This is a genomic window from Vreelandella zhuhanensis (assembly GCF_009793355.1).
In the GTDB taxonomy this organism is placed as follows: Bacteria; Pseudomonadota; Gammaproteobacteria; order Pseudomonadales; family Halomonadaceae; genus Vreelandella; species Vreelandella zhuhanensis.
The window spans coordinates 57,672-115,342 of sequence record NZ_WTKP01000009.1; the positions used below are offsets into that span (position 1 = coordinate 57,672).

Here is a 57,671-nt window from a genome sequence, read left to right on the forward strand (position 1 = left end):
CTTCAAGGACCGGCTCCTGGAAACGCGCCGTGATGTCCGACTCACCACCCGGGTTAAATGGGATCACGTAGGAAATCGGCTCTTCCGGGTAGTCTGCCTGGACTTGACCGGCGATGCCCGCGAGGGCGATGGCCGACACGGCACTGACGAGGATGGACTTGGAGAATTTCATGGCATGCTCCGACGTAGTTGTATTGTTTTGTGTAGTATTGTATTCGTCGTTGGTGGTAGCTGGGCCAGTGTATGGTCTCGCTGTAGTCTGCCTGTGGGCTACCAGGGCGCTCCACCTTCGACCAGCGTGGATAGCCTCATTACTCAAGCTAGCAAAGTTGTAAAAGTTGTCAATTTTTATCCCTCGAAGACGCGCCGACGTGAATTGCTCAAGTGGCACTGCATACAGTGCGAGGCGCGTTCGGCATCGCCGGTCAGGATACTGTCGTGGATGCGCCGATGCTCCTGCTGGACCTCGGGGAGGTGGAAGCCGGGGCGACGCTGGCCCAACCCTCGTGCCAGGCGCTGCCCGTAGATGATGGGAGCCTCGAGGGAGACCAGGGTATCGGCGAAGAAGCGGTTGTGGGTGGCGTGGGCAATGGCCAGGTGGAACCCATAGTCGGCATCAACCCCCAGCGCATTCTCGCGGATCCGCTGCTCGAGCAGGGCGAAGGCCGTCGAGATGGCTGCCCGGTCCTCAGCCGTGGCGTTGAGTGCTGCCAGTCGTGCCGCCTTGGTCTCCACGGCGATGCGGAATTCCAAACAGCGCTGGATGTCGGCCAGGCTCTCCAGCGGCGCGAAGTCGAGCATCGCCCGATCGGGACGCAGGCTCACGAAGCTGCCGGCACCACGATGCGAGCGGATCAGGCCATCCTCACGCAACCTGGCCAGGGCCTCGCGCACGATGGGACGCGAGACCCCGTGCATCTGTGCAAGCTTCTCCTCCGAAGGCAAGCGTTGTCCCTCACGGTACTCACCCTTGATGATGTGGTCGATAATGTCGCCGTAGACCCGGTCACCCAATTTCTGCCCTTGACGCCCCTGCTGATCGGGGAAGGTACCCGGGATGACGCCTGTGTCGCTGCGAGAACTCATGCCGTACTCCCTTGGCCGCTGTTCCCTTCATGATACGCGAACTTGTCCAAGGGCTCGCCACCCGACCTGCTCCACGCTGTCCCAACCCGTGGCGGCTGCCATGGCTAGCTCCTGGATCACTCGTTAAGCTGACAGAGGATGCTCCCTCCTAATATTATAATAAGAAACTTAGCTTCCTTATTCAGGGCTTGATTAATTATCTGCCCAACTCCATAAGTAGTACTTTTATAAATGGAGTTTTTTCAACATCAAAATAACACCTCTGATGTTCAAAGCCGCTTCAAGAACACGTTTCTTGAAGCCACGACAATGCCCTTACTGTTGCTCGATGTCAGAACAAATAGACTGAGTCACATCGCGAGTAGTCGCAGTACCACCGAGATCCTTTGTTTGTAGGCCAGAGGCAGTCAATCGCTCAATTGCCGCCATAAGTCTTTCAGCCGCAGTAGCTTCCCCTAAGTGTTCCAGCATCATGGCAGCTGTCCAGAATGAACCCACTGGGTTGGCAATGCCTTGCCCGGCGATATCAAATGCTGAACCATGGATTGGCTCAAACATGGAAGGGAAAACCCTTTCTGGATTCAAGTTTGCGGTGGGTGCAATACCTAGACTGCCTGAAAGAGCAGCCGCCAAGTCAGACAAGATGTCTGCGTGGAGGTTGGTTGCTACAATGACATCCATCGTTTCCGGCTTAAGAACCATACGAGTAGTCGCGGCATCCACAAGCTCTCGATCAATATTCACATCTGGGAAGTCTTTTGCGACCTCGAAGAACACCTCATCCCACAGCACCATGCCGTGTCGCTGCGCGTTGGACTTGGTTACCAGTGTCAGCTTTTTGCGAGGGCGACTTTGGGCGAGATTGAATGCAAAGCGATGAATACGCTCAATCCCCTTTCGAGTGAATACAGACACCTCAGTACCGACTTCCTCAGGATGTCCTTGATGAACTCGGCCACCGTTGCCTGAATATTCGCCTTCACTATTTTCTCTAACGATGATCCAATCGATCTCATCGGCACCTTTTAGGCGGCTTTTAACACCCGGTAGCACCCGAGCTGGACGTACATTCGCATATTGATCAAAACCTTGGCAGATGGCAAGCCTAAGCTCCCAGAGAGAAACGTGATCTGGCACATCTTGACTACCCACGGCACCAAAGTAGATAGCATCAAATTTTGACAACTTTTCCAGCCCACCTTTGGGAATGTACTCACCCTTACTAAGGTAACGCTGAGAACTCCAGTCAAAATCCTCGAATTCAAACTGAAAATCTCCACTCTTTTTTGCCAAAGTTTCTAGCACCTGCTTGCCAACCTCAATCACTTCAAGGCCGATCCCATCTCCTGGAATAACTGCAACACGATGACTTCGCATATTTAATGTTCCTGATTATCTAAATTTTATATGTAAAATACTTTTTTCTTGGCGCTACAGATGTTAGATGATAAGGTGAAATGGATTCAATATACTTTCAGTTAATACTGAATTAACTATGAGTTTAAGGTTATGTCTAGCAATGATTTCAAGTTTTTTATTTTCATTTGCCAATCTGGAAGTATTTCTAAAGCGGCTAAAGACTCTGACATTACTCCCGCAGCTGCAAGTAAGCGTCTTTCCAAAATTGAAAAAAGTGCTGGGTGTCAACTTTTATCAAGATCTACCCGTTCTTTGAGCTTAACACCTAATGGAAAAATTTACTTAGAGTACGCCCGCAAGGTTACATCAACAATAGAAGAGATGAGTGCCGCATTACGTCAAACAACTAACGAAGCAGAAGGGCCTATTAGGATTAATGCACCTTTCGGTTTTGGAAGAAAATATGTCTCAAGATTTGTTTCAGACTTTATAGAGGAAAATCCTAAAATTGAATGCCATCTGCACCTCTCTGATCATCCTTTAAATCTAATCAACAACTCCTTTGATATCGGCATTCGATTCGGATCACTTCCCGACTCTGGTTTACACGCTAGAAAAATTGCCTCACATAGACGATTTTTATGTGCTTCACCAGACTATTTAGAAAACAAAAATGAGCCTAAAAGCCCTCAAGAACTTACTCACCACAATTGTATAGTACTCAGACAAAACGAAGAAACTTACGGAAACTGGCATTTCACCAAAGAAGACCAAATTTATCATGTCCGTGTCGGAGGAAATTTAAGCTCAAACGATGGAGAAAGCGTTTTAAGCTGGACTTTAAAAGGTCACGGTATCGCTATACGAGCGGAATGGGACGTTTATAACCATATAAAAAAAGGGACTTTGAAAAAAGTTCTAAGCGACTATCATCTTCCTAATGCAGATATATATGCTGTTTATCCTTATAAGCAAAGCATTCCTAATCGCCTAAGAATTTTCATCGATTACTTAGCAGAAAAAATGAAAATAGTCCCGTTTTAACAACAAAGGTCTAAAATCATGGATTACGGATCGCTGAACAATTCGTCACCGGGCAACTGATCAGCGATTTCTTAATACTTTGAGACCAATCACTCAACACTCTATGGCATTAACTGCCAATCCACCTCGTGATGTTTCCTTGTATTTATCGAGCATGTCCTTTCCTGTATCACGCATCGTGCGGATGACTTTATCCAAAGAGATAAAATGAGTCCCATCACCTCTCAAAGCCATTTGAGCCGCATTGATCGCTTTTACAGTGGCGATAGCATTGCGTTCAATGCAGGGAACCTGGACTAAGCCGCCGACGGGATCACATGTCAGGCCCAAGTTGTGTTCAAGCCCAATTTCCGCAGCATGCTCTATTTGCTCAGGAGTTCCTCCCATTACTTCTGCCAAGCCGGCCGCTGCCATGGCGCAAGCAGAACCCACTTCCCCTTGGCAACCGACTTCTGCCCCCGAGATAGACGCATTCTTTTTACAGAGAATGCCAATGGCGCCAGCAGCCAAGAGAAACTTCACTATGTCCTTCTCGCTAGAACCCACTTGAAATTTCATATAGTAATGTAAAACAGCGGGGATGATACCTGCCGCACCATTGGTGGGGGCCGTCACCATACGCCCTCCCGCCGCATTTTCCTCATTAACGGCCAAAGCAAAAATATTGACCCACTCCATAGCGGAGAACGTCGAAGCAATCAGGCAGGTGTTCTGCTCAGCAGATTGAAGTCGCTGATGGAGTAGCCTTGCTCGTCGCTTAACGTTTAGGCCGCCAGGCAGTATTCCTTCATTGCTTAATCCATTATCAATACACTCACACATGACTTGCCATATTTTCCAAAGTCCGCTTCTTATCTCCTCCTCGCTCCGCCAGACCTTTTCATTCTCCAGCATTATATCGCTAATACTCATGCTCTCTTTTTGACAATAAGAGAGCAGCTCCGCAGCATTGTTGAAATTAAAAGGTATCTCTGCAATGTCTGAATCCACCTGCCCAGTATCTACTTGGGCTTGATCGATAACAAACCCACCTCCTACCGAATAGAAGGTATTCTCGTAAAGTATTTCCCCCACGTTCGTGTAAGTGATAATACTCATTGCATTGGGGTGGTAGGGCAAACATTTTTCATGAAAATACAGATCCTGCTGCCAGCGGAAAGGAACGTCAGCTTGCTGGCCTAACTGCAATGTATTTTCTTCTTTTAACTTCTCGATACGGGGCGTAATAACACATGGATCAATGGTATCGGGGCGCTCCCCCATCAACCCCATAATAATCGCCTGGTCGGTTCCATGCCCAATTCCTGTCGCCGATAGCGATCCATAAAGGTGAATTTCCAGGCAAGAAACTTTATCAATAAATCCCCTTTCACGTAACGAGGTTACATAGTTAAAAGCAGCTAGCATGGGGCCGACGGTGTGTGAGCTGGAAGGCCCCACACCCACTTTAAAAAGTTCAAAAACGCTAATTGGCATTGTAGACCCCTAATTATTATCGCTAAATATATCGTTTTTATAACTGATAGCGGTAACATCTTAACCAGAAATTAAAGTTATTTAATATAAACCAATATCCTAAATTCTCAGGATCGAAGATTTATAAATAATTAAAAAAAAACATTATACCAAATAACTACTAAAGCTATCGCACTTGTCAATTTCCAAGTACTACCGTTCGCCCCCCATGAAGAAAAACACGCCGTTCAAGGTGGTAGCTAACTCCTCGAGCCAAGGTTAGGCATTCGATATCCCGCCCTTTCGCGACTAAATCCTCTGGATAATGCGCATGATCAACCGACTCGACGCCCTGAGCAATAATGGGCCCTTCGTCAAGGTCATTATTAATATAATGGGCTGACGCTCCCACTAGCTTAACGCCTTTCTCATATGCTTGATGATAGGGTTTGGCACCCTTGAACCCCGGCAATAGTGAGTGGTGGATATTGATGGCACGTCCTGCCAACCGCTCACACATGGCCGGAGACAGCACCTGCATGTAGCGCGCCAAAATCACAAGCTCTGCCCCGGTGCTCTCGATGACCTTTTGTATTTGTGCCTCTTGTTGCGCCTTAGTTTCAGGTGTGACCGGTAAGTAATGAAAGGGAAGCCCATGCCAGGCGGCAAGTGGCTCAAGATCCGGATGGTTGGAAACGACGGCACGAATGTCGAGAGGCAACTGGCCAATACGATAGCGATACAGCAGATCATTCAAACAATGATCCGCTTTAGAAACAAGTATGACGGTCCCGGTGCGTTTTCCGGGTGGCGTCAGTTCAAATTTCATGGCGAACTCAGCCGCGCGTGAGGCAAAGGCATCATGGAAAGTCTCGCCACAAAAGTCGTCTAACTCGGGTCGAAACTCGGCACGAATAAAAAAACGCTCGCTCAGCCGATCATCGAAAGAGTTGAGTTCGGTAATGTAGCATTGCTGCTCTTTCAAAAAGCGCGTCACAACGTCGACCGTTCCAAGGCGGCTAGAGCATTGCGCGGCAAGAATCCAAGTATCGGCCATTCGGCTCATAACACCCCCCACTTGTTATCGGTTTGCTAGAGAAAAGGCCGGCACTCGACCGGCCTGTCGACTTAACGCTCTACGATGGCGCCATACTCAGCCGCAGCATCCAATAGCCAGCGATAGCAGTAATCGGCAAAACTTCTGCGCACCACCAGCTCCCAGCTGTCTTCGTTGGGCCGGCGCAACACAACAGTGCTCTTGGCAAAGACCGTCGATACACCCTTGCCCACCGGGAACGCTTGCGTGTGCACATCGTAGAGTGTTGACTTCATGAGTACTTCTCGCGCTTTCTCACCCTGTAGCGTGAATACGGTTTGCCCACCGCTCACGTTGATGATGCTGTAATGCGCCTGCCCCATGGCCTTGCGCAACCGGCTTTCTAGCGCAAACTCTTCGCCACCCGGGACAATGACGAGCCATTCATCGGGAGACAGCCACTGGATCGAACGCTCACCGCTCTCATCCAGCGTTAACGTGTTGGGCCGGGCAGGCAATGCCATGCCCAGCACCTCGCGCACGGCCTCATCCAGAATGATGGCACCACCGCGTAGGATTAGATGCCCCAGAAAGGACTTCTCACGAAGCCTCACTCCCGCATTGGCGTCGCGTGGCAGCACTCCTTGGCGATGAAAAGTCCACGCTAGCGGCGATTCAGCACTCGGGTTTCCGGCAGGCCGGGTATCAAACTCTTTCACGTCAGACATGCTGGCGCTCTCCTTTGGGATCGACGAATACAGGGCTGACAATCTCGGCTTCGTAAACTGTTCCATCCACCATGGGCAAATAAACAGTCTCGCCCATTCGCTGATGCCCACCCTTGACTACCGCCAAGGCAAAGCCATGCCCCAGCGTGGGACTGTAATAGCTGGATGTCACATGCCCTACCATGGCCATAGGAATACTTTGATTGGGATCGAGCACGATCTGGGCCCCTTCCTCGAGTACTACCTTGGCGTCCTTGGGTTTCAGGCCGACAAATTGCTTGCGATCGGCGCGCCGGGTATCAGGACGGGACAGCGCTCGCTTACCGATCCAGGTAAATGGCTTGTCATAGCCGATTGCCCACTGCATTCCCAGGTCTTCTGGAGTGACCGATCCGTCAGTGTCCTGACCGACAATGATCAACCCTTTTTCTGCGCGCAGGACGTGCATCGTCTCGGTGCCATAAGGGGTCAGCTCATACTTTTCCCCATGCTCGAAGAGTGTCTTCCAGACATGCATGGCGTAATTGGCTTGAACGTTGATCTCGTAGGACAGCTCACCCGTGAACGAAATCCGAAAGACACGCGCAGGCACCCCCGCGACCGTTCCTTCACGCCAGTCCATGAACTTGAACTGATCCTTGTCTAGATCAATATCGGTGATTTCTGCCAGCAGCTTGCGAGCATCCGGCCCGGTCACGGTCATGGTTGCCCAGTGATCGGTGACCGAAGTGAAGTAGACATCCAGTTCGGGCCATTCGGTCTGATGCCAGAGCTCCATCCACTCCATCACCCCGGCAGCCCCGCCCGTGGTGGTGGTCATCAGAAAGTGATTTTCACCCAGGCAGCTGGTTGTCCCGTCATCCATGAGCATGCCGTCGTCCTTGCACATCAACCCATAACGGACCCGGCCAACGTCCAGCTTGGCCCACTTGTTGGTGTAGACACGGCCCAGGAACTCACGGGCGTCGGGGCCCTGGATATCGATCTTGCCCAGGGTCGAGGCGTCGAGAATGCCGATATGCTCGCGGACTGCAAGACACTCGCGGGACACGGCCTCATGCATGGTTTCTTTCTTGCCATTGACGGTGCGCGGAAAGTACCAGGGGCGTTTCCACTGCCCCACGTCTTCGAATTCGGCGCCCTGCTCGACATGCCATTGATGCAATGCGGTGTAACGCTCAGGATCAAACAAGTCACGGCAGTGGCGACCAGCGATGGCGCCAAAGGTGACCGGGGTGTAATTGGGTCGGAAGACGGTAGTACCGACCTCGGGAATGGTGCGCTTCAGGCAGCGGGCAGCAATGGCCATACCATTGATATTGCCGAGCTTACCCTGATCGGTCCCGAACCCCATCGCCGTGTAGCGTTTGATGTGTTCGATGGACTCGAAGCCTTCGCGGGTGGCCAACTCAATGCCAGCTGCGGTGACATCATTTTGAAGATCGACGAACTGCTTGGGCGCGCGCATGGATGGCTTGCGGTGCGGTACCTGATAAAGGGCACAGGCCTCGCCATCCTGGCGAGCAGCGACCTGGGGAAGCGTAGTGGCTTCAGCGTGGGTCTTAACACCTGCGGCCAGCGTCGCGCGGACCCCGGCATCCGCAGCGTCTCGGATGACCTCATGCAGCGGATAAACACCGCGCACACCGCCGGTGGCGGTAAGGCCTTTCACTTCGCCTGGCACGAAGCCCAGAATGTCATCACGCCAGAGAGGACGCGTGCCGGTATGCGAGGACAAATGAATGACCGGACTGTAACCACCAGAGCTGGCGATAGTATCGCAAGCTAGTTCCTCGACACGGCCTACCACCGAAAACGAATCGGCGTCAATCTTGGCGACGCAAGCGGCGCTGACACGGTTAGACCCTTTGGCTTCGATCACGGCACTCTGGGCAATGATACGGATACCCAGCGACTGGGCCTTCTCGACCAGCTCGCCCTTGGGGTTGGCCCGCGCATCGGCAATCGCTACTACCTCGCAGCCCGCCTCTTGCCAGTCCAGTGCAGTACGATAGGCGTGATCATTGGTCACGGACAACACCAATTTTTGTCCGGGCATCACGCCATAGCGACGAATATAGGTGGAGACCGCACCGGCGAGCAGGTTGCCGGGAACATCGTTATTGGCATAGACCAATGGGCGCTCATGGGCTCCTGCCGCTAACACCACCTGGCTGGCACGAACCCGATGCAGTCGGGCTCGCGCCTGCCGACGACCACCGGTGGGTGCACTATCGCCCAGATGCTCGGTGCGACGTTCGTGCAGAGTCACGAAGTTGTGGTCATGGTAGCCATTGGCGGTAGTGCGTGGCAGTAGGGTCACGTTGCTCAAGCTGCTGAGTTCGTCGAGAATTCGATCGACCCATTGCGCCGCAGGCATATCATCAATCAACTCGCGACTGTCCAACAGCGAACCGCCCATTTCTTCCTGCTCGTCGCAGAAAATGACCCGCGCCCCATTACGTGCCGCCGTGACAGCGGCGGTCAACCCCGCCGGGCCAGCACCGATAATCAGTACATCGCAATGCTGATTAATATGCTCGTAGCTGTCCGGATCGGGCTCGGCCGGGCTGCGTCCCAACCCTGCACTCTTGCGGATATATTTTTCGTAGGTCATCCATAGCGACGCCGGCGCCATGAAAGTCTTGTAATAAAAGCCGGGCGGCATGAAGGTTCCACTCAGCTTACCGACCATGCCCATCAGGTCACGCTGGACATTGGGCCAGCCATTGGTGCTGCGTGCGGTCAACCCTTGATAGAGCGCCTGCTGCGTGGCGCGTACATTGGGCACTTGAGCCGCTTCCGTGGCACCCAGCTGTACCACCGCATTGGGTTCCTCGGCGCCGGCGGCAACAATCCCGCGCGGACGCGAATACTTGAAACTGCGATTGACGATATCGACGCCATTGGCCAACAGCGCCGATGCCAGCGTATCACCCCCATACCCCGCATATTGCTGACCATTGAAGACGAATTTCAAGGGACGGGACCGATCGATACGTCCGCCCTGCTTTAGTCGATTGACCTGAGTCATGCCCGCGCCTCCTTGTTCAATGCTTCGCTTTCAGGCCGGGCCCCTACGGTTTGCCAGCCGCCCGAGGCCGCCTGAACACCTGCCTGCTTGTCTTTTTCAGAAAGGTCCGCCGCCGTTATTGAAGGCTTTTCCCCCATCTTGTAAGTCTCGAGGATCTCGTAGCTCACGGTATGACGGGTTATGTTGAAGAATTTACGGCAGCCTACCGCGTGCACCCATAATTCATGATGAATGCCTCGAGGGTTATCGCGGAAGAACAGGTAATCTCCCCAGGCTTCGTCGGAGCACGCCTCAGGGTCAACCGGACGCTGAATATGCGCCTGTCCCTTGGGGTGAAACTCTTCCTCTTCGCGATGCTCTTCACAGTACGGACAATAGATATGGAACATGACAGTGCCTCCTTAGTGCGCGACACCCGCAGCGCCATGTTCATCGACAAGCGCACCGGTATGAAAACGGTCGATAGAGAACGGAGCGGCCAAGGGATGAGCTTTGCCCTTTGCCAATGTCGCTGCAAAGATGTGCCCCGAGCCCGGCGTAGCCTTGAAGCCCCCGGTGCCCCAACCGCAATTGAAAAATAGCCCTTTGACCGGCGTGGCCGAGAGAATCGGGCAGGCGTCGGGGCAGGTATCGACGATGCCGCCCCACTGACGGTTCATGCGCACGCGCGAGAAGATAGGGAACATTTCTACAATCGCCTGCAAGGTGTGTTCCACAGTGGCGTAGCTGCCACGCTGGCCATAGCCCACATAACCGTCGATACCGGCGCCGATGACCAGATCGCCCTTGTCCGACTGGCTGATATAGCCATGCACATGGTTGGACATCACCACGGTATCGAGAACTGGTTTGAGTGGTTCTGAAACCAGTGCCTGTAATGGATGGGACTCGATCGGCAACTTGAAGCCAGCCATCTTGGCCAATACACCGGAATTACCCGACGCAACACAACCGACCGTCTTGGCCCCGATGTCGCCCCGGTTGGTATGCACTCCCACGACACGCCCGTCGTGGATCTTGAAGCCAGTGACTTCAGTCTGCTGGAGGATATCGACGCCACGCGCGTCCGCACCCCGCGCATACCCCCAGGCCACGGCATCATGCCGGGCCACACCAGCACGTGGCTGCCACGAAGCACCCATGACCGGATAACGAGCGTTTTTAGAGCAGTCCATGATGGGCACTATGTCTTGAACACCCTTGGTGTCCAGTACCTCACCGTCAATACCATTCAAGCGGTTGGCATTGACACGCCGCTGGATATCGCGCATGTCCTGAAGGGTATGGCCGAGATTCAATACACCGCGTTGCGAGAACATCACGTTGTAATTGAGATCCTGCGACAACCCCTCCCAGAGTTTCATGGAGTGCTCATAAAGGGCCGCCGACTCGTCCCACAGGTAGTTGGAACGCACAATCGTGGTATTTCGCGCGGTGTTGCCACCGCCTAACCAGCCCTTCTCGATCACCGCCACGTTGGTGATCCCATGTACTTTAGCCAGATAGTAAGCGGTGGCCAGGCCATGACCGCCACCGCCGACGATAATGACATCGTACTCTTTCTTCGGCGTGGGGTTGCGCCACTGGCGTTGCCAGTTCTCATGATGGCTGAGCGCATGCTTGACCAATCCAAAGCCGGAATAATGTTGCATGGACTTTCTCCTCGATCGGCTCCGTCAGAGCCCGTTGACATTCAGGCTCAAGCTACCGGTGTCTCACTGACTGCCGTCTCGTCGGCCCTGGCTTCGCCATAAACCGGATAGCGAGCACAGAGCGCGGCTACTTTATGGAGAACGTCGGCTTCCACCTCGTCGGTGTTGCTCTGGTTGGCGAGCACATCAAGAATGTCGCAGATCCAAGTCGACAATTGTTCGCAATCGTTCTCGTCAAACCCGCGGGAAGTGACGGCCGGCGTACCGATGCGCAAGCCAGACGTCACGAAGGGGCTTTGCGGATCGTTGGGTACGGCATTCTTGTTAACAGTGATGTGCGCCCGGCCCAAGGCCGCATCTGCGTCCTTGCCGGTCACCCCTTGTTTGATCAGCGAGACGAGGAATAGGTGATCGTCGGTGCCGCCGGAAACAACATCGTAGCCACGATCAATGAAGACTTTCGCCATTGCGCGAGCGTTGGCGATGACCTGGCGCTGGTAGCTGACGAACTCTTGGCTCATTGCCTCCTTGAAGGCCACGGCCTTGGCCGCGATCACATGCATGAGCGGACCGCCCTGCTGCCCCGGGAACACTGCACCATTAAGCTTCTTGTACATCGCTTCATCGCCGTGCGCGGACAGGATCAGTCCTCCACGGGGGCCACGCAATGTCTTGTGGGTCGTGGTCGTGACCACATGGGCATGCGGCAGCGGGCTAGGATAGAGCCCTGCAGCGACCAAACCGGCAACATGTGCCATATCCACCATCAGATAGGCACCCACTTCGTCGGCAATGGTGCGGAAACGGCGCCAGTCGACCACGCGCGAGTAGGCGGAAAAACCCGCAATGATCATCTTTGGCTGATGCTCACGTGCAAGACGTTCGACTTCGGCGTAGTCGATTTCACCCGTCTCGATATTCAGGCCATACTGCACGGCATGATAATGCTTACCGGAAAAGTTCGGTGCAGCGCCGTGGGTTAGGTGACCACCATGCGCCAGGCTCATACCCAGTACGGTGTCGCCCGGCTTAATCAGCGCCATGAAGACGGCTGCGTTGGCCTGAGCGCCAGAATGCGGCTGAACATTGGCATAGTCAGCGCTGAATAAGTCACACGCCCTTGCGATAGCTAACGTCTCGACCTTGTCGACAAACTCGCAGCCGCCGTAATAACGCCGACCGGGATAACCTTCAGCATACTTGTTGGTCAACTGGCTGCCCTGAGCCTCCATGACGGCCCGGCTGGTGTAATTCTCGGAAGCGATTAATTCGATATGCGCTTCCTGGCGTGACACTTCTTCTGCGATGGCTTGCGCAATCCGCGTATCGAAAACATTAAGGCTAGATTGGTTCATGTTATTCTCCTGAGGTTATTCTTATGTTCGGATCAATAGATGCGCGAAGCGGCAGCGCTTAGCTCAATTTAACGCCAAGGCAGTGGTGCAGGAATTGAACAGATGCGACAAGTTTTATGAACGGAGTCGGAAAACGCAGGATGTGGAGGCGCTGAATACAGAGATGGGTGCCTAAAAAATAAGCGGGGTGTCACTCAGCGGTGTGGCAGAGATCCTTCAGCGCATGGCTTCATCATGAACATGCAAGAAGTGAGGATCGACAGGCATGCTATCCGGGAGCCCGGCATGTTTGCGTATGTCAGAGGGCGACAGCCCAAAAGCAGTGCGGAAATTGCGTGAGAAATGAGCAGTGTCGGCAAAACCACAGCGTCCGCCGATCTCGGTGACGCTTTTTTCGGTGTAGTGCAGTAGCCATAGGCCATAACGCAAACGTAATTCCCGCGAAAACTTTTGAGGGCTTACCCCCAATGTATCGCGAAAGCGCCGCTCCAGATGGCGCCTGGACGTTCCTACTCGCTCAGAGAGAACGTCTACCGACATGGATTCACCTAAATGCTGCTCAAGCAGGGCAATGGCACGTCTGACCAAACGATCTTCCACCTTGACGAAAACTACTGGCTGCGGCTGAGCATAGCTACCTGAGCGGGCCTCATCAATCAACATGATATGCAGGCTCTTCATGGCCCAGGCCTTACCCATGTGACGCTCTATGAGATAGGCAGCCAGGTCCGCCGTGGATGCACCGCCCGCACAGGTGAGGAGATCACCATCATCGATAAAGAGACGATCGGCCACGGGTGTGATGGCGGGGAAGCGTCGGGTGAGATCGCGGTGATGGTACCAGCTGACGCAACAACGGCGTCCCTCCATCAGCCCTGCTTGGATCAGGGCGAAAACCCCGGTACATACCCCTACCAATGAGACTTTTTCTGCCGCCGCCCGTCGCAAGTAAGCCAATGCCTGGGAATCGACCCGGTTATGCTCGTCCTGAATCCCCCCAATCACAACGATATAATCAAACTCCTGGGGATCCTGCAGGGGAACACAAGGCGTGATGGCTGCGCCGCAACTAGACGTTGCATGCTCTCCGGTACTGGTCATGAACGTCCAATGACAGCGAAGCTGGCGACTGCGGTCACCCTCGTCGGCAGCCAGACGCAAACAATCAACAAACGCTGCGAAAGGCAAAAGTGTAAAACGATGCAGCAAGACGAATCCCACCGACAGGGGTTTATCAAGGGCAGCGTCAGACCGGGATACTATCAAATTGGGTAGACCTTCATTGTATAGCCATTGGCATTAAGGCTACCCATATTACCACGCGGGTGATCATCGATGTCTACGATCGAGGCAGGAGGTGCCACCGCCAGGCTATATACCCGGATGGCACGCTCAGCCAAGACGTATAGATCAAACAGTGGCTGCTCGGGAAAGTCCATGCCGAACACCATGTAAGGCCCTTGGTCACGCCTCCCCATTCTAAAAACGTCGCTTATTGCACTCCCAGTGTCGCCTTACATCAACAAAGCACATGACAATGCAGCCACACTGCATGACGTTAAATCATGAACCGATAAAAGGAGCGGAGCATGAACCGCAACGTCATCCTGACCTGCGCCGTTACCGGCGCTGGCGATACCGCTGGCAAGAACCCCAATGTGCCGGTGACTCCCAAGCAGATCGCCGACAACTGCCTCGCGGCCGCCAAGGCTGGCGCCAGTGTGGCGCATATTCATGTACGTGACCCCGGCCCAGCGCCACGCGCCGGTGGGCGAACTCCTGCCGGAACGGTGCACCCATCGCAGGAGGTAATGCATGAGCCATCAACTTTCTGTCATCGGTACCGGCGGGGTGATCGGCAACGGCTGGCCATTGCTTGAGCGCCAGGGCCTGGCCGAGGACGGCGTGGCCACCATCGATGAACTGATCGACCGGGTAGTGGAAGGCTGCGAATATCAGGCCGCTGGCCGCCTGGTGTTTGAGCTTGACCGACGCCGGGATAACTTTCTGGTGGAGCTGCTCGCATTGACACAGAAATACTGGCCCGAAGCCGAGGGCCTGGAGGGACGCATCTGATGATGATTTTGGAAAGCCACGTCGCCCCCGAGTGGGTCGACTATAACGGCCATATGAACGACGCCGAATACGCCAGGGTGTTCTCCTTGGCAGTGGAGGCGCTGATGGATCATATTGGCCTGGATGAAGAAGGCCGCAAGCGGCACGGCTACACCCTCTACACCCTGGAAACCCACCTCTGCTACCGCCGCGAGGCCCATGAGGGTCAGCCTTTACAGGTCGGCGTGACGCTGCTCGACCACGACGCCAAGCGACTGCATATCTTCTTTGAACTTTGTGACGTTGAAGGGAACCTGCTGGCCACCAGCGAGCAGATGCTAATGGGCATCGACAGCGAGGCCGGGCGTCCGGCGCCCTTCCCTGCACCCGTCGAGGCAGCCATCACTACGTTGCCCCAGGCCAATGCCGATGCCTGGCCGGAATTGGCCAGACGCACCATCGGTATTCAACGCTGAGGAAGAACCCGCTGACTCGTCTGACCAAGAAAATTAACCGCTCGGTGCGTTGAGTGGCCAAGCGGGATCGCCGAGCCGACCTTCTACCTCGACGACACCGGCGCCTTCGACTACCCCAACAACCCCCACGCCGACGACTCCGGAGTGCCGATGGGCATGCCGGCATGCCCAATGCCGTCGGTGTCAGTGTCGAGGAATTCTTCGAAAAGCTTATCTACTCTGCTTCAAAGGGCATGTCGCCCTCAATGGCGTAGTCGTCTATCTCGATGGAGAGCGGTGCCCGCCGAGCGACAAGCACCGAGTATATGCCCGACACATTACTGCGCGGCGTTGCCCCGCTGTATCTGCTCGCGCTGCTCGTCAGTCTTCGGCTTATCTTACTGATGGCAAAAACGTCTCGAGTTAGGAAAGACGCTGGGAGCACTCAACTTATGAGCTTACAGCCAAGGCGTAGCCCAAGGTCAAGGTAGTAGGCTCAAGAACCAATCACAATGCTATTGTAGGCTCGAGGCCTCAGGCCACAGATACCTGGTGATCGCCTACCCATTGGCCGGCTGGCAAAGACAATCTCGATACCCACCTAAGCAGGCCGCCACACACTGGAGAGAAAGCAGATGACAACCAAGGCCTACTGGGAAGCAGTGTACCGAGACAAGGCGCAGGAAGTGGTTAGCTGGTATCGTCCGCACCTGGAGAAGTCGGTACAGCTCATCGAAGTCGCAGCACCAGATCATGGGGCAGCCATCATTGATGTGGGTGGCGGCGAGTCAACGCTGGTCGATGATCTATTGCTGCGCGGCTATCGGGATATCAGCGTTCTGGATATCTCCCCCTTGGCACTCCAGGTGGCGCGGCAACGCCTGGGGAACGCTGCCAACACCGTAAAGTGGCTTGTCGGTGACATCACCCAGGCGAACCTTCCCAGGCAGCGTTATGACGTCTGGCATGACCGTGCGGTATTTCACTTTCTCGTCGATCGGCAACAGCGCGCGGCTTATGTCCAGCAAGTGCTGCACAGCCTGGCTCCCAACGGCCACCTGGTGATGGCTACCTTCGGGCCTGAGGGCCCTCAGCAGTGCAGTGGGCTTGAAACCGTCCGCTACGATACCAAGCGGTTGAGTGAACAGCTTGGGCCTCGCTTCGAGCTGGTCGACCATAGCCTTGAATACCACCGGACACCAGGAGGCAGCATCCAACAGTTCCTGTACGCCTGCTTCAGAAAGACAGGATAAGACCCACGGTCTCGGTGCAAAGACTCCGTGGATAAAACAGTTCCTGAGTATTGACGCACTTGCTCGCCCTGAAAGGACTCAAACTAATCATTATTGTCTATATTGCGGGGTAGTCGTTATCGTGTTGGTAATTTCATCTGTTCTCGGTCTTCGTTGAGCCTCACCTCAGAGGCTGAAGGTCGAAGATGCCACCCAATTCACTGGAGACGCTCCATGAGTATCATCAAAAAATTTGCATTTCTGCTCCTTCTGTCCGGTCACGTCGCGCTGGCCAGCGCCGATTACGCCGACGGCATGCGCTATTACGAGCAACAGGAGTACCGCCAGGCACTGCAGGAATTTGGCGACGCGGCCCGTAACGGCGATGCCGATGCTCAGTACATGCTGGGCCGCCTGAATGAGGCCGGCAACGGAACCACCCAGAATTTTGTACAGGCCCACAAGTGGTACAACCTGGCCGCGGCCCGCGGTCACCGCCATGCCGCCGAGGCACGCGATGCGCTGGCCGAACGCATGACATCCGAACAGATCGCTAGGGCGCAGCAGGCGGCACGTGGCTGGCAGCCGGAAGAGGCACCTTCTTCACAGGCGACACCGCAATCGCGGCCCGACATCGAGACCCTGACGGATCGGCAAGGCGTGGCCGAGATACAGCGCGAGCTCAATCGCCTCGGCTATGACGCCGGCCCGGTGGATGGCGCCATGGGAAGCCGCACCCGCAACGCGATACGCCAGTATCAGGCCGATATGGACATTGACCGGAACGGCCGCGCATCATCTGACCTCCTGAAACGCTTGCGCCAGACAGAGAAGGAAGAGGTGGCCGCGCCCTCTGAGCCGCAACCCGACGCCTCGCCTCGGGTCGCCCTGCAGGAGAACTTCAGCGACGGTGATTACCGTCGCAATCCCTCCTGGACGGTACTCAGCGGCGACTTTGAGGTCGATGAGAATGGGTTGCGCAGCATCGTGGAGACTCAACGGGCGACCAGTCGCAACTCGCGCGGTCTCAGCTCCGATCGTCCGGAGGAGATCGGCCTGGCCATGCTGGAACTGATCCTCGATCAGACGGGCAATGCCAGGCAGGACGAAGTACCCACCCCCGTGGAGCCAGCAAAGATCTTCGTCAATGCGCCCGTCGACAACGCTTTCAGGATGGAGCTGGAACTCGCCTCCCGCCAGCAGCCGGGCAGCCTGGAACTGGGACTCTTCCAGGATAACCGGCCCGATGGAACCGGCTACCGCCTGGTTTACTCTGCCGGCTCGCGCCCGGGACTCAGCCTGGTCAGGCTGATTTCCGGAAGCCCCGAGATCGTGGCACGCCACGACGGCAGGCTCGACCTCGAGGATGGCCGGTTCCACAGCATCGTCTGGACTCGTGACGAGAACGGGCAGATGGAGGTTCAGGTGGACGGCCGGCGCCTGCTGCGCGTGCAGGACAACAGCCTGCGCGACCCCTTCGAGGGCTTCGTGCTGGCAAACCAGGGAGGCGATTACACCCTACGCCAGGTGCAGCTCCAGGATCACTGAGCCGGGCAGCCGCATCTTTTCATAGGTGCCGAGTTCCGGATAATCAATCGTCTGGAACTCGGCAAGGGCGGTCTCAAACTCAAAATACAAGCACAAGCACCCAGACAAAACGCAGGGCGCGCGTATCAGCATCCAGAGTTGTAACATTTCTGATGCTGATACACGCGCCCATAGATAAACGTATTGCTTTGCTGGATCTTTAGACGTAGAAGTCCAGCTCTTCTTGAGCTTTCAGCAGATCCCGCACTTTGATGGGATCGTCGCCAAAGAAGAATATCAGGCCCCAATGAGTACCGAACGCCGACCTGTCAGGAACAGTCTCCTCTGTTGGCGCAACCAATTCATGTGACACGAAATAGGGATGCTCAATCGTTTCTTTGGGCATTTCCAGCGTGCTGACCACACGACGGCGTGGATACACGCCAAAGCAACCTGCATAACCCTTCGCGTCGACCACTTCGCGGGGGAAGAAGGCATCGACTTCCTCTTTGGTGCTTTTAGGATCAAACACCAGCATCGACGCCTGGTAGGCATTGAAGCCGTAGGCCATCTCGATAAGCTCGAACGCCTTGAACCCGGGCGGACGGTAAGCGACTTCACCAAAGTACATCTCACCGTCCGCAGTGACGAAGTACTCGGGGTGAATCAAGCCAAACTTGATATCGAACGTCTTGATCAGCAACTCGATCTGCTTGGTGATTGCGTTACGCCAACTCTCGAGTTGCTCGGTAGCGGGCACGAACACCGAATAGCCCAGCGTTACATATTCAGAAATGTTGAGGAACTTGATTTTGCCATCGTGGATCCAGGCCTCAACGGCAAACTCCCAGCCATCCAGATGACTTTCCATCAGCAAGGGATATTCTTCCGCCGGAATGGCATCAATTTCTTCTATCTTGCGGATCATTCGGTGACCCAGGCAGCCGGCCTTGTCGAATGCCTTGACGTGAATCGGGTCGTCCGGGTCACCATCAAGCTTGAGCAGCGTCTGGTTGACGCGCTTCATGAAGCGAATGATATCTTCTTTCTCGTGCGCCTCCTCGAAGATCCCGACGCGAATACCGCCAAGCTGAGCACGGCGCTTCATCAGGGCCTTGTCACGGAACAGAATGGACTGTCCGAACATACGCGGGCTGTCGAGGAGGACAGAGTTAATGGCACCGGACCACTCAACGGTTTCCTCGAATAGCGGTATGGCGACATCGACGCCTTCTTCCTTAAGCCTTTTAGCAATCTCCAGGGAGCGATCATTCAGGCGAATAAAATCCCATGGGATGAAAGGGATATTGTTTGCGGCACAAAAATCCGCAGCCCAGTCCGGAGCAACGACGACATAGCGGCGGTCGAATTTTTGCGCAGCCTTGATCGCATTGACACTCCAGCCAAGCAGGGCGATATAACCCTTGTTGGGATCCTTAGGGGTCTCGGTTCCTTTAACTGAATCCATCTCCGGATCACGCCAAGCTGCTACGGCTTCGGGTAATTGCTTTTCTGATGTTATCGACATTCGATGTCTCCTTGCTGGTTAACCCAGACTGACTGCGCCGATATTGGAGCGCAACAGGTGAACTGAGCCGCATACAATATTTCTCAGAGGCGATTGAGCAAGCCAGCACTAGCGAAGTATTAAGCGCACCCCATCCTATGACCAAGCTAGTCGACTCCATTACAAATAGCAATTAAGTTGTAGGATTGCTGATGAATGGCTGTAGAGGTTTTCTCGCTGCCAAGAGGTTAGAATTTCTATAACTAATTTGATCATCAGGAACCCTACATATATCTGCTATATGAAAAATTATGAGCTACCTTATTGATCAGCATAGCGTTGTATAAACGTCTAGACTTTTGAGGATTGTCGCCCCCACACTAAGTTTTCCTCTCTGATGAGATACCTGACTTATGCGAGTTTTTTCAAACCCGGTCGGATCCGGTTCACTCTGGTTTGACAACCTGGTTACTGCCGATGGTTTCCCGGTTGCTTACGACCCGCAGGCGCGGGCTTTCCTTCCCGTGCCGCCTTTCTGCGCCAACCGTGAGGTCATCGGTTGCAACTGGATTGCTCCCCAACAGGGTGCTTTCTGTCGATCGTGCGCCATGACGGCGTTGGCCCCCGACCCCTCGATCCCCAACGCAATCCCCAACTGGACACAGACCGAGGCTGCCAAGCGCTGGGTGATCGATAATCTTGGGCGCTGGCATTGGTTCCGGCCAGAGGATCCTGGCGCGCCGCCGGTATTTCACATGCTTGCCGAAGGTGCAACCCCGGTACCCATGGGGCATGTGGGAGGTGTGGTGACAATCAGCGTGGCTGAGGCAGACCCGGTTCTAAGCACTACTCGGCGCGAGGCGCTGGAAGAGCCCTATCGCACCATGATCGGTCATATGCGCCACGAGATTGCGCATATGTTGTGGTGGCGTTTGAGCCTGCGTGATGACTTTCTGGATGCTTTCAGAGAGATGTTCGGTGACGAGCGCACGGACTACCCTGCCGCCCTGCAGCGTCACTACCATGACGGCCCGCCACCTGACTGGAGGCAAAGGTTCTTGACGACCTACGCCTCCGCACACCCCCACGAGGACTGGGCAGAAACCGCCGCACACCTGCTGCACCTGACCGACATTACCGATAGCTTTGTCGCGGCAGGTTTATCCTCGCCGGAGTTGCCGCATCCGGGCTGGGATGCCTATGCTGAGCCAGATGCCGAGCGCCTGATTCATATCGCAGCGTCACTGGTTGCCGGAGTCAATCATGTCAATCGCTCCATGGGATTGTCGGACCTCTATCCTTTTGTGCTGTCCGATGTGGCACTGCGCAAGCTTGCTTTCGTGCATGACTGGTTGCGCCGAGGTGCACAGGGCCGTTGATGTTTTCATTGCTACCGCGTTGCCATGGGTAATGTTGAAGCAAAGCAATCCAGTAGTAAAAATCAGATATCACGTAAAACGCCAATTCCATACCGGGGTGTCCGTCGACAAGAACCTGGGATTCAGTGAGCTGTTACAGGAGGAAGTTATCTATGACGTCATCGGCAACCATTCAATTGAAGGTCAGCAATGCGATTCCGCCGGGTAACGAACAGGAGACCCGTGAGATTATCGAGTTCTGGCACCAGGCCAATGCCTTCTTCACAAATCTGCGTTTTACGGCCCAGGGGCAGCTCAACGGCTTGGCGGATTCCTACCGCGTCGGCCTGGACGCCGGAGAGCTGATTGCCGCAATGGAAAACGCCAGTGACCAGTCCGGCTCGTTCTCCAGGCACCAATTGGCCCATGTGGATGACCCTGCCAAAGTCATCGCGGCCGGACTAGCCGTTACCGTCTCTGCGCAGGATCACGCCACGACAGAGGAAGAGAGTTACCAGGTGGCCACCGTTTTTATCCAGCAGCTGGTGATAGCGGTCAATCTGCTCAGGCCCGGCGCCATCCAGCTTCTCGATACCCGATTTGCCGGCGAAGGTGCCCACAAGTACGAGGCGCAGAATTACGATTCCAGAATTTATTACGGTGCCTTGAAAGCTTCGCAGGAAAACCAGTGGCCCTCATTAAAAAAGCTGTCCCTTGAAGAGGTATGGGCCTGGCTGGAAGATACTGAAAGCAGCCGGACCGATACCGCCATAAAAAGCATCAACAAGGTGCTATTCACCCTGCTGAAAGTGGCCGAGCAGCGCCACGAATACAGCGCCAGAACGGCGCTGCTGGTGATGTATCAACTGGAAATACTGCTTGAGTGCCGGCAGGTCGACTCTCTATCCGACCTTCGTCACCGTATCCCTATGATTTTGGGCGACTTTCCCGAATCTGCCAACCACCTTTCGGAGTTGCACGAGGCCCGCAACGGTCTGGTCATGGCCAGTGTACCGGTGCACCGCCCGCCCTTGATCTGCCACACTACAGAGCATGCCCTTTGGCAACAGTCCGGGCAGTATCATTCCGCTGTAGAATCGGGCACGGCCCTTGTCCTGGCCCTGCTCCATGATCTTATTGCCCATAGAGCACAGCGCTACAAATTCTCAGAAACCATGGCCCGGGACTAAAGCGAACTGAAAAGCCCCGTTGGAGAATTAGAGAATTGAAGAATGGAAGCTGTCTTATTTCGAGCAACTGGAGGAATGAGCTATGAGTAACGTAGCGACAGTGACGATGAATCCAACCGTCGACCTCTTCGCAGAAACCGGGGAATTGGTGGAGAACGGCAAGACCCGCTGCCGCAACACCACCTATGAACCCGGAGGAGGCGGCATCAATGTGGCCCGTAACCTGCACCGCTTCGGCATAGATGTGGTGGCGATTCTCACCACAGGCGGCCTGCAGGGTGAATTGCTGAAACGACTCCTGGCCCGCGAGATGTTTTCCGTGAATTGCGTCGACATCGAAGAAGAGACCCGGCAAAGCCTGGCGGTCACGGAGAAAGCCAGCGGCAAGCTCTTTCATCTGGTTTTCCCCGGCCCCGAACTGCAGGAATCCGAGTGGCAGCGGTGTCTCGATACGTTCAAAGCACTGGAACCGACGCCTGATTACCTGGTGCTCAGCGGCAGCTTGCCGGGTGGCGTGCCGGATGATTTTTACGGCAACCTGGCGCGCTCGGCCGCCGATGGGGGAACCAGGGTAATACTGGATACGTCCGGCAAGGCTCTTCCCTCTTCCAAGGGAAAGGGCATTTATCTCACCAAACTCAACTTCAGAGAATTCGTCGACCTGGGATATTCCGGTTCCGAGGACTACTCCAGCATACTGGAGGCAATGGGACAAATGGCGGACCAGGGTTTTGCCGACAACCTGATTGTCACTCTGGATGCTGACGGTGCCCTCCTCGCCTCCAGTGCCGGTGAGAAGCTTCACGCCCGCCCTCCCGAGACCCGAGTGATCAGTCACGTCGGCGCCGGAGACAGCTTCGTTTCCGCTCTGGTCCACCAGCTTGACTGTGGCAAAACGGTGGCCGAGGCATTTCCCTATGGCGTGGCCGCCGCCGCCGCCAAGGTCGGCACGCCGGGTAATCAGCTCATGGATCTCGAAAAGGTTGAATCCATCGCCGAAAAGGTGACGATTCGCGTCAAATAAACACTATTGTGTCTTCTATACTTCTGTCTTCTATAATCCGGTAAGGATGTATTTCAAGTGAAAGACTTGGTTGGCATCAAAAGGTGCGGAAAACATGGATCAACATCGAAAAAACATATTCGTTCTTGGATACGATGAACGCCATGCCCAAGATCTCCTGAAGATACCCGATGCCGATGCCTTCTGCTTCCACCCGCTTTTGCGCACGGACGAGGTGGTACATCAGAAAAACTTCTATATTGATGACAAACTTGAAAAAGCGCGCAACATCTTGCGCAAGTTCGACGGGACAGTGGACGCCATTATCTGCCACTGGGATTTTCCGGCCATGCCCATGGCGGCCATTTTATGCGCTGAGTTCGGCTTGCCGTCACCCTCCCTGGAGGCCGTGCTCAAGTGTTCTCACAAGTATTGGAGCCGTCTCGAACAACAAGAAGTAGTGCCCCAAGCTACGCCGGAATTTTGCGTCATCGACCCCTTCGATGAAAATGCGGTTGACAAAATCACGCTGAATCACCCTTTCTGGATAAAACCGATCAAGGGATATGGCTCTACTCTCGGGTTTCGCATCAACAATACACGGGAGCTTCACCACGCTCTGGGAGTAATAAAACAGAGGATCAGACGCATCGGCGATGCCTTCAACAGTATTCTGGCAAAAGCGGATTTGCCGCCTGAACTGAACAAGGTTGATGGTAATTGCCTCATTGCCGAAAACCTCATCCATGGCTGGGAGTTTGCCCCCGAGGGCTATGTGCAGCATGGAGAATTTCACGTACATGGCGTGGTGGATATGATTCGGGGCAAAAACCACAAGAGCTTCCTGCGCTATGAATATCCCTCTCAAGCGCCCCGCCGGATCCAGAATCGCGCTATTGAGATAGCCGAAAAAGTGCTTCGCCAGATCGGTTTCGACAACGGCTGTTTCAACATGGAATTTTTCTGGGACGAAGTTAGCGACGACTTATGGATTATCGAGATTAACCCTCGAATCTCCCAGTCTCATTCCTACCAGTTCGAGATGGTAGATGGCATGTCCAATCACGAGGTAGTAGTGCACGTAGCCTTGGGAGACATCCCCCAATTTCAGCATCATGGCGGATTCTACAAGCATGCCGCAAAATTTCTGCTACGGCATTACACACAGCAGGATGCAGTCGTTGTCCAAGCACCTAATGCCGAACAGATCTCGCGTCTCGCTGAGTCGCAGCCCGACACGGAGATAGTGATCAAAGCACAGGAAGGAATGCGACTGTCACAAATGCCAGACCAGGATTCATACAGCTATATCCTCGCAGAGGTGAATGTTGCAGGCAAAACTCAGCATGAAATGCTGCAGCGTTACCAGCAGGCAATCAAGAAGCTGCCCTTTGAATTCTCGCCACTACCGGCTGGCGAGAAAAATTAAAATCTCATGAGGGCTTCACCTCATTGAGGCTGAAACGTTTCTGCTCTCCCGCACACATTTCGTATACCTGACCGCCGAAGCCAACCCGAGCAGCGCAAGACCAGCCTTTCTCAAAACTGACGGTCATCGTTTCGTGATCCAAGTGGATGTGCAACCAATGCCACCGGTAGTGGACACAGAAGCTCAGTTCCTTGAGCTCCTTCGGCAAACGAGGATTGAGCCAGAGTATCCCGTCACGCATTTCGATACCGGTATAGCACCGCTGCATCAGATCCACCGTGCCACCCATCGCTCCCAGGTGAATACCTTCCTGAGTGGTACCTCCCTGAACGTCGTCGAGGTCACTGGCAAGCGCTTCCTGGAACAGGTTCCAGGAGCGGTCGCGGTTCGTTCTCGCCAGAACCCAGGCGTGCACAACCCGGCTAAGACTGGAGCCATGTGACGTTCGGTCGAGATAATACCCGACGTTTTCAGGAATACTGGCGGGATCGAAGTCATAGCCGAGACGGGAAAATATTTCGCTGAGTTCCTCGGCGGAAAAAAGAAAAAACAGCATCAATACATCGGCCTGCTTGGTGGCCTTGTAGCGGTTCAAATCTCGATCTTCCGCTTCCAGGATACGATCAAGGCGCTGGATATCACCGTGCTGCTCACGCAGTCTTTCCCAGTCCAGTTCCTCCAGGTTGTCCCAGCCCTCGAATTGGCTGATAAGCCCCGACGACTGGAAGGGGACGAACATCCGTTTGCTTACATCCTGCCAGCGAAGCAGGTCCTCGGAGGAAACCCCCAGAAGCTGAAGGAGTTCGGTCTGCCGGTCCTCCCCCAGCATATCCAGCATGGCGCAAGCTGTCTTCAGGACCCATGCAGCCATGACGTTGGTATAGGCGTTATTGTCCAGGCCCAGCTCTTTCCGGTCGGGATAGTGGGTATGAAACTCGTCCGGGCCCATGACGCCGCGTATTTCATAGCGCTCGCGGTCAGGATTATAGGTAGCGATGCTTGCCCAGAACTGGGCAATCTCGATCAGTATCTCCGCACCGTACAGCGAGAGAAACTCCATATCGCCGGTGGCCTGAAAATACTGCCACACATTGTAGGCAATGGCGGCATTCACGTGACGTTGTGTATGGGAGTTGTCGGGAATCCAGCGCCCCGATTTCGGGTTCAGGTGCAGAACCTGGCTCTCCTCCCGGCCATCACTGCCGCTCTGCCAGGGAAACATGGCGCCCTTGTAGCCGGCCTCCTTCGCCGCCCGGCGCGCCCAGTGCAAGCGTTCATAGCGATAGAGCAACAGGGCACGGGTGAGAGCGGGAAGTCGTAAATTGAAATAGGGGAAGGTGAACAGCTCGTCCCAGAAGATGTGTCCGCGATAACCCTCTCCGTGCAGCCCCCGGGCGGGAATGCTCACGTCCCGCCTCGTCGTATGCATGGAGGCGGTCTGCAGCAGGTGGAAAAGGTGCAGGCGAAGGACGGGTTGAGCATGGGTACAGGCTTCGCCCGCCAGCGTCAGATCAGCCCGGCGCCACAGCCTTAGCCATGCCCGTTGGTGCTGTTCGAACAGAACATCGAAATCCGCTGCATGGCGGATATCCTCACAGGCTTCAAAAACGGGTTCGCTGATAGCGAGGTCTCGGGAACTGTACAGGGACAGCACCTTCTCCACCCTGATCGGCCTGTTTTTTTCCGCCATAAGCGACAGAGATTGACCGATCCAGTTCTGCTCCAACTGGGTACGCCGCTCGACAGCGGCGGGTTCGTCATCTACCCAGGCCCGGGTACGCACCGCCAAGGCCATTCGGATTCGGGACTGCAGGGTTTTGGCAGTGAGAAAAATCGCCTCCTCCCCCACATGGCCGGTCTCTTCCACCTCCAGATGCCTGCCATTGAGATCCCGGTAACGGGCCACGCCGCTATTGGTAACACGGCCGTCGATGGCCGACCTCACCTCCACCGCTCCCGACCAGTCAAGGGGGGTAAGCACCCAGCTGATGGCGGCGATATGAGGATCGTCCATGTGAACGATACGCCGGGTTTCCAGTTTAAATTCACGGTCGGACCGATCCCTGAACCGAATATGCCGATGCACGATCCCCCGGTAAAGGTCCAGCCAATGGGTGTAGTCGAGAAGCGTCACACTGGCCAGATCGAACCATTCCCCATCCTCGCAGCGAAACGTAAGCGGCAACCAATTGGGCCAGTTAACCAGATCCTCGTTTTCTATGATCTTTCCGCCGATTTCGCTTTCCGCGCGATCAAAGCCCCCCGCAAGATAGGTGCCCGGATAGTGGGGACCTCCAGCCTGGGATTCTTCCACGGCTCCTCGCGTTGCAAAATGGCCATTGCCGAGGGTCAACAGAGCTTCACGGGTGGGCTGTTCCGCCGGGTTCCACTCATGGTAGACCAGTTCCCAATCGCTGAGTGACCTATCTTTCATGAGCTTTTCTCCTCTAACAATCAGTGCCTGAAACGGAAGGGATTACGCGCCCCAGAGTCCCGAAGCGGCTTCCCAAGGCTACTACTGCGTATCTGTGACCACATTCACCGGCTTGCCCTCCACGAACCGGCGAACATTTTCCACCGTGGTATCGAGAATACGCTGTACGGCTTCCCTCGTATTGAACGCACTGTGGGGGGTCACCACCACATTTTTCATTCGGACCAGCACCTCGTTCGCCAGCAGGGAAGAAAGATCCTGGTTCTCTTCGTAGACGGAACGGAGCAGCTCCGCCTCTTCCCGTATAACCGGTTCATAAGGCAGGACATCCAGACCGGCAGCCGCGACTTTCTGCTCCGCCAGTGCTCTCGCCAGAGCCCGGATGTCGACCACGTCGCCCCGGGCAGTATTGATCAGGACAACTCCGTCTTTCATTTTCTCGAACGCCTCCGCGCCAATAAGATGGCGGGTCCGGGAACTGGCGGGCACATGCAGGGTGATGATATCGGCATCCCGCAGCAGGTGGTCCATATCCACATAGTCAAATTCAAGCTCGTGGGCAGCGCCCTCATCCGGCTTAATGTCAAACGCCAGCACATCCATGCCAAATCCCCGGGCAATACGGATGACGGCCATACCGATATCGCCGGCACCCACAACCCCCAGCGTCTTTCCTCTCAAATCGAAACCCTGCAGGCCACGCGGCGAGAAGCCACCCTTGCGGGTCCGCTCCACTGCTTCCTCCAGTCGGTGGCTGATCATGAGCAGAAGGCCAAAAACGTGCTCGGCAACTGTGTTCCCGCCATAGTCGGGGCAATTGCATACCGTGATTCCACGCCGTTCACATTCCTTGATATCAATGTGGTCGAAGCCTGTAGACCTGGAGGTGATCAATTTGAGGTCTGGCATGGCGTCCAGCGCCTCTCGATCCACTTTGGAATAGATGAAGATGGAAATGGCTTCCGCTGCCGCGTGCTCCTCGGCGTTGCCGGCCCGTAGTGGCTCTTCAATGCAGCTCACAGAGTGTTCTTCCTGCAACACCTCGAAGGAATCCCGTTCCCACTTTTCCACATCAAAAAAAACAATGTTCACTGGGATTTATCCTCTCGCCAGATTTCCAGTATGTCCAGCACACTGTCGGGGTTGAGCGAGATGGAATCGATACCGCTATCCACCAGGAACTGCGCAAAATCCGGGTAGTCGCTGGGCGCCTGACCGCAGATGCCCACCTTGCAGCCGCTCTGGTGAGCCTTTTCGATCACTTGCACGATTGCAGTCTTGACCGCCTCGTCCCGTTCATCGAACAGTTCGCTGAGTTGCTCGGAATCCCGGTCCACCCCCAGCACCAGCTGGGTCAGGTCATTGCTGCCGATGGAGAAACCGTCAAACCGCTCGGCAAACTGCTCTGCGAGAAACACATTGGAGGGTATCTCGCACATCATGTACAACTGCAGGCCGTTTTCGCCGCGCCGCAGCCCGTGGTCGGCCATCACTTCGATGACCCGGTCCGCCTCCCGGGGATTGCGAACGAAGGGAAGCATCACCACGATATTGTCCAGGCCGATTTCCTCCCGGGCCTTCTTGACTGCCTGGCATTCCAGAGCAAAACCGTCCCTGTAGCGATCGCTGTAATACCTGGAAGCGCCGCGGAATCCCAGCATGGGATTTTCCTCACGCGGCTCGAACTGATCGCCGCCGATGAGCTTGGCATATTCGTTGGTCTTGAAGTCGCTCATGCGAACGATCACTGGATCCGGATACTGGGAGGCGGCGATCATGGCGATACCCCGGCTGAGGTGCTCGATAAAGTACGCCGTTTTATCCTCGTAACCGGCAGTGAGCTCCTCGATGCGCTTTTTCGCCTTCTTGTCTTCCACCTGATCGAATCGGGCCAGGGCCAGGGGATGAATCTTGATCACGTTATTGATGATGAATTCCATGCGGGCCAGACCGACACCGTGAACCGGCAATTGCCACCAGCGGAAAGCGGCGTCCGGCGCGGCCAGGTTGATCATCAACTCCACTGGCGGTTCGGGCAGATCCTCGATATCGATCTCCCGCTCCTCGTACTCCAGGATTCCCTTGTAAATCCGCCCTTCGCTGCCTTCCGCGCACGACACCGTGACGTCCTGGCCGTCCTTGAGATCCTGAGTCCCGGAGCCCGTACCCACGACCGCGGGAACGCCCAGTTCCCGGCTGACGATCGCGGCATGGCTGGTCCTGCCACCATGATCGGTGACAATGGCCGTGGCCCGTTTCATGATGGGGCCCCAGTCCGGGTCTGTCCGCTCGGTGACCAGTACGTCGCCATCCTCGAAGCGGTCCATCTCTTTGGGACTATCGAGAACCCTCACCCGGCCGGTCGCTATGGATTCGCCAATGGCCACGCCCCTGGCCAGTACCTCGCCCGTTTCCTTCAGCCGATAGCTTTTGAACGCGCCGGATTGCTTTTGCGAGTGAACGGTTTCGGGGCGGGCCTGGACACAATAGAGCTTGCCGGACTCACTGTCCTTGGCCCACTCCATATCCATGGGCTTGCCGTAATGCTTTTCGATGGACACGGCCCAGCGGGCAAGGGTGAGGATGTCGTCGTCGCCGAGCACCAAGGCTTCCTGCTCGGCCTTTTTGGTGTTCACTGTTCTGGTGGGCCCCGATCCCCCAGACGCGTAGATCATTTTTTCCTTCTTGCTGCCGCATTTCTTGGCCAGGATTGGCACTAGGTTCTTGTTCGCAAGCCCCGGCTTGAAGACCCGGTACTCATCAGGGTCCACAGTGCCCTGCACCACCGTTTCGCCGAGCCCCCAAGTGGCGTTAATGACCACGACGTCGGGGAATCCGCTATCCGTGTCGAGGGAAAACATCACCCCGGCGCTGGCTTTGTCCGAGCCCACCATCTTCTGTACACCCACAGAGAGCGCGAGCTCCAGGTGATCGAAACCGCGATGCTCCCGGTAGTTGAGGGCACGATCGGTGAATAACGAGGCATAGCACTTCCGGCAGGCGTCGATGAGGTCGTCGCCGCCGCGGATATTGAGAAAGGTTTCCTGTTGTCCGGCGAAGCTCGCCTCGGGTAGATCCTCCGCCGTGGCACTGCTGCGCACCGCCACGGGGAGGTTCTTCTTCTCATTGCGGGCAGCAAGCTCCTCATAGGCATCCCGGATGGCCTCTTCAATGTCGTCCGGAAACTCACCTTTGCGAAAGGCCTCGCGGATGTCCTTACCCACCTGCTTGAGCGATTTTTCCTCGCGGGCAAGCGTTTCGGTCAGTTCCCGGATCGTGTCTCCCAGCTCATTGTGCTCGACATAAGCACGGTAGGCATCCGCCGTGGTGGCGAATCCTCCCGGCACCCGCACCCCCTCTTCTCGCAAATTACCGATCATCTCCCCCAGAGAGGCGTTTTTCCCTCCAACACTTGAGACATCGTTGTTGCCCAGATCCTCGAACCAGCGAACGTAGATTTGTTCCGTCATGGTCAGCCCATCCGTTGCATCATATCCACACAGCGTTGGGAAAACGCCCACTCGTTGTCGTACCAGGCCAGCACCTTGACGAAGCGGTCGCCGATTAACTGGGTGTCCTGGCTGGTTACGATGGCGCTCTCTTCTCTGCCGATGATGTCACTGGAAACAAGGGGCGAATCGTCGACGGCGAGAATGCCGTTCATGGCACCATTCGCCTGTTCGCGAAATGCATCGTTGATCCGCTCATCACTGGCCTCTGCCGCCAGTATGCAGGTCAGATCGAGTAGCGAGCCGGCTTTGACCGGTGCCCGTACCGCGATGCCATCGAGCTTTCCGTCCAGATCCGGAATGATCTGACCGATCATCTTTGCCGCGCCCGTGGAAGTAGGTACGAGATTTTCCGCCGCCGCGCGACCCCGCCGGGGCTTCTTGTGCGGACCGTCCAACAGATTCTGGGACGAGGTATAGGCATGCACCGTATTGATGAACCCTTGCTCGATTCCGAACACGTCATGCAGCACCTTCACCACCGGCGCCAGACAATTGGTCGTGCAGCTTCCGATGGAAATAATGTGGTGTCGGTCCGGATCGAACTGGTCCCCATTGACACCCAGGATGAAGTTACCGTCGAGCTCGCTTTTGCCCGGCGCCGAAATGAGCACCTTCCGGGCGCCCGCTTCGATGTGTTTGTGCGCGTCTTCCTTTTTGCGGAAAAGTCCGGTGGCCTCGAGAACCACTTCCGCGCCCTTTTCCCGCCAGGGCAATTGCGCCGGGTCTTTCTCCGTGCTTACCGAAACGGTCATACTGTCATCGATAACCAGCGCATCCCCCTCGGCCCGTACTCGGTGAGTCCAGCGGCCGTAGGTGGTGTCGCACTGCAGAAGGTAGGCCAGCGTTTCCGCGTCGGCCATATCATTGATATGAACCACTTCCAGGCCTTCTTGTTCATAGGCGATGCGAAATACTTGACGGCCTATGCGACCGAACCCGTTTATGCCAATCTTCATGGCCAAGCTCTCCATTGCTTTTCAGGGAAGGTTGTCTGACGTGTCTATCAGACTAGTCAAGAATTAACGGACTTAAAGATCATCGATCACTTTTAATCAAATCTTCGCCCGGCGCAGAAGCTGCGCATTAATAGCCACGATGACTGTGCTTGCGGACATCAAAATCGCGCCGACCGCCGGCGAGAGAAGGATACCCATCCAGAAGAGAACCCCGGCCGCAAGCGGAATGGCAACAATGTTGTAACCAGCCGCCCACCACAGGTTCTGCACCATTTTTCTGTGGTTGGCGCGGCTCAGGCCAACGATCCTTGCAACGTCTCTCGGGTCGGACCGCACAAGAACCACATCGCCGGCCTCCACCGCCACATCCGTGCCGGCACCTATGGCAATGCCTACATCCGCAGTAGCCAGTGCCGGCGCGTCATTGACACCGTCACCGACCATGGCAACGCTTTTGCCCTCTTTCTGAAGCTGTCGGATCTTGTCTGCTTTCTGATCCGGCAGGACTTCGGCAAATACCGTGTCGATACCCAGCTCACGCGCGACTGAGTTGGCAACGTCTGTCGAGTCTCCGGTAAGCATGGCGACCTCGATGCCCTGATCGTGCAACTCGCGTATCGCATCGTAGGATTCTTCTCTAATCGCATCAGCAATGGCAAAGACGGCGAGCACCTTCTCTTCCTCGATCAGATAAATTGCAGCCTGCCCTTTCTTGCCAAAGTCCTTGGCTGCCTTCTGGAGCGACTCAGCAACATCAACACCGAGTTTCTCCAGTAAGGCGGGGCCTCCTACCTGAAGCTTGCGGGAATCCACTTCAGCCTGAACTCCCTCTCCCGCCTTGGCCTTGAAATTTCGGGCCTCGGGTATCTCCAGCTCTCGTTCTTCGGCACTTATTCGCAGCGCCTTGCCAATAGGATGTTCTGAATCCTGCTCCACTGCAGCGGCCAATTTCAGGACTTCATCAATGTCCTCTCCTTCCGCCGGAACCGTGTCGAGAACCCGGTGCTCGCCCAATGTCAATGTGCCGGTCTTGTCGAATACAACGGTATTGAGGTTGCGCGCCTGTTCGAGACCGCGGCGGTCCCGAACCAGCAAGCCATTGCGGGCGCCCAATGTGGTCGAGATAGCGGTGACCAGTGGCACTGCCAGGCCAAGTGCATGGGGGCAGGCAATGACCAGAACGGTCACTACCCGGCTGATGGTGAAATCCCAGGTAGCGCCGGCAAGCATCCAGGCCGCAAAGGTCAGTATGCCAGCGCTTACCGCAGCTACCGTCAACCAGAAAGCGGCACGATCGGCCAGCGCCTGTGAGCGTGAGCTGGAACTCTGGGCTTCTTCCACCATTCGCATGATGCCTGCCAGCGCCATTTCGTCGCCGGCTTTGGTTACCTCGACTCGCAGTGAGCCCTCGCCATTTACCGTACCCCCGACTACCTCATCGCCTTCCTTCTTTTCAATCGGCTTGGATTCGCCCGTGATCATGGACTCATCCATGGAACTCTGGCCTTCTTTTACCACGCCATCCACAGGGGCACTCGCGCCGGGCTTCACCAGGATGAGATCCCCTTCCTTGAGCTGGTCCGCAGGGACTTCCTCGGTATCACCATCCACCAGCCGCAAAGCAGTGTCCGGCAGTAGCTTGGCCAACTCTTTCAGGGCGCCCTGTGCCTGACTGACAGAACGCATCTCGATCCAGTGGCCAAGCAGCATGATGGTTACAAGCGTGGCCAGCTCCCACCAGAGATCATTGCCGGGAAATCCCAGGGTCACGGCCAGGCTGAACACAAAGGCGACAGTAATCGCCAGCGAGATTAGCGTCATCATGCCCGGCTCGCGGCTTTGGAGTTCATGCCATGCGCTTTTAAGGAAAACCATCCCGCCGTAAAAAAACACGACGGCGCCGAGAACCGGAGCGATCAACCATGCGCCGGTAAATTCAGGCGCTGAATAGCCAAACCAGCTTTGGATTCTCTCGCTGAAGAAAAGGATGGGGAGAGTGAGAACCAGACAAACCCAGAATTTGCTTCGAAACATCGCCACACTATGGCCAGCGTGTTTATCGTGGTCTCCATGGTCATGCCCGCCACCTTGCTCATGATCATGCTCGTGTTTCTGGCCTTTTGTGGCGCGCCCTGCTTCCTCTTGCTTGCCAGCGCTGTTATTGCCGTTCTCGGAAGGACTCATTCAAATCTCCCTTTCCCCATTGTGATCCCCATTGACACCTGCCCATCTTCATGGCTAAGGCCTTCTGCCTTTCAGGGGAAGTTGTCTGACGTGTCTATAAGCCTAGTCAAGATATTATGTGTTGGGTCCCGAAGAATCCGCTCAGGCCACAGTCACGGCCTCGGAGAGATAGACGTCCTGAATCGCGTGCAATAGCTGCACACCTTCGGTCATGGGTTTCTGGAAGGCCTTACGCCCGGAGATCAGTCCCATGCCACCGGCACGCTTGTTGATCACGGCTGTGCGCACGGCCTGATGCAGATCGTCACTGCCGGATGAGCCACCCGAATTGATCAGCCCGATGCGGCCCATGTAGCAGTTCGCCACCTGATAGCGGGCAAGCTCAATCGGGTGATCGGGGGCCAGCTCCGAGTACACGCGCTCGTGGGTCTTTCCGAAATCGAGCGCTTTAAAGCCTCCGTTCACCGTCGCCTGCTTTTGCTTGACGATATCGGCGCCGATGGTCACCGCCAGATGATTGGCCTGTCCGGTCAGGTCGGCTGCCGTATGGTAATCGGCATCATCTTGCTTGAATGCCGGGTTGCGGAGATACGCCCATAGCACGGTGACCATGCCCAGCTCGTGGGCGCGCTCAAACGCTTGCGACACCTCTTCGATCTGCCGACGAGACTCAGGCGAGCCGAAATAGATCGTTGCGCCAACGGCAACGGCGCCGAGCTCGAACGCCTGATCGACATTGGCGAACAGGGTCTGATCGTACTCATTCGGATAGGTCAGGAGTTCGTTATGATTGAGTTTTACCAAGAATGGAATCTTGTGGGCATAGCGGCGACTGACCGACGCCAGTACGCCGTACGTCGATGCAATGGCGTTGCAGCCACCCTCAATCGCCAATTCCACGAGATTCGCGGGATCAAAGTACAGCGGGTTGGGTGCAAACGATGCGCCAGCAGAATGTTCCACGCCCTGATCGACCGGCAGAATCGACACATAGCCCGTCCCCCCCAGCCGGCCGTGCCCCAGGATCGTCTGCAGATTGCGCAGCACGACATTGGAACGATTACTGTCAGCAAGCACTTGGGACACGTAATCGGGTCCCGGTAAATGCAGATGATTGCGACTGATACCGCGGCACTCATAACCCAGCAGTGATTCGGCTTCACCACCGAGAATACGTTCGATTTCGTCCATTCAATTCACCTCGATTAGGGCTCGTGTACGCTGCTTTCGGAAAGTATCGGAAATCTAAGAAATAATAGACCCTGATAGGGGTCCCTTCCAGCGGGGGTCTTTTCAGGTTTTTTGCAGACCTATCCATACAGATCGTCATCTTCTCCACAGCAAGCCCGGTTGTGCTCGGCTAAAGATTGACTAGTTTTAAATAAGCATGGATCGAACATCATGAATTCAAGGGGCACTTCTGCAGCCCTCCGATTCATTTATCAGAAGGCAGGAGGCCGTAAAGCATGAACACATTGAGTGACCTGAATTTAACCAATTCGCGCGCCCTCGTTCGCGTGGACTTTAACGTCCCCCGGGATGACGAAGGCACGGTTCTGGACGATAGCCGGATCCGCGCCGCCCTGCCGACGCTACGTTACCTTCTGGAGAAAAACGTCGCCTGCGTATTGATGAGCCACCTCGGCCGGCCGGGCGGTGAGCCGGTGGCAAGCCTGAGCCTGGCTTCGGTTGCCGAAAAGCTCTCTGAACTGCTGCCCGGCAAGCGGATACGCCACTGTGAGGAGGTCGTGGGGTCGCAGGCTGAGGAGATGGCTCGATCTCTGGGCGGTGGCGAGATCCTTTTGCTGGAAAACTTGCGATTTCATCCCGGCGAAAAGGATAACGACGACCAGTTCGCAAAGGCGCTGGCCGGGCTCGGTGATATTTACGTTAACGACGCCTTCTCAGCCTGCCATCGAAAGCACGCTTCCGTACACGCGATAGCAACGCACTTCCCGGCAGACAAGCGAGCGGTAGGTTGCCTGGTGGAGCAGGAAATCGAAGCCTTGGACAAAGTTGTGGATAACCCACAGCGCCCGCTGGTGGCAGTTTTCGGCGGCGCCAAAGTCGCGGACAAGCTCGAAGCCATCCACGCCCTCATCGGCCGCGCCGAGCAGATACTGATCGGCGGTGCCATGGCCTATACGTTCCTGCGGGCCCAGGGTGTTTCCACGGGCTCCTCCAAGGTGGAGGAAGATCGCCTGGACGACGCCCGTGAGATTCTCGAGAAGGCTGGTGACAAGCTCCTCCTGCCCACAGACCATGTCATGGGCATGGGAGAAGAGACCCGTACAGGCAGAGAAATCACCGGCGACTGGATGGGAATGGACATCGGCCCGGAGACCGCCTCCCGCTATGCAAAAGCCATCGGGAACGCCGCTACAGTGGTATGGAACGGACCCATGGGCAAGATCGAGGAGGAAAGATATTTCAGCGGTACACGGCATATAGCGGAAGCCATGGCTGCGTCCCGCGCGGTCACCGTTGTCGGTGGCGGAGAAACCGGACAGGCGGTTCACAGGGTCGGGATAGAGAATAAGCTGACGCACCTTTCCACCGGTGGCGGCGCCTTTCTCGACTATCTCGCCCATGGCTCACTGCCGGCGCTGAATGTTCTGAAGGAGGATTAACCAATGGATCTCAGACCCCTCCTCACCGAGAGCGAGGCAAAAATTCTGTTTGTCGTGGCGGACGGCCTCGGTGGAATTGACAGTGAAGGTCGGGGCACGGAACTGGAAGCAGCCCGGACACCCAATCTGGACCGGTTGGCGAGTCAGGGCGCCACAGGCTTGACCTACCCTGTGGCGCCAGGCATCACACCCGGCAGCGGACCCGGTCATATGGCTCTTTTTGGCTACGATCCGGTGGAGCACAACATCGGACGCGGGGTTCTTACCGCGCTCGGCATCGACTTCGACCTGAAGCCTGGTGACGTTGCGGCCCGCGGTAATTTCTGCACCCTGGACAGCGACGGCGAGGTGAGCGACCGGCGGGCCGGCCGCATCGATTCCCGGGAAGGTACCCGGCTGGTGCAGATGCTCAAGGAGATTCGTCTCGACGACGTGGAAGTTTACGTCGAACCGGTCAAGGAACACCGTTTTCTGCTGGTTTTACGAAGTCAAAAAGAGGTATTGGGCGCCCAGGTAAACGACACGGACCCCCACCGAACTGGGGTGCCGCCATGTGAACCCAATGCCCAGGAAGAAAAGTCACAGGAAACCGCTCGCCTAGTGAGCGCGTTCTTAGAACAGGTCCGGGAAATTCTCGCCGAGGAAGTGCCGGCCAACATGGTGCTGTTGCGGGGTTTCGCGCAGTTGCCCCGGCTAGCGTCGTTGAGGGAAAGCTATGGGCTGAATGGCTGTGCCCTGGCGGGATATCCCATGTACCGGGGCATCGCCCGGCTGCTGGGTATGAAAGTCGTGGACTGCGGTCCCGACCTGGACAGCGAAATCGATGCGTTGAAGGCTGCCTGGTCGCACCACGATTTTCTGTTCTTGCACTTCAAGGATACGGACAGCCGCGGCGAGGATGGCGACTTCGACGGCAAGGTGGCCGCCATCGAGGAGCTGGACCGGGCAATTCCCCGACTGATCGAACTGCAACCGGATGTCATTGTGGTGACGGGAGATCACAGCACTCCCAGTGCACTGGCCAGTCATAGCTGGCATCCGGTGCCGGTTCTGATCAGCGCGAACACCTGCCGAGTGGACAGCGTCGAGGTCTTCGGTGAAACCGCCTGTGCCGGCGGAGGGCTCGGCCACCTGCCGGCAAAACATCTCATGACCCTGGCACTGGCCCACGCCGGCCGTCTGCGAAAATTCGGAGCCTGAGCGATGAGTTTGTGCCGGACATTACCCGCGAACCTCAGACAGTCTCTTTGGTGGACCCTCCCAATCACATGGTTGACGAAAAGTTGAGATTAACTCCATGACAAAGCGCAGAAAAACCATCGGCGGCAACTGGAAGATGAACCTTAACCGCAAGGATTCCATCGCATTGGCTGAAAAGTTGGTGGGCGAGACGGACATGCAATCCCTGGATCTGTGTATTTACCCCGCGCTGCCTTATCTGGATACGGTTGCCGGTGTGCTTGCCGAAGCCGGAAGTTCCATCAAGCTCGGCGCCCAGAACTTCCATGGGAAATCGAATGGCTCGTTTACCGGGGAGATCTCACTGGAGATGCTCAGGGATATCGACTGCCAGACGGTGCTGGTGGGTCACTCGGAGCGACGGCACAAGCTGGGAGAATCGGATGTTCTGGTCAACCAAAAGCTCCGGGCAGCCCTGGACACCGGCTTTGATACCACTCTGTGCATCGGTGAAACGCTGAAGCAGCGGGAAGCGGATCAGACGAATGCTGTCAACACAGCGCAGCTGTGCTACGGCCTGGCCGGTGTCACTTCCGATCAGCTACGACAGGTGACCCTAGCCTATGAGCCGGTATGGGCCATCGGTACCGGCGAGAGCGCCACGCCGGAAGATGCGGCATCCGCTCATGCCGCCATTCGTCGATACATGGAATTCGCCTACGGCAAGGCGGCGGCCGCGGCTATCCGGATCCAGTACGGCGGCTCGGTGAAGCCGGACAACGCCGCAGAATTTTTCGCCCAGACCGATATTGATGGCGCACTGGTGGGGGGTGCTTCTCTCGAGGCGGAAGACTTTCTTCGGATTATCCAACTGGCCAAGTCCGCGGAAGAGCACTGATCAAGGATCGATCCAATGGATTCGAAAAGCGAAAGCAGAAGGAACGCCCCCCACAAACACAATTGGCATGCTGCCGACATTGAGGACACCCTCGCGGAATTGGATGTCCGGAAGGAAAATGGATTGACGGATGACGAGGCCCGGGAGCGGTTGAAGCGCTACGGACCGAACCAGCTGCGGGTGACGCAGAGCCGACCCTGGTGGCGGATCCTTCTAGGACAGTTTCGCAGTATCGTCATTTACCTGCTGGGCGGCGCCGCCGTTCTGGCGTTTGCCACCGGCCGCCTGCCGGAAGGTTTCGCGGTTCTGGCGGTACTGCTGGTCAATACCGCCATCGGCTTTGTCAGCGAATGGAAGGCCGTACGATCCATGGCCGCCCTGCGCCGGTTGGGAGAACACATGACCCGGGTCCGGCGGGAAGGCCGTGAGCGGGAGATTGCTGCATCGGAAATCGTGCCTGGCGATATCGTACTGCTGGAAGCCGGCGACCTCGTCCCCGCCGATGTGCGCTTGCTAGAGGCGCAACACCTGAGGGTCAACGAAGCGCCCCTTACCGGTGAGTCCGTTCCGGTGAGTAAATTAACCGATGCTCTGCCAGCGGATACCGACCTCGCCGACCGCACTAACATGCTCTACAAGGGCACCAGCATCGCCGATGGCACTGCGGTGGGCGCTGCGGCGGCCACTGGTTCAAAGACGGAACTGGGCCGGGTATCGGCGCTTGCGGAATCGGCCGAAGGAACCGTCACACCCTTGCAGCAGCGGCTGGATCAACTGGGGCGCCGCCTCGCCGTATTGACCATTTTTATTGCCATCGTGGTTGCCGCGGTGGGTTTTCTGGTGCGGGAGCAAGAGGCCGCGCTGGTGATCGAGACGGCACTAGCCCTGGGTGTGGCCGCCATTCCTGAAGGTCTTCCTATCGTCGCCACCATTGCCCTCGCCCGTGGCATGTACCTGATGGCCGCCCGTAACGCCCTGGTAAACCAGCTCACCGCGGTGGAAACCCTGGGAGCCACCCGGGTGATCTTTTCGGACAAGACCGGCACCCTGACTGAAAACCGGATGCGGTTGCAAAAAATCATCACCCCGACTGGCGAGCTCGTGCTTGGGGAAAACGGGACTGGCGAGGCGCTGGCGGACAAGGAAGGGGTTCGCCGCGCTCTGGAGGTGGGGGTGCTCTGTAATGGCGCATCCCTCGATCAGCAACAGGGAGAAGACAACCCCCGCGGCGACCCCACTGAAGTCGCGCTTCTGAAAGGAGGAAAAGACCTCGGACTTGAACGGGAGTCGTTATTGGACGAGCGCCCTGAGGCCCGGGTAGAACAATTCGAACCCCGGCTCAAGAAGATGGCCACCTTTCACCGGGATGATGGCCAATTTTACGTGGCGGTAAAGGGCGCTCCCGAGGCGGTGCTGGATGTCTGCAGCGAAATCGTCACCGAGGACACCACCGAGGCGCTGGATGACGAGACACGCCGGCAATGGATCGAACGCGCCAACCAGTTGGCAGGCGAGGGTTTGCGCCTTCTGGCAATGGCCGAGAAACGCACCGACACCGAGGATGCCGATCCGTACAAAGAGCTGTGCTTCCTTGGGCTTGTGGGCCTGCTCGATCCGCCCCGCGAAAACGTCAAAGAGGCGATAGACATCTGCCAGGCGGCGGGTATCCGGGTGGAGATGGTCACCGGCGATCAGGTAGAGACCGCCACGGCGATCGCCCAGGCCGTGGGGATCGTCGGGGGCAAGGATGACCCGGAGACAGTCAGCATGCTGGGACGTGATATCGGTTCTCCCGACGATATCGACGAGGACCAGCAGGAGAAGATCTACCGTGCCAACATCTTTGCCAGGGTGAGTCCTGAGCAGAAACTCGACCTGGTGAGCATTTATCAGAATCGGGGAGAGATCGTGGCCATGACCGGTGACGGCGTCAACGACGCACCCGCTCTGAAAAAGGCAGACATCGGCATTGCCATGGGCAAAAGGGGCACGGAGGCGGCCAAGCAGGTTGCCGACATGGTGCTGAAGGATGACGCCTTTGAAACTATCGTGGCGGCGGTGCGGCAAGGAAGGGTCATTTTCGGCAACATCCGCAAGGCCGTCATGTTCATGCTCACCACGAATGTCGCCGAGGTGCTGGCGGTGGCAGTAGCCATCGCCGTGGGGTGGCCTCTGCCGCTGCTTCCTCTGCAGATTCTCTATCTCAATGTGCTCACCGATGTCTTTCCCGCTCTCGCTCTGGGGGTAGGCCCGTCCAGCGGAAGTGAGATGGAAGAGCCACCCCGTAGCCCTCGGGAATCGGTGCTGACCCGAGCCCACTGGATGGAGATCTCGGGATTTGCTGCCATTCTGGCAGTCTGTGTGCTGACAGCCCTACTGCTGGGAGAACATTGGCTGGGATTGACCCAGCTGGAAGCGGTAACGGTTTCTTTTCTCACTCTGGCTTTCGGCAAGCTCTGGTTTACCTTCGTTTTACGGGATCCGAAATCTCCCATTCTGCGTAACGAGATAACCCGCAACCCCTGGGTATGGGGAGCGCTGGCACTTTGCATCGCGCTGTTGGCGGCCGCGGTATATCTGCCGGTGCTCTCTGACCTACTGCAAACCCGACCCCTGGGCTGGCAACCCTGGCTTCTGATTCTGGCAATGAGTGTCATTCCCTTGCTGGCGGGACAAATAGTGAGGGAGATACAGAAGCGTCGGATGCCTGAATAAAACCGAGCGACTCCAGGGAAGCCTCATGTATATTCTTTTTGATATTGGTGGAAGCAAGACGCGGGTTGCGGCAAGCAATGACTGCCATGAGCTACAGGGCGACCCCATCGTGTTCGATAGCACTAGCAACTCGGAAGCGGATACGAAACGCATCGCCGATGCCGCCAGGATGCTTGTCGGGGGCCACGGCATCACTGCCGCTGCCGGCGGCGTTGCCGGTGTTCTCGACAGTGAACGCCGAAGGCTCCTTCGCTCGCCGAATAAGACCACATGGGTCGGCGAGCCACTGGCAAAGCAACTCGAAAAAGGACTGGGCGTTCCCGTTTTCCTTGAAAACGATACCGACCTGGCCGGCCTGGGTGAGGCGCATGTCGGTGCGGGAAAGGGCTATGAGATCGTCGCTTACCTGTCGGTTTCTACCGGTATTGGTGGCGGGCGGATTGTCGGCGGCATGATTGACGCAGCACGCTTGGGGTTTGAGCCCGGCCATCAGATCATCAACCCGCATTGCCGTATCTGTCCCGACTGTGTTGTGCGCCCTATCGAAAGTGACGCATGTGTCGACCTGGAAGGCCTGGCGTCAGGTACGGCGCTCGAAAAGCGGACAGGCAAAAAACCCTACGAGGTAACTGACAAAGAAGAGTGGCACCGGATTGCCTGCTGGCTTGCGATGGGGCTTAACAATACCCTCGTTCACTGGTCGCCTGATGCCATTGTATTGGGTGGCTCGATGATATGCGGTATGAAGGGAACTGTTGTCAGCCTTGATGAGATCAACAGACATCTGCGCGAATTGCTTACAATTTTTCCCGAGCCCCCCGACATGCGCCTGGCGCAACTAGGAGATTTTGGCGGCTTGTATGGTGCCATGGCACGCCTGCGGCAGGACATGAAGCACAGACCGGCACAAACCTAAGAAAAAGCGGGAGATTTTATATTTCAAACAACGGAAATGGAGGTGGCCCCAAAAGCCACATCCCGGCACACGCGACCACCACTACCGTTGCTCCCTTCCGGGCCTGGCGGGGTTCGTGGTTTAGCATTGCGGGAGGACCTAAGGGGCCACCATAATGCGGTATCTCACCGATACCTAGCGGATGTTGGTGGCTACGCCCTGATTTGAACAGGGGACCCCATCATTATGAGTGATGTGCTCTAACCAGCTGAGCTACGTAGCCTTTCCGACATCAGCGGGGGCTTATTATGCATTTCTCAGCCCCCAAAGGCAAGTCCAATTTCAACTTGCCTTTGGGATTATTTAGCAGACTTCAGTTGCTCAGCGCTTCGCGCACGGCAACAGCGGCATCATCCCCTTCGCGTGTGCTGACGCCTTCCAACCAAACGTCCAACACTTCATCGTGAGCCAGGAGATAGTCACGCGCAGCATCGCGCGGCGCTTTGCCGTCATCCATGATCGCGCTCATGATCTGGTTTTCCATTTCCAGCGTGAAGGACAGATTCTCCAGGAAGGTCGCCACATTGGGGCATTCCTCGGCATAACCGCCACGGGTATTGGTGTAGACCGTGGCGCCGCCTAGTTCCGGGCCGAAGTAATCATCGATGCCTTCCAGGTAGGCAATATCGAAGTTGGTGTTCATGGGATGCGGCTCCCATCCCAGAAACACCATCCATTTCTCATTGGGAACGCGTGCGCGTAGCTCCGCCAACATCCCGGCTTCACTGGAGTTGACCACTTCCCAGCCACCCAGGCCGTAGGCATCGTCTTCGATCATCTTTTCGATCAATTCGTTACCGTCGTTACCGGCTTCAATACCATGGATATTCTGCTCGAATTTCTCGGCATGTTCCGCCAGGTCGGTCACCGAGGTTACCCCGGCGTCATGCACATACTGAGGTACCGCCAAGGTGTATTTGGCCCCTTCCAGGTTGGCTCCCAGACGATCCACCTCACCTTTTTCAATATAAGGGTCGCTGATCGAAGCCATGGACGGCATCCAGTTGCCCAGAAACACATCGAAATCGTTATTGCGCATACCGGCATAAGCGATCGGCACCGACACCGTGTCGATACTTGCGGTATAGCCCAATCCTTCCAGTACTTCGCTGGCAAGTGCTGTGGTGGCCGTGATATCGGTCCAGCCGACTTCCGCAAAGCGAACCGTTTCACACTGCTCCGCCATCGCAGGCAAACTGGCTGCGGTTCCTACAACAGCCACGCTAGCGGCCAGCATTTTTCGAGTGAAAGGCAATTTTTTCATGAAGCTCTCCTGAGATTGACGAACCAGCAATGGCATTTGCCCGAAGTGATTTGCTTATCGCATTTGAGTATCTAACCGGGCTTCTTTTATTGATTGAACGTTCAATAAAAAAATGCCATGCTAAAATAGGTAACCATGACTACCGCCTGGTTTCAAGTGCAGGTGACAACGCAAGGAGATAGACGTGCCCAAGGTCGGAATGGAACCCATTCGCCGTCAGCAGTTGATCGCGGCCACCATGGCAGCGATTGATGAAGTCGGGCTCGCGGAAGCGACGGTGATGCGCATTGCGCGTCATGCGGGTGTATCCGCGGGGATTATCAGCCATTATTTCGGGGGCAAGGATGGGCTGCTCGAAGCCACCATGCGCCAGATCCTCACCGACCTGGGCAATGCCGTCGCCGCGCGACGCCACGCTCTAGGCGACCACTCTGCAAGAGCCCATATAGGGGCGATCATCGAAGGCAATTTCGACCGCACGCAGGTGACCGGCCCTGCCGCCAAGACCTGGCTGGCTTTCTGGGCCAGCAGCATGCACAAGCCCATGCTGCAGCGTTTGCAATATGTCAACGACCGACGCCTCTACGCCAATCTCTGTCACCAGTTCCGCCGTCTCATGCCGCGCGATGAAGCGCGCAATGCCGCCCGCGGCCTGGCGGCGATGATCGATGGTCTGTGGCTACGCGGTGCGCTCACGCCAGAAGGCCTGGATGCCGACCAGGCACGACGCCTGGCATACCAATATCTCGACCAGTTGCTGGCTCATCACAGCCAGCGCCTCCAAGCCCCACAGACACCCATTCAACCGACTGACACCCTATCCACCTGAAGGAGTCCGACATGTCAATTCTCGACACCCTTTCCGAGACGCAGCCACTCTATATCGACGGTCGCCGGGTGGAGGCTACCTCCGGCGAGACGTTTACCGTTACCAACCCTTTTGACGGCAGCCTGCTGGCCAATGTCCAGCAAGCCAGCCAGGCGGATGTCGACAGCGCCGTTGAAGCAGCGCAGCGCGGCCAACGCGAATGGGCCGCCATGACCGGCATGCAGCGCGGCCGCATCATGCAACGCGCAGTGGCGCTATTGAGAGAACGCAACGACGAAATCGCCGAACTGGAAACGCTCAACACCGGCAAACCCATCAGTGAAACAGCCAGCGTGGATATCGTCACCGGTGCCGACGCGCTGGAATACTACGCGGGGCTGGCGCCGGCCATTGAAGGCAGCCAGATTCCGCTGCGTGACAGCTCCTTCGTTTATACCCGCAGGGAACCGTTGGGTGTCATCGGCGCTATCGGCGCCTGGAACTACCCGATCCAGATTGCCTGCTGGAAGGCCGCACCGGCGCTGGCCGCCGGAAACGCCATGGTGTTCAAGCCCAGCGAAGTCACTCCCCTGACCGCCCTGGCGCTTGCCGACATCTTCACCGAAGCCGGTCTGCCCAATGGGGTATTCAACGTAGTGCAGGGCGATGGCCGCGTGGGACAGATGCTTACCGAGCATTCCGGCATCGCCAAGGTGACGTTCACTGGCGAAGTCGGCACCGGCAAGAAAGTCATGGCTGCCGCCGGGGGCTCTACTCTCAAAGGCGTCACCATGGAGCTCGGCGGTAAATCGCCGCTGATCGTGTTCGCCGATGCCGACCTGGACCGCGCCGCCGATGCCGCCATGATGGCCAACTTCTATTCCAGCGGGCAGATCTGCACCAATGGCACCCGGGTGTTCGTCGAGCGCACGGTCAAGGACGCCTTCGAGGCCAAAGTGGTCGAACGCGTGGCGCGTATCAAGGCCGGCGACCCCCTCGACCCGGAGGTCAACTTCGGCCCCTTGGTGAGCTTCGAGCATCAGGAAAAAGTGCTTTCCTACATTGAACTCGGCAAACAGGCAGGCGCCACGCTGCTCGCCGGCGGCGAGGCCTGGAATCAGGGCGACAGAGGCGGAATTGAATGGTCCCAGGGCGCCTGGGCCGCGCCTACCGTTTTCACCGACTGCACCGACGAAATGCGTATCGTACGCGAGGAAATTTTTGGCCCGGTCATGGCGATTCTCGCCTTCGATAACGAGGACGAAGTGATTCAGCGTAGCAACGCTACCGTTTACGGGCTTGCCGCCGGGGTATTCAGCGAAAGCCTGAACCGTGCCCACCGGGTGATCCATCAACTGGAAGCCGGGATCTGCTGGATCAACACCTGGGGCGAATCTCCCGCCGAAATGCCCGTCGGTGGTTACAAGCAGTCCGGCATCGGTCGTGAAAACGGCATCGAGACGCTGGCCCACTATACCCAGACCAAGTCCATCCAGATCGAGATGGGCCCGTTTGAGTCGGTATTTTAAGGAGGCCTGAATGACCCGACATGAATTCGACTACATCATCATCGGGGCGGGTTCCGCCGGCAATACGCTGGCAGCGCGCCTGACCGAAGACGCCGATGTCAGCGTGCTGCTGCTTGAAGCCGGTGGCCCGGACTACCGCCTGGATTTTCGCACCCAGATGCCGGCCGCTCTGGCGTATCCGTTACAGGGCAAGCGCTACAACTGGGCGTTTGAGACCGACCCCGAGCCGCACATGGACGGCCGGCGCATGGAATGCGGGCGCGGCAAGGGGCTGGGTGGCTCCTCGCTGATTAACGGCATGTGCTACATCCGGGGTAACGCCCTGGATTACGATAACTGGGCGCAACAGCCGGGGCTAAAAGACTGGGATTACTTGAGCTGCCTGCCTTATTTCAAGAAATCCGAAACGCGTGATATCGGCCCCAATGCCTATCACGGCGGCGAGGGGCCGGTCCATGTGACCACGCCCAAATCCACCAATAATCCCTTGTACCGTACCTTCATCGAGGCCGGTGTACAGGCGGGTTACCCGGAGACCGAGGACGTCAACGGCTACCAGCAGGAAGGCTTCGGCCCCATGGATCGCTTCGTGACGCCCAAGGGCCGGCGGTCCTCCACCGCTCGCGGCTATCTGGATCGGGCCAGGCATCGGCCCAACTTGACCATCGAAACCCACGCCACCACCGACGTGATCGAATTCGAAGGCAAGCGTGCCGTGGGCGTGCGCTATGTGCGCAAGGGCCAAAAGCAAGCAGCCAAGGCACGCCGGGAGGTGCTGCTGTGCGGCGGCGCCATCGCCTCCCCGCAGATACTGCAACGCTCGGGCATCGGTAACCCCGATCACCTGCGCGAATTCGATATTGCGCTGGTCCACTCCCTGCCCGGCGTGGGTGAGAATCTCCAGGACCATCTGGAGATGTACATTCAATATGAATGCAAACAGCCGATCTCGCTGTATCCGGCTTTGAAGTGGTACAACCAGCCGAAGATCGGCGCCGAATGGCTACTGTTCGGCAAGGGCGTCGGCGCCAGCAATCAGTTCGAATCCTGCGGTTTCATTCGCAGCAATGACGACGAAGCCTGGCCCAACCTGCAGTATCATTTCCTGCCGATCGCGATCAGCTACAACGGCAAGAGCGCCGTTGAAGCACACGGTTTCCAGGCTCACGTAGGCTCGATGCGCTCGGAAAGCCGCGGGCGTATCCGCCTGACTTCACGTGACCCGGATGCCGTTCCCAGCATCCTGTTCAATTACATGTCCACCGAGAAGGATTGGCAGGAATTCCGGGATGCCATTCGTTTGACCCGGGACATCATCGCCCAGCCCGCCTTCGATGCCTATCGAGGCCCTGAGGTCTCACCCGGCCCGGAGGTTCAATCCGACGCCGAGCTCGACACTTTCGTCAAGCAGCACGCCGAAACCGCCTACCACCCCTGCGGAACCTGCCGGATGGGTGAAGACCCCATGGCGGTAACCGACGGCGAAGGTCGGGTTCACGGCGTGGAAGGCCTGCGTGTGGTGGATGCATCACTCTTCCCGTTCATTCCCACCGGCAACCTCAACGCCCCCACCATCATGCTGGCGGAAAAGATCGCCGACCGGATTCGTGGCCGTCAACCGCTGCCGCGTGCCGAGGTGGATTACTTCGTGGCCGACGGCCTGCCCGCCAGGCGCCCGGAAAAGCATTCCGCCTAAGCTTGATTTAATCTGCTTCTGAACAAACGCCACCTACAAACGCCGTGCTCCCGTTCAGGGGGACACGGCGTTTTGTTGTCCGACGCTGGGATTATCTCTCGACAATCGGGCAAGATGCTTGCATCACGGCAAGCGTGTCTGCCAATATTCAAACAACTGTTCGAGACAGCACCTCTTTCCTGACAATTGGAGATTCCTCATGCTCACCCTATTGCTTATCCTGCTGGCCGTGGCCGGCCTGCTTGTCGTGATGCGCCGCGAGGCCGGCGCCACGTCGGCGCTTGCGGTGCTGGGCGTCCTGGGTATTGCCGGGCTGTTACTCGACGCTGAGCTGATCGGTGTCGTCTTGTTGCTCGGCGCCGCGCTTATCGCCGCTGCCGGTTTGCCCATGCTGCGCCGCCGATGGCTCACGCCGCGCCTGTTCGCCATGTTCAAGAAAGTCGCGCCCAAGGTCTCCGACACGGAACGTACCGCCCTGGAAGCCGGCACGGTATCCTGGGACGGTGAGCTGTTTTCCGGCAGGCCCCAATGGAACAAACTGCTCGATTATCGCGATGACGGCATCACCCAGGAGGAACAGGCTTTTCTCGACAACCAGTGCGTCAAGGCTGCCGGGATGTGCAACGCCTGGAACATCACACGCGAGCGTGCCGACCTGCCTCAGCAACTGTGGGATCTGCTCAAGCGGGAAGGCTTCTTCGGTCTGATCATTCCCAAGGAGTACGGCGGTCTGGGGTTTTCCGCCAAGGCGCAGTCGCTGGTGCTGCAAAAACTCTCGGTCAATGAAACCCTGATGGTCACGGTGGGCGTTCCCAACTCCCTCGGCCCGGGCGAATTGTTGCTCAAATACGGCACCCAGGAGCAAAAGGATCACTACCTACCGCGTCTGGCTGACGGGCGTGAAATCCCCTGTTTCGGCTTGACCGGCCCCCGCGCCGGAAGTGACGCCACGGCGCTTCCCGATACCGGCATCCTGTGCAAGGAAATGATCGACGGCCAGGAAGTCCTGGGCCTGCGTCTGAACTTCGAAAAGCGCTGGATCACCCTGGCGCCGATTGCCACCGTGGTGGGTCTGGCCTTTCGCCTGTTCGACCCGGAGCACCTGCTAGGCGACGAAACCAACCGCGGCATTACCCTGGCGCTGATTCCCCGCGACACGGCGGGGATGGAAATCGGGCGTCGCCACCACCCCATCGGCAGCCCCTTCATGAACGGCCCGATCAAGGGCAAGGATGTCTTCGTTCCGCTGGATACCATCATCGGCGGCCCGGAGATGATCGGCCAGGGCTGGCAGATGCTGGTCGAGTGCCTGTCCATCGGCCGTTGCATCACCCTGCCCTCCGGTGCCACCGGCACCGCTCGCTATGCCCTGGGCTGGAGTGGCGGCTTTACCCGCGTTCGCCGTCAGTTCAACGTCCCGGTCGCGGAAATGGAAGGCGTTCAGGAACCGCTGGCACGTATGGCGGCGCTGGCTTATATCTCCCAGGCGACGGTGTATCAGACCGCCAACCTGATCGATCATGGCGAAAAACCCGCCGTGCCCTCGGCGATTCTGAAAAGCCAGTTGACCGAATTCCAGCGCGTGATCCTGAGCGATGCCATGGACGTGCATGGCGGCAAGGCAGTGACGCTCGGCCCGCGCAACTATCTGGGCATCGGTTACAGTGCCAACCCGGTGGCGATCACCGTGGAAGGCGCCAACGTCATGACCCGCAACCTGATGATCTTCGGTCAAGGTGTGATCCGCTGCCATCCGTATGTGCTTGAAGAACTGGCGGCAAAGGATGCCGATGACATCCAGGCGTTCGACAAGGCATTCTTCAATCATGCCGGATTGATCTTCGGTAACGCCGCCCGCGCCTTTACCCTGGGGTTGGGGCTAGGCAAGGCCAAGGTTCCCTTTGAAGGCCCGGCTGCCGTTTACGCGCAAGATATCGCACGGCTCTCCGCGGGCTTCGGCCTGTGTGCTGACGCCGCCATGGCAAGCCTCGGCTCCGCCCTGAAAAAACGTGAAATGCTTTCCGCTCGCCTCGGCGACGTGCTGTCCAACCTGTACCTGGCCTCCATGGTACTCAAGCAGTGGCAGGCGAACGACAAGCGCGTCGAGGGCGAAGAAGCCCTGCTGCACTACAGTTGTCGCTTCTTGCTCCAGCGCGCTGAACAGGCCTTTGTTGAAGTTTTCGATAACCTGCCCAACCGCCCGCTGGGCAAGACCCTGAAATGGGTCGTGATGCCTACCGGGCGCCGCTGGGACAAGCCGCATGATGATTTTGCCCGCGAAATCGCCGGCAAGGTCTCCACGCATAGCGCCCTACGCAGCAAGATGCTGGAAAACACCTGGGATAGCGACGATGGCGAAGTGAGCAATCCACTGGCTCGTTACAATGCGCTGCTGGTGGATTACGAGCGTGCCGAGAAGCTCTATCGCACCGTCAACAAAGCCTATGCCAAAGGGGAGATTCCCGAGACCGCCCTGCATCCCGAACAGCGTATGACAGCCGCCCTGGAAAAAGGCCTGGTCAGTGAAGAGGATGCCAAGTTCATGGGAATTTTCGAAGCAGAAGTGCTGGAAATGCTCACAGTCGATGACTTCGCTTACGATGAGTTCGCCACCGACAAGGCAACCCTGATCGATCATAACGCCACGACTTTCTAGCGGGTCGCGCTTACAGAGGCCAGACCCACAGGATCATGGGCATGCCTACTGCCAACACTAGCAGTGACATGGGCAGGCCCAGCTTCCAATAATCACCGAAACGGTAACCCCCCGGCCCCAGCACCAACGTATTGGACTGGTGGCCGATGGGGGTCAAGAAGGCGCAGGAAGCGCTCACCGCCACCACCATCAGGAAGGGATCCAGCGAGGCGTCGAATCCCTCGGCCAGGCTGGCGGCAATCGGCGCCATCAGGACCGCTGCCGCCGCGTTGTTGATGACGTTCGACAACAGCATGGTAATCACGAACAGCGTCACCAGGGTGACGATCACCGGCCACTGCTTTCCAAGGGTCAGCAGCCCTTCGGCAAGCAGTCCTGCACCGCCGCTGGTCTCCAGGGCATTGCCCACCGGAAGCATCGCAGCGAGTAGGACAATCACCGGCCCATCAATGGCCTGATAGCCGTCACGCAGCGACAACACCCCCACCAATAGCGAAACCAAGGCCGCGCTGGTCAGCGCCACGGCAGCGGGTAATAGCTCGAACAGGATAGCGAGAATAGCCAGAGCAAAAATAGCCAGCGAGATCATCAGCATGCGCGGCTGACCAATGGTCAGATTACGATTGGCCAACGGCAGGCAACCCAGTGTCGCCAGGCTTTCGGCGAGCTCACTTTCCCCGCCTTGCATCAACAAGACATCGCCTGCGCGAAAGCGAATTTTTCGCAAGCGTTGCTTGAGCCGGCTGCCGTCGCGCGCCACTGCCACCAAGTGCAGGCCGAACTGGTTTTGCAGACGCAATTGGGTCACGGTGCGATTGATCATCATGGAGTCGTTGCGCACCACTGCCTCGACCAGTTCCAACCCCTGCGTGTCGACACCCGCCGCCCTTGTCTTCTTGTCGGCTTTGCTTTGCTTGGCGCCATTTTCGCCAGACGGCTCCTGATCCTGCTCTTCACTGGATTCTTCTGGATCAATCCCCACCACCAAGCCTGCCTTGTCCTCAAGCTGCTTCATTTCTTCAGGACCGGCTTCCAGCAATAGAATATCGCCCTCTTTCAGCGCTCCCAGAAAGACATGACCCGCCTGGCGATGATCATCACGCACCACCGCCAATACCGGGATGGTATATTCAAGCTCGCGCTGCAGTTCGCGTAACGTCCAGCCGAGCGCTTTCGAGTTTTCATCGACCCTGGCTTCCACCAGATAGTTCGACGTATCGAACATTTCCTCGGTGGAAGCTTTACCGGCGCGCTGCGGCACCAGCCGCCATCCCAATACCAGCACAAAGATCAAGCCGGTCAGCGCCACCACCGCCCCGACCGGAAAGAAGGCGAACAGGCCGAAGTTCTCCTCGCTGATGCCTCCCCGATAGTTGGCAATAATGATATTGGGCGGTGTGCCGATCAGGGTGGTCAAACCACCCAACAAGGAACCGAAAGCCAGCGGCATCAACAGCAGAGAGGGCGAGGTGTCATGCTCGCGAGACAGGCGCATGGCCACCGGCAACAACAGTGCCAGAGCACCGACATTATTCATGAAGCCCGAGAGCACCACGACAGTCCCTGTCAAGGCGGCAAGTTGCAGGAACAGGCGCTCTCCCACCTTGAGCACTTGGTCGGCAATGATATCCACCACGCCGGAACGCTCGAAACCACGACTCAGCACCAGCACCGCCGCCACTGTCACCACTGCTGGATGGCCGAACCCCATGAAGGCTTGCTCTGCCGGGACCAGTCCCAGCATTACCGAAACGAGCAGTGCCGCCAACGCTACCAGATCATAGCGAAAGCGCCCCCAGACAAACGCCACAAGGGTTACCCCCAGCAAGAGAAATACCAGGCTGCTGTCGGCTATCGGCATTATTTGGACATTTTTTCCAGCATTGTATTTACCGCGTCGAGATGTTCCGGTTCGTTGTGGCACATGCCCTGAAAAACTGCGCACAAATCGAGAAAATCCTTCAATTCGGTGCGCTGCGCCATCTTCATCAAGCGCTTGGTCAGGCGGGTTGCCTTGGGCGGCTGGGCGGCAATGCGTGCGGCCAGTGCCTGCGCCTCTTCCATCAAGGCTTCCGGCTCGAAGACATCCAGAACGATGCCGTATGTCTTGGCTTCCTGGGCATCAATGATTCGCCCGGAAAGAGTCAGCTCGAAGGCACGCTGATAGCCGATCAGGCGCTGCATGAACCAGGCTCCGCCATCGCCGGGAATGATCCCCAGGTTGAGAAAGGTTTCGCCGAACTTGGCCTTGCTCGAGGCCAACCGCATATCCGCCATGTTGGCCAGATCGAAACCGGCACCGATTGCCGGGCCGTTCACCGCCGCAATAATCGGCACTTCGACGTCTTGCAGCGCCAGCGGAATACGCTGGATGCCTTGCCGATAACGAGCGGAGACTTCAGCCACATCACCGGCGAAATCCCCGCCCCGATTGGCCATGTCCTTGACGTTGCCGCCGGCGGAAAAAGCTGAGCCGGCACCGGTGATCAACAAGACCGACACATCGTCGCAACGGTTGACCCAATCGGCCACCGCAACGATGTCGTCTACCAGGGCGGTGCCGGTCAAGGCATTGCGCACATCATGGCGGTTCATGGTCAGCGTCGCCACGCGGTTTTCCAGCGTCAGGCCGGCATCGGTCAGGGTAGGCTGTGGCAGGTTCATGCGTTTTCCTTGATTCATTGTCCAGGCTCCACGATAACCCGTGCATCGACCACCGCATAGCCATCCGGATAGGCAATCACCGGGTTGAGATCCAGTTCCGAAAGCTGCGGATAGGCCTGCACGATACGCGACACCTTGAGCAGCAAATCCACCAAGGCGGCCTTATTCACTCCGGCCTCGCCCCGTGCGCCTTCCAGCACTTTTTTCGCCTTGAGCTGTTCCACCATGCAATCGGCATCGTAACCTGTCAGCGGAATCGAGCGGAATGCCACGTCTTCGAGGATTTCCACGAAAATGCCGCCTAAGCCGAACATCAATACCGGGCCGAAGATCGGGTCGCGAATAACCCCGATAATCACCTCGACACCCTTGCGGGCCATGGGCGTCACCAGTACGCCTTCGATCGCTGCCTTCGGGTCGTAATCGTGACAAGAAGCCATGATCTGATCAAATGCCCGGGCAAGTGCCGCCTTGCCGACCAGATTGAGCTTCACGCCTCCCGCATCGGATTTATGCAGAATATCCCGAGAGACCACTTTCATCGCCAGGGGAATCTCGCCGAATTCGTCGGCAATCGCCACCAGATCACTGCGGTTGATGGCCACCTGTTCTTTGGGCACCTCAATGCCGTGTTCGGCGAGAAGCGCCTTGGCCTCGTATTCCAGGAAATCACGCCCTTCCTGCCGCGCGCGTTCAAATACCGCGCGCATGCTGGGTATGGGCAGCATGCTCGGCTCGCTGGCGCCCTGTTCAAGGTGCTTTTCCTGCTGAGCCAGATAAAGGCCGCGCTCACCCAGGGCAGCGAGTACCCGCACCGCATGCTCGATCGAGGCATAGATCGGTAATCCCGCTTCGTGCAAGCGCCGCAGTGCCGGGGGTTTGATCGGTGCATACAAACTGTAGATGACCAGCGGCTTATCGGTGGCATTCGACAGATCCACCATGGCCTCGGCACCACGCATTTCATCACCCAGCAGCGATTCGGCAAAGCGCAGACTGTAGCCACCGAACATGCCCACCAGCAGGACGCTATCGACATTGTCATCCTCGGCAACGATCCGCATGCATTCCGCCAGCAGTGCCGGGTTACTGTCGGAGGAGCCCGCCACATCCACGGGATTGCGCGTGGAGGCCTGGGGCAACAGAATCGTGCGCAACCGCTCACGGCTTGTGTCACTCAACTCCGCAAGCGCCAGGCCGGCTTCCGCCAGGCGGTCGGAGGCGATGGTCGCCTGGCCGCCGCCATCGGCGATGACCGCCACGCGCTTGCCACTGGCCTTCTGCAACAACCCCAGCCCTTCGGCTACCGGCAGGATTTCATCGGAATACTGGACCACGCTGACCCCGTGCTGACGCAGCAGGTCAACGGTCATCTGGTAGCTGCCCGCCAGGGCGCCGGTGTGCGAACTCGCTGCTTGGCGGCCCTGTTCAGTAGAGCCCGACTTGTACACCACCACCGGCTTCATGGCGGTTACCTCGCGCGCCACCTCAAGGAATTTTCGTCCGTCGCGAAACCCCTCAACATACAGCGTGGCCACCCGGGTGTTTTCGTCTTCGCCCAGGTAGCGCAGGTAATCGTTGAAGCCGATATCGCTCTGGTTACCCGGACCAATATAGGTACTAAAACCCACCTGGCCGTTGTACTGCGCTTCAAGCGCCAGCGAAAGCAGCATATTGCCGGACTGCGAAACGATGCCGATATCTCCCGGCTTGAGATTATCCAGCGCCAGGAGATTGATATTATGATGCAGATTGAAGATGCCTGAGGTATTGGGCCCGATGATGCGCACCCCATGCGCTTCGGCCTTGGCCATCATTTCGCGCTCGAGCGCCGCCCCTTCGGGGCCCGTTTCGCCAAAGCCGCTGGCCAGGATAACCACCCCCTTGACGCCTCGCCGGCCGCACTCGGCAATCAGGCCAGGCACGGTCGCGGCGGGCGTACATAACAACGCCAATTCGGGTGAGCCCGGAATCGCACTGACCGACGGCCAGGCTTTCACGCCGAGAATCATCTCGGCCTTGGGGTTGACCGGATAAATATTCCCGCGATAGCCCTCCTTGACCAGACCGACCATGGCTTTGTAACCGCGCTTGGTAGGATCAGCGGAAGCTCCCACCACAGCGATGCCTTTGGGGGCGAGAATGTCGTGCAGCGGGCTGCGTGTCGGAAGATGGCCTTCGATGGGATTCATGGTGATTCACTCGCCTTTGAAATCGGGGGTACGTTTTTCAGCGAAGGCATTCACGCCTTCCTGCCAGTCGGCGGTGGTCGAGCAGGTAAAGACCGCATCCAGCTCTTGCTGCAACTGGCTATCCAGATCATTTCCCACACCAATATTCACCAGACGCTTGAGCATGGCGATGGAAATCGGCGCTTGCTTGCCCAGCACCGCAGCCAGTCGATACGCCTCGCTTAACAACACATCCCCCGGCCAGCTCGCGCTTGCCAGGCCGATACGTGCGGCCTCCTCGCCATCGATGCGCCGCCCGGTGTAGAGCAGCTGACGCGCCCTGTTCAACCCCACCAATTGCGGCAACATCTTGGAAACACCGCCACCCACACAAGTACCGATGCTGGTTTCGGGAAAACCGATCTGCGCCTCTTCCGCCATCAGGATAAAATCGCAGGCTACTGCCATTTCCGCCCCTGCGCCCAAGGCATAACCGTTGACCGCAGCGATCACCGGTTTTTTCAGCCGAATGATCGTTTCACACACATCGTTACCCAATTGCAGGTATTGACGACGTTGAAACAGGCTACGCTCGGCCCCGCCGTGCTCTTTCATATCGGCGCCCACACAGAATGCTCGCCCTTCTCCAGTGAGTATCACCGTACGAATCGCGCGGCTGCGCTCGGCATATGCAAGCGCTTCCAGCAATTCGGTGTAGAAAGCCTCGACCACGGCATTGAGGCGATGCGGCCGGTTGAAACGAATTTCCATTACGTTGCCCTGCTGGTGGAGCAGCAGCGTTTTATAGTCGGGAAGCGAAGCGGAAGGCACGGATTCAGAAGGCATGGAGGTATCCAGTCTGCAGAATTTAAAAAAAGCTGAAATGAAAGCTAAATGGAACAAACGTTTCTCTTTCAGATATAAACATCACGTCTGTATTGATATAAAGACTAGCCGAATGGGTCAATTATAGTCAATACATACGTTTCTATATAAATAAATAAAGATACATATGTTTCGTCAACGCCGATTTAGCCCGACCACCTCTTTATATAAGTTTTCAGGGCCTGCGTTACAATGCGCCCATTCATCCGCCTGAGGAGCCTGCAATGTCAGCGTCCAGCCCCCATGACAACCCGCTTGAAGAAGCCCTCACCGAAGAGCTGCCTTCCTCCACCCGGCTGGACGTCATCAATCAACGGCTTGCTGAAGCCTATCCCGAGCTCAGCCCTCAGCTGAAGCTGGCCGCGGGTTATGTGCTCGAACATCCCATGGATATCGCCTTTCAGTCGATTCGCAAATCCGCCGCGGCGGCAGCGGTCACTCCCTCAACCCTGGTGCGGCTGGCCAAGCGTATGGGGTTCGATAGCTACGAGCTGTTTCGGGAAGTGTTTCAGTCAGCGGTACAGGCGGGGCCGATCGAGCTTTCCGGACGCGCCACTCACTTGCGCAACCTGGCTCATACCCAAGACCCGATATTTCTCGATGTGGGCGACGCGGCTTTCGACAACATCGGCAAGCTGTTCACCGCCGATAACCAGGCCCGGGTGCGCGACGCCGCCAGGCTGATTCTCGATGCGCGAAAAGTCGCTGTGGTGGGATTTCGCGACACCTTCGCCTGCGCCTACCACTTCGCTTATGTGGGGCGCATCGCGATGCCGGACATTCATTTGATACGAGGGCTGGAGGGAGGCTTGCTCACCGAACTGGACCGCTTCGATGAGCATGATGTAGTGGTGGCCTTCGGCTTTGAACCCTATTGTGCCGAAACGGTGAAAGCGTTGGAGGTGACAGGCGCCAACGGAGTGCGTTCGATCGTGGTCACCGATACGCTGCGCTCCCCGCTGGTACCCGGCGCGCAGGTCACTTTCACCGTGGCCAACGCCACGCCGCACTTTTTCCCGTCGATTCTTTCCGCGATCACCTTGATCGAGGCGATATTGGCCGAATGCGTGGCATTCGGCCCCAATCATCTGGTCGACAATGTCGCCGATTTCGAAACCCGCATGCGCCGCATGGGCGCTTATGTCGAGATTGACTGATTCAGTTCAATCCATTTCAGATCATGGCAACAGGATGGTCGAGCCGGTGGTCTTGCGGCCTTGCAATGCATCCTGGGCCTTGCCGGCGTCGGCCAAGGGGTAACGATTGGCCACATCGATCTTGATCTTGCCGCTTTCCAGCATGGCGAAGAAATCCTCGCACATCATTTCCAGGCGTTCGCGGGTATCGGCATAGCCATTCAGGCTCGGGCGCGTGACGAACAGCGAACCCTTCTGGTTGAGAATCCCGATATTGACGCCCTCGACCGGGCCTGAAGAGTTGCCGAAACTGACCATCAAGGAACGCGGCTTCAAGCAGTCCAGGGAGATCTCCCAGGTGTCCTTGCCCACCGAGTCATACACCACGTCGCACATCTCGCCGTCGGTCAATTCGCGCACCCGCTCGGCCACGTTTTCCCGGGTGTAATCGATCGTCGCCCAAGCGCCGTTGGCCATCGCCAGGTCGGCTTTTTCCTGGGAGCTTACGGTACCGATCAGTTTTACGCCCAACGCCTTGGCCCACTGGCAGGCAATCGAGCCCACGCCACCGGCGGCGGCGTGAAACAGAATCGTCTCGCCCCCTTTCAAGGGGCAGGTCTGGCGTAGCAGGTATTGCACGGTCAACCCCTTGAGCATGCTCGCCGCCGCAGTTTCAAATTCGATGAAGTCCGGCAATACCACCACTTTTGCGGCGGGCAAGGTATGCAACTGCGCATAAGCACCCAGCGGGCCTTGAGCGTAGGCTACCCGATCCCCCACCTTCAAATGGGTAACGTCTTCACCCACCGCATCCACCACGCCGGCGCCTTCCGTTCCCAGGCCTGAGGGCATCTTCGGTGCTGGATACAGGCCAGTGCGAAAATAGATGTCGAT

44 protein-coding genes, 1 tRNA gene, 1 other RNA gene and 2 pseudogenes (2 of these 48 cut by a window edge) are annotated in these 57,671 nt (G+C 57.0%); 20 read left to right on the forward strand and 28 right to left on the reverse strand.

Annotated features, from left to right (window positions below; translation table 11 throughout):
* The 4 genes from GPM19_RS12945 to GPM19_RS12960 form a co-directional block, all read right to left on the reverse strand.
* Positions 1 to 172, reverse strand: partial view of a Bug family tripartite tricarboxylate transporter substrate binding protein gene (locus GPM19_RS12945; protein ID WP_160419435.1) — the 5' end (the start) only. The gene continues 779 nt to the left of window position 1, outside the view; 172 of the gene's 951 nt are visible here — the first part of the coding sequence; its start codon is at positions 170 to 172; the stop codon falls past the left edge of the window.
* 176 nt (positions 173 to 348) lie between these two features.
* Positions 349 to 1,086, reverse strand: coding sequence for a FadR/GntR family transcriptional regulator (locus GPM19_RS12950; RefSeq protein ID WP_160419436.1), 738 nt, complete (start codon positions 1,084 to 1,086; stop codon positions 349 to 351).
* Between the two features lie 116 nt (positions 1,087 to 1,202).
* Positions 1,203 to 1,319 carry a glycerate kinase gene (locus GPM19_RS15695; protein ID WP_160419494.1) on the reverse strand — a complete coding sequence of 39 codons (117 nt, stop codon included), beginning with the start codon at positions 1,317 to 1,319 and terminating at the stop codon, positions 1,203 to 1,205.
* 82 nt (positions 1,320 to 1,401) lie between these two features.
* Entirely contained in the window at positions 1,402 to 2,463 is a 1,062-nt protein-coding gene (locus GPM19_RS12960) for a tartrate dehydrogenase (protein ID WP_160419437.1), read from the reverse strand.
* 132 nt (positions 2,464 to 2,595) lie between these two features.
* Between GPM19_RS12960 and GPM19_RS12965 the strand changes: the two genes are divergently transcribed.
* On the forward strand, positions 2,596 to 3,489 hold the full coding sequence (locus tag GPM19_RS12965; protein ID WP_160419438.1) for a LysR family transcriptional regulator: 894 nt from the start codon (positions 2,596 to 2,598) through the stop codon (positions 3,487 to 3,489).
* A gap of 93 nt (positions 3,490 to 3,582) precedes the next feature.
* Here the strand turns inward: GPM19_RS12965 and GPM19_RS12970 are convergent, their stop codons facing one another.
* From GPM19_RS12970 to GPM19_RS13010, 9 genes are all read right to left on the reverse strand, one after another.
* A complete protein-coding gene (locus tag GPM19_RS12970; protein ID WP_160419439.1) occupies positions 3,583 to 4,965 on the reverse strand; it encodes an L-serine ammonia-lyase in 1,383 nt (460 codons plus the stop codon).
* Between the two features lie 178 nt (positions 4,966 to 5,143).
* On the reverse strand, positions 5,144 to 6,010 hold the full coding sequence (gene purU, locus GPM19_RS12975; protein WP_160419440.1) for a formyltetrahydrofolate deformylase: 867 nt from the start codon (positions 6,008 to 6,010) through the stop codon (positions 5,144 to 5,146).
* A gap of 62 nt (positions 6,011 to 6,072) precedes the next feature.
* Complete coding sequence (locus tag GPM19_RS12980) at positions 6,073 to 6,708, reverse strand: sarcosine oxidase subunit gamma (protein ID WP_160419441.1); 636 nt, start codon at positions 6,706 to 6,708, stop codon at positions 6,073 to 6,075.
* Positions 6,701 to 9,742, reverse strand: a complete 3,042-nt coding sequence (locus tag GPM19_RS12985; protein ID WP_160419442.1) for a sarcosine oxidase subunit alpha — start codon at positions 9,740 to 9,742, stop codon at positions 6,701 to 6,703. The genes GPM19_RS12980 and GPM19_RS12985 overlap by 8 nt, the downstream gene beginning before the upstream one ends.
* Positions 9,739 to 10,131, reverse strand: a complete 393-nt coding sequence (locus GPM19_RS12990) for a sarcosine oxidase subunit delta (RefSeq protein ID WP_160419443.1) — start codon at positions 10,129 to 10,131, stop codon at positions 9,739 to 9,741. Before GPM19_RS12990 ends, GPM19_RS12985 begins: the two co-directional genes overlap by 4 nt.
* Positions 10,132 to 10,143: 12 nt before the next feature.
* Positions 10,144 to 11,394, reverse strand: a complete 1,251-nt coding sequence (locus tag GPM19_RS12995; protein ID WP_160419444.1) for a sarcosine oxidase subunit beta family protein — start codon at positions 11,392 to 11,394, stop codon at positions 10,144 to 10,146.
* Between the two features lie 47 nt (positions 11,395 to 11,441).
* Positions 11,442 to 12,749, reverse strand: a complete 1,308-nt coding sequence (glyA, locus tag GPM19_RS13000; protein WP_160419445.1) for a serine hydroxymethyltransferase — start codon at positions 12,747 to 12,749, stop codon at positions 11,442 to 11,444.
* A gap of 216 nt (positions 12,750 to 12,965) precedes the next feature.
* A complete protein-coding gene (locus GPM19_RS13005; protein WP_227842430.1) occupies positions 12,966 to 13,958 on the reverse strand; it encodes a GlxA family transcriptional regulator in 993 nt (330 codons plus the stop codon).
* A 53-nt stretch (positions 13,959 to 14,011) separates the two neighbouring features.
* The gene (locus GPM19_RS13010; RefSeq protein WP_160419446.1) at positions 14,012 to 14,227 is read right to left on the reverse strand and encodes a hypothetical protein; all 216 of its coding nucleotides are present in this window, start codon (positions 14,225 to 14,227) and stop codon (positions 14,012 to 14,014) included.
* 111 nt (positions 14,228 to 14,338) lie between these two features.
* Here GPM19_RS13010 and GPM19_RS13015 point away from each other — a divergent pair.
* The 5 genes and pseudogenes from GPM19_RS13015 to GPM19_RS13035 form a co-directional block, all read left to right on the forward strand.
* Positions 14,339 to 14,497, forward strand: a pseudogene (locus GPM19_RS13015) (3-keto-5-aminohexanoate cleavage protein); the annotation flags it as partial.
* 169 nt (positions 14,498 to 14,666) lie between these two features.
* Positions 14,667 to 14,825: pseudogene (locus GPM19_RS13020) on the forward strand (L-carnitine dehydrogenase); the annotation flags it as partial.
* Positions 14,825 to 15,280: a thioesterase family protein gene (locus GPM19_RS13025; RefSeq protein ID WP_160419447.1), complete on the forward strand. Its 456-nt coding sequence runs from the start codon at positions 14,825 to 14,827 to the stop codon at positions 15,278 to 15,280. The pseudogene GPM19_RS13020 and the gene GPM19_RS13025, both read left to right, overlap by 1 nt.
* A gap of 614 nt (positions 15,281 to 15,894) precedes the next feature.
* Positions 15,895 to 16,512, forward strand: a complete 618-nt coding sequence (locus GPM19_RS13030) for a class I SAM-dependent methyltransferase (protein ID WP_160419448.1) — start codon at positions 15,895 to 15,897, stop codon at positions 16,510 to 16,512.
* Positions 16,513 to 16,725: 213 nt separating this feature from the next.
* Positions 16,726 to 18,039, forward strand: a complete 1,314-nt coding sequence (locus GPM19_RS13035; RefSeq protein ID WP_160419449.1) for a peptidoglycan-binding protein — start codon at positions 16,726 to 16,728, stop codon at positions 18,037 to 18,039.
* Positions 18,040 to 18,238: 199 nt separating this feature from the next.
* Here GPM19_RS13035 and GPM19_RS13040 read toward each other — a convergent pair whose 3' ends face one another.
* Complete coding sequence (locus GPM19_RS13040; protein ID WP_160419450.1) at positions 18,239 to 19,546, reverse strand: ATP-grasp domain-containing protein; 1,308 nt, start codon at positions 19,544 to 19,546, stop codon at positions 18,239 to 18,241.
* 392 nt (positions 19,547 to 19,938) lie between these two features.
* On the opposite strand from GPM19_RS13040, the gene GPM19_RS13045 reads away from it, so the two are divergent.
* The 4 genes from GPM19_RS13045 to GPM19_RS13060 all read left to right on the forward strand — a co-directional run bounded on the left by GPM19_RS13045 (position 19,939) and on the right by GPM19_RS13060 (position 24,505).
* Positions 19,939 to 20,904, forward strand: a complete 966-nt coding sequence (locus GPM19_RS13045) for a zinc-binding metallopeptidase family protein (protein ID WP_160419451.1) — start codon at positions 19,939 to 19,941, stop codon at positions 20,902 to 20,904.
* Positions 20,905 to 21,056: 152 nt separating this feature from the next.
* Positions 21,057 to 22,073 (forward strand): hypothetical protein, encoded by a 1,017-nt coding sequence (locus GPM19_RS13050; RefSeq protein WP_160419452.1) that lies wholly within the window; start codon positions 21,057 to 21,059, stop codon positions 22,071 to 22,073.
* Positions 22,074 to 22,155: 82 nt separating this feature from the next.
* Positions 22,156 to 23,097, forward strand: a complete 942-nt coding sequence (locus GPM19_RS13055; RefSeq protein WP_160419453.1) for a 1-phosphofructokinase family hexose kinase — start codon at positions 22,156 to 22,158, stop codon at positions 23,095 to 23,097.
* 94 nt (positions 23,098 to 23,191) lie between these two features.
* Positions 23,192 to 24,505, forward strand: a complete 1,314-nt coding sequence (locus tag GPM19_RS13060; RefSeq protein WP_160419454.1) for an ATP-grasp domain-containing protein — start codon at positions 23,192 to 23,194, stop codon at positions 24,503 to 24,505.
* Positions 24,506 to 24,509: 4 nt separating this feature from the next.
* Here GPM19_RS13060 and GPM19_RS13065 read toward each other — a convergent pair whose 3' ends face one another.
* The 6 genes from GPM19_RS13065 to GPM19_RS13090 form a co-directional block, all read right to left on the reverse strand.
* Positions 24,510 to 26,939, reverse strand: a complete 2,430-nt coding sequence (locus GPM19_RS13065; protein WP_160419455.1) for a glycoside hydrolase family 65 protein — start codon at positions 26,937 to 26,939, stop codon at positions 24,510 to 24,512.
* 81 nt (positions 26,940 to 27,020) lie between these two features.
* On the reverse strand, positions 27,021 to 28,031 hold the full coding sequence (locus GPM19_RS13070) for a hydroxyacid dehydrogenase (protein WP_160419456.1): 1,011 nt from the start codon (positions 28,029 to 28,031) through the stop codon (positions 27,021 to 27,023).
* Complete coding sequence (gene ppsA, locus GPM19_RS13075) at positions 28,028 to 30,409, reverse strand: phosphoenolpyruvate synthase (RefSeq protein ID WP_160419457.1); 2,382 nt, start codon at positions 30,407 to 30,409, stop codon at positions 28,028 to 28,030. The genes GPM19_RS13070 and ppsA overlap by 4 nt, the downstream gene beginning before the upstream one ends.
* A gap of 2 nt (positions 30,410 to 30,411) precedes the next feature.
* A complete protein-coding gene (gap, locus tag GPM19_RS13080; protein ID WP_202114830.1) occupies positions 30,412 to 31,407 on the reverse strand; it encodes a type I glyceraldehyde-3-phosphate dehydrogenase in 996 nt (331 codons plus the stop codon).
* Positions 31,408 to 31,503: 96 nt separating this feature from the next.
* A complete protein-coding gene (locus GPM19_RS13085; RefSeq protein ID WP_227842431.1) occupies positions 31,504 to 33,591 on the reverse strand; it encodes a heavy metal translocating P-type ATPase in 2,088 nt (695 codons plus the stop codon).
* 141 nt (positions 33,592 to 33,732) lie between these two features.
* Positions 33,733 to 34,782: a class I fructose-bisphosphate aldolase gene (locus GPM19_RS13090; RefSeq protein ID WP_160419459.1), complete on the reverse strand. Its 1,050-nt coding sequence runs from the start codon at positions 34,780 to 34,782 to the stop codon at positions 33,733 to 33,735.
* 275 nt (positions 34,783 to 35,057) lie between these two features.
* On the opposite strand from GPM19_RS13090, the gene GPM19_RS13095 reads away from it, so the two are divergent.
* The 5 genes from GPM19_RS13095 to GPM19_RS13115 all read left to right on the forward strand — a co-directional run bounded on the left by GPM19_RS13095 (position 35,058) and on the right by GPM19_RS13115 (position 41,929).
* A complete protein-coding gene (locus GPM19_RS13095; protein WP_160419460.1) occupies positions 35,058 to 36,221 on the forward strand; it encodes a phosphoglycerate kinase in 1,164 nt (387 codons plus the stop codon).
* Positions 36,222 to 36,224: 3 nt separating this feature from the next.
* Positions 36,225 to 37,421 (forward strand): 2,3-bisphosphoglycerate-independent phosphoglycerate mutase, encoded by a 1,197-nt coding sequence (locus GPM19_RS13100; RefSeq protein WP_160419461.1) that lies wholly within the window; start codon positions 36,225 to 36,227, stop codon positions 37,419 to 37,421.
* A 97-nt stretch (positions 37,422 to 37,518) separates the two neighbouring features.
* A complete protein-coding gene (tpiA, locus tag GPM19_RS13105) occupies positions 37,519 to 38,298 on the forward strand; it encodes a triose-phosphate isomerase (RefSeq protein ID WP_160419462.1) in 780 nt (259 codons plus the stop codon).
* Positions 38,299 to 38,313: 15 nt separating this feature from the next.
* Positions 38,314 to 41,013, forward strand: a complete 2,700-nt coding sequence (locus GPM19_RS13110) for a cation-translocating P-type ATPase (protein ID WP_160419463.1) — start codon at positions 38,314 to 38,316, stop codon at positions 41,011 to 41,013.
* Positions 41,014 to 41,038: 25 nt separating this feature from the next.
* A complete protein-coding gene (locus GPM19_RS13115; protein ID WP_160419464.1) occupies positions 41,039 to 41,929 on the forward strand; it encodes an ROK family protein in 891 nt (296 codons plus the stop codon).
* Positions 41,930 to 41,975: 46 nt separating this feature from the next.
* On the opposite strand, the gene ffs is transcribed toward GPM19_RS13115, so the two are convergent.
* The 3 genes from ffs to GPM19_RS13130 form a co-directional block, all read right to left on the reverse strand.
* An RNA gene (gene ffs, locus GPM19_RS13120) (signal recognition particle sRNA small type) lies at positions 41,976 to 42,072 on the reverse strand.
* A gap of 42 nt (positions 42,073 to 42,114) precedes the next feature.
* Positions 42,115 to 42,191 (reverse strand) — tRNA-Met (locus GPM19_RS13125).
* Between the two features lie 90 nt (positions 42,192 to 42,281).
* A complete protein-coding gene (locus GPM19_RS13130; protein ID WP_371829367.1) occupies positions 42,282 to 43,154 on the reverse strand; it encodes a choline ABC transporter substrate-binding protein in 873 nt (290 codons plus the stop codon).
* A 262-nt stretch (positions 43,155 to 43,416) separates the two neighbouring features.
* Here GPM19_RS13130 and betI point away from each other — a divergent pair, with 262 nt between their 5' ends.
* From betI to GPM19_RS13150, 4 genes are all read left to right on the forward strand, one after another.
* The gene (gene betI / locus GPM19_RS13135) at positions 43,417 to 44,061 is read left to right on the forward strand and encodes a transcriptional regulator BetI (protein WP_319928127.1); all 645 of its coding nucleotides are present in this window, start codon (positions 43,417 to 43,419) and stop codon (positions 44,059 to 44,061) included.
* 11 nt (positions 44,062 to 44,072) lie between these two features.
* On the forward strand, positions 44,073 to 45,569 hold the full coding sequence (gene betB, locus GPM19_RS13140; RefSeq protein ID WP_160419466.1) for a betaine-aldehyde dehydrogenase: 1,497 nt from the start codon (positions 44,073 to 44,075) through the stop codon (positions 45,567 to 45,569).
* A gap of 10 nt (positions 45,570 to 45,579) precedes the next feature.
* Entirely contained in the window at positions 45,580 to 47,265 is a 1,686-nt protein-coding gene (gene betA / locus GPM19_RS13145; protein WP_160419467.1) for a choline dehydrogenase, read from the forward strand.
* 199 nt (positions 47,266 to 47,464) lie between these two features.
* Positions 47,465 to 49,921 carry an acyl-CoA dehydrogenase gene (locus GPM19_RS13150; RefSeq protein WP_160419468.1) on the forward strand — a complete coding sequence of 819 codons (2,457 nt, stop codon included), beginning with the start codon at positions 47,465 to 47,467 and terminating at the stop codon, positions 49,919 to 49,921.
* Between the two features lie 10 nt (positions 49,922 to 49,931).
* Here the strand turns inward: GPM19_RS13150 and GPM19_RS13155 are convergent, their stop codons facing one another.
* The 4 genes from GPM19_RS13155 to GPM19_RS13170 are packed head-to-tail and all read right to left on the reverse strand — an operon-like array spanning position 49,932 to position 55,602.
* A complete protein-coding gene (locus GPM19_RS13155; protein WP_160419469.1) occupies positions 49,932 to 51,782 on the reverse strand; it encodes an SLC13 family permease in 1,851 nt (616 codons plus the stop codon).
* Positions 51,782 to 52,585 (reverse strand): enoyl-CoA hydratase-related protein, encoded by an 804-nt coding sequence (locus tag GPM19_RS13160; protein ID WP_160419470.1) that lies wholly within the window; start codon positions 52,583 to 52,585, stop codon positions 51,782 to 51,784. Before GPM19_RS13160 ends, GPM19_RS13155 begins: the two co-directional genes overlap by 1 nt.
* Before the next feature lie 14 nt (positions 52,586 to 52,599).
* Positions 52,600 to 54,777 carry an acetate--CoA ligase family protein gene (locus tag GPM19_RS13165; RefSeq protein ID WP_160419471.1) on the reverse strand — a complete coding sequence of 726 codons (2,178 nt, stop codon included), beginning with the start codon at positions 54,775 to 54,777 and terminating at the stop codon, positions 52,600 to 52,602.
* Positions 54,778 to 54,783: 6 nt separating this feature from the next.
* Positions 54,784 to 55,602, reverse strand: coding sequence for an enoyl-CoA hydratase/isomerase family protein (locus tag GPM19_RS13170; RefSeq protein ID WP_202114832.1), 819 nt, complete (start codon positions 55,600 to 55,602; stop codon positions 54,784 to 54,786).
* A 263-nt stretch (positions 55,603 to 55,865) separates the two neighbouring features.
* Between GPM19_RS13170 and GPM19_RS13175 the strand changes: the two genes are divergently transcribed.
* Entirely contained in the window at positions 55,866 to 56,798 is a 933-nt protein-coding gene (locus GPM19_RS13175; protein WP_160419472.1) for a MurR/RpiR family transcriptional regulator, read from the forward strand.
* A 21-nt stretch (positions 56,799 to 56,819) separates the two neighbouring features.
* On the opposite strand, the gene GPM19_RS13180 is transcribed toward GPM19_RS13175, so the two are convergent.
* Positions 56,820 to 57,671: the 3' portion of an NADPH:quinone reductase gene (locus GPM19_RS13180; RefSeq protein WP_160419473.1), read on the reverse strand. Its footprint extends 126 nt past the window's final position; only the last 852 of its 978 coding nucleotides appear in the window; its start codon lies off the right edge, out of view; the stop codon is at positions 56,820 to 56,822.

What these genes read in the sequence shown, in the direction of transcription:
- GPM19_RS12950 (WP_160419436.1), bottom strand. Translation starts at nt 1,086, where the DNA reads ATGAGTTCTCGCAGCGACACAGGCGTCATCCCGGGTACCTTCCCCGAT.
- GPM19_RS12960 (WP_160419437.1), bottom strand. Translation starts at nt 2,463, where the DNA reads ATGCGAAGTCATCGTGTTGCAGTTATTCCAGGAGATGGGATCGGCCTT.
- GPM19_RS12965 (WP_160419438.1), top strand. Translation starts at nt 2,596, where the DNA reads ATGTCTAGCAATGATTTCAAGTTTTTTATTTTCATTTGCCAATCTGGA.
- GPM19_RS12970 (WP_160419439.1), bottom strand. Translation starts at nt 4,965, where the DNA reads ATGCCAATTAGCGTTTTTGAACTTTTTAAAGTGGGTGTGGGGCCTTCC.
- purU (WP_160419440.1), bottom strand. Translation starts at nt 6,010, where the DNA reads ATGAGCCGAATGGCCGATACTTGGATTCTTGCCGCGCAATGCTCTAGC.
- GPM19_RS12980 (WP_160419441.1), bottom strand. Translation starts at nt 6,708, where the DNA reads ATGTCTGACGTGAAAGAGTTTGATACCCGGCCTGCCGGAAACCCGAGT.
- GPM19_RS12985 (WP_160419442.1), bottom strand. Translation starts at nt 9,742, where the DNA reads ATGACTCAGGTCAATCGACTAAAGCAGGGCGGACGTATCGATCGGTCC.
- GPM19_RS12990 (WP_160419443.1), bottom strand. Translation starts at nt 10,131, where the DNA reads ATGTTCCATATCTATTGTCCGTACTGTGAAGAGCATCGCGAAGAGGAA.
- GPM19_RS12995 (WP_160419444.1), bottom strand. Translation starts at nt 11,394, where the DNA reads ATGCAACATTATTCCGGCTTTGGATTGGTCAAGCATGCGCTCAGCCAT.
- glyA (WP_160419445.1), bottom strand. Translation starts at nt 12,749, where the DNA reads ATGAACCAATCTAGCCTTAATGTTTTCGATACGCGGATTGCGCAAGCC.
- GPM19_RS13010 (WP_160419446.1), bottom strand. Translation starts at nt 14,227, where the DNA reads ATGGGGAGGCGTGACCAAGGGCCTTACATGGTGTTCGGCATGGACTTT.
- GPM19_RS13025 (WP_160419447.1), top strand. Translation starts at nt 14,825, where the DNA reads ATGATGATTTTGGAAAGCCACGTCGCCCCCGAGTGGGTCGACTATAAC.
- GPM19_RS13030 (WP_160419448.1), top strand. Translation starts at nt 15,895, where the DNA reads ATGACAACCAAGGCCTACTGGGAAGCAGTGTACCGAGACAAGGCGCAG.
- GPM19_RS13035 (WP_160419449.1), top strand. Translation starts at nt 16,726, where the DNA reads ATGAGTATCATCAAAAAATTTGCATTTCTGCTCCTTCTGTCCGGTCAC.
- GPM19_RS13040 (WP_160419450.1), bottom strand. Translation starts at nt 19,546, where the DNA reads ATGTCGATAACATCAGAAAAGCAATTACCCGAAGCCGTAGCAGCTTGG.
- GPM19_RS13045 (WP_160419451.1), top strand. Translation starts at nt 19,939, where the DNA reads ATGCGAGTTTTTTCAAACCCGGTCGGATCCGGTTCACTCTGGTTTGAC.
- GPM19_RS13050 (WP_160419452.1), top strand. Translation starts at nt 21,057, where the DNA reads ATGACGTCATCGGCAACCATTCAATTGAAGGTCAGCAATGCGATTCCG.
- GPM19_RS13055 (WP_160419453.1), top strand. Translation starts at nt 22,156, where the DNA reads ATGAGTAACGTAGCGACAGTGACGATGAATCCAACCGTCGACCTCTTC.
- GPM19_RS13060 (WP_160419454.1), top strand. Translation starts at nt 23,192, where the DNA reads ATGGATCAACATCGAAAAAACATATTCGTTCTTGGATACGATGAACGC.
- GPM19_RS13065 (WP_160419455.1), bottom strand. Translation starts at nt 26,939, where the DNA reads ATGAAAGATAGGTCACTCAGCGATTGGGAACTGGTCTACCATGAGTGG.
- ppsA (WP_160419457.1), bottom strand. Translation starts at nt 30,409, where the DNA reads ATGACGGAACAAATCTACGTTCGCTGGTTCGAGGATCTGGGCAACAAC.
- gap (WP_202114830.1), bottom strand. Translation starts at nt 31,407, where the DNA reads ATGAAGATTGGCATAAACGGGTTCGGTCGCATAGGCCGTCAAGTATTT.
- GPM19_RS13085 (WP_227842431.1), bottom strand. Translation starts at nt 33,591, where the DNA reads ATGAGTCCTTCCGAGAACGGCAATAACAGCGCTGGCAAGCAAGAGGAA.
- GPM19_RS13090 (WP_160419459.1), bottom strand. Translation starts at nt 34,782, where the DNA reads ATGGACGAAATCGAACGTATTCTCGGTGGTGAAGCCGAATCACTGCTG.
- GPM19_RS13095 (WP_160419460.1), top strand. Translation starts at nt 35,058, where the DNA reads ATGAACACATTGAGTGACCTGAATTTAACCAATTCGCGCGCCCTCGTT.
- GPM19_RS13100 (WP_160419461.1), top strand. Translation starts at nt 36,225, where the DNA reads ATGGATCTCAGACCCCTCCTCACCGAGAGCGAGGCAAAAATTCTGTTT.
- tpiA (WP_160419462.1), top strand. Translation starts at nt 37,519, where the DNA reads ATGACAAAGCGCAGAAAAACCATCGGCGGCAACTGGAAGATGAACCTT.
- GPM19_RS13110 (WP_160419463.1), top strand. Translation starts at nt 38,314, where the DNA reads ATGGATTCGAAAAGCGAAAGCAGAAGGAACGCCCCCCACAAACACAAT.
- GPM19_RS13115 (WP_160419464.1), top strand. Translation starts at nt 41,039, where the DNA reads ATGTATATTCTTTTTGATATTGGTGGAAGCAAGACGCGGGTTGCGGCA.
- GPM19_RS13130 (WP_371829367.1), bottom strand. Translation starts at nt 43,154, where the DNA reads ATGGCGGAGCAGTGTGAAACGGTTCGCTTTGCGGAAGTCGGCTGGACC.
- betB (WP_160419466.1), top strand. Translation starts at nt 44,073, where the DNA reads ATGTCAATTCTCGACACCCTTTCCGAGACGCAGCCACTCTATATCGAC.
- betA (WP_160419467.1), top strand. Translation starts at nt 45,580, where the DNA reads ATGACCCGACATGAATTCGACTACATCATCATCGGGGCGGGTTCCGCC.
- GPM19_RS13150 (WP_160419468.1), top strand. Translation starts at nt 47,465, where the DNA reads ATGCTCACCCTATTGCTTATCCTGCTGGCCGTGGCCGGCCTGCTTGTC.
- GPM19_RS13155 (WP_160419469.1), bottom strand. Translation starts at nt 51,782, where the DNA reads ATGCCGATAGCCGACAGCAGCCTGGTATTTCTCTTGCTGGGGGTAACC.
- GPM19_RS13160 (WP_160419470.1), bottom strand. Translation starts at nt 52,585, where the DNA reads ATGAACCTGCCACAGCCTACCCTGACCGATGCCGGCCTGACGCTGGAA.
- GPM19_RS13165 (WP_160419471.1), bottom strand. Translation starts at nt 54,777, where the DNA reads ATGAATCCCATCGAAGGCCATCTTCCGACACGCAGCCCGCTGCACGAC.
- GPM19_RS13170 (WP_202114832.1), bottom strand. Translation starts at nt 55,602, where the DNA reads ATGCCTTCTGAATCCGTGCCTTCCGCTTCGCTTCCCGACTATAAAACG.
- GPM19_RS13175 (WP_160419472.1), top strand. Translation starts at nt 55,866, where the DNA reads ATGTCAGCGTCCAGCCCCCATGACAACCCGCTTGAAGAAGCCCTCACC.